General features: G+C 71.0%; 51 protein-coding genes and 1 pseudogene (2 of these 52 only partly in view). 30 read left to right on the top strand and 22 right to left on the bottom strand.

Features of this window, described 5'->3' with window-relative positions; all coding sequences use genetic code 11:
• Positions 1-381, bottom strand: partial view of an isochorismatase family protein gene (locus tag ACZ5DS_RS07465; RefSeq protein ID WP_468234945.1) — the 5' portion only. 204 nt of this gene lie to the left of the window's left edge; only the first 381 of its 585 coding nucleotides appear in the window; it begins with the start codon at positions 379-381; the stop codon falls past the left edge of the window.
• Positions 382-560: 179 nt separating this feature from the next.
• Here ACZ5DS_RS07465 and ACZ5DS_RS07460 point away from each other — a divergent pair, with 179 nt between their 5' ends.
• The 10 genes from ACZ5DS_RS07460 to ACZ5DS_RS07415 all read left to right on the top strand — a co-directional run bounded on the left by ACZ5DS_RS07460 (position 561) and on the right by ACZ5DS_RS07415 (position 11,233).
• Positions 561-1,232, top strand: coding sequence for a TetR/AcrR family transcriptional regulator (locus ACZ5DS_RS07460; RefSeq protein ID WP_468234943.1), 672 nt, complete (start codon positions 561-563; stop codon positions 1,230-1,232).
• 275 nt (positions 1,233-1,507) lie between these two features.
• On the top strand, positions 1,508-3,034 hold the full coding sequence (locus tag ACZ5DS_RS07455; protein ID WP_468234942.1) for a 4-hydroxyphenylacetate 3-hydroxylase family protein: 1,527 nt from the start codon (positions 1,508-1,510) through the stop codon (positions 3,032-3,034).
• An 85-nt stretch (positions 3,035-3,119) separates the two neighbouring features.
• Entirely contained in the window at positions 3,120-3,632 is a 513-nt protein-coding gene (locus ACZ5DS_RS07450) for a flavin reductase family protein (RefSeq protein ID WP_468234941.1), read from the top strand.
• Positions 3,633-3,733: 101 nt separating this feature from the next.
• The gene (locus ACZ5DS_RS07445; protein WP_468234940.1) at positions 3,734-4,639 is read left to right on the top strand and encodes a hypothetical protein; all 906 of its coding nucleotides are present in this window, start codon (positions 3,734-3,736) and stop codon (positions 4,637-4,639) included.
• Between the two features lie 3 nt (positions 4,640-4,642).
• Positions 4,643-6,169 carry an FAD/NAD(P)-binding protein gene (locus tag ACZ5DS_RS07440; RefSeq protein ID WP_468234938.1) on the top strand — a complete coding sequence of 509 codons (1,527 nt, stop codon included), beginning with the start codon at positions 4,643-4,645 and terminating at the stop codon, positions 6,167-6,169.
• Positions 6,170-6,191: 22 nt separating this feature from the next.
• Positions 6,192-6,998 (top strand): class II aldolase/adducin family protein, encoded by an 807-nt coding sequence (locus ACZ5DS_RS07435; protein WP_468234937.1) that lies wholly within the window; start codon positions 6,192-6,194, stop codon positions 6,996-6,998.
• Between the two features lie 45 nt (positions 6,999-7,043).
• On the top strand, positions 7,044-7,685 hold the full coding sequence (locus tag ACZ5DS_RS07430) for an NAD(P)-dependent oxidoreductase (protein ID WP_468234936.1): 642 nt from the start codon (positions 7,044-7,046) through the stop codon (positions 7,683-7,685).
• A 73-nt stretch (positions 7,686-7,758) separates the two neighbouring features.
• Positions 7,759-8,988, top strand: coding sequence for a multidrug effflux MFS transporter (locus tag ACZ5DS_RS07425; RefSeq protein WP_468234935.1), 1,230 nt, complete (start codon positions 7,759-7,761; stop codon positions 8,986-8,988).
• Positions 8,985-10,589 (top strand): AMP-binding protein, encoded by a 1,605-nt coding sequence (locus tag ACZ5DS_RS07420; protein ID WP_468234934.1) that lies wholly within the window; start codon positions 8,985-8,987, stop codon positions 10,587-10,589. Before ACZ5DS_RS07425 ends, ACZ5DS_RS07420 begins: the two co-directional genes overlap by 4 nt.
• 89 nt (positions 10,590-10,678) lie before the next feature.
• Positions 10,679-11,233 carry a CGNR zinc finger domain-containing protein gene (locus ACZ5DS_RS07415; protein ID WP_468234933.1) on the top strand — a complete coding sequence of 185 codons (555 nt, stop codon included), beginning with the start codon at positions 10,679-10,681 and terminating at the stop codon, positions 11,231-11,233.
• 230 nt (positions 11,234-11,463) lie between these two features.
• Here the strand turns inward: ACZ5DS_RS07415 and ACZ5DS_RS07410 are convergent, their stop codons facing one another.
• The 3 genes from ACZ5DS_RS07410 to ACZ5DS_RS07400 all read right to left on the bottom strand — a co-directional run bounded on the left by ACZ5DS_RS07410 (position 11,464) and on the right by ACZ5DS_RS07400 (position 14,641).
• Positions 11,464-12,765, bottom strand: coding sequence for a CynX/NimT family MFS transporter (locus ACZ5DS_RS07410; protein ID WP_468234931.1), 1,302 nt, complete (start codon positions 12,763-12,765; stop codon positions 11,464-11,466).
• 104 nt (positions 12,766-12,869) lie between these two features.
• Positions 12,870-14,021 (bottom strand): hypothetical protein, encoded by a 1,152-nt coding sequence (locus ACZ5DS_RS07405; RefSeq protein ID WP_468234930.1) that lies wholly within the window; start codon positions 14,019-14,021, stop codon positions 12,870-12,872.
• A 155-nt stretch (positions 14,022-14,176) separates the two neighbouring features.
• Entirely contained in the window at positions 14,177-14,641 is a 465-nt protein-coding gene (locus tag ACZ5DS_RS07400; protein ID WP_468234929.1) for a hypothetical protein, read from the bottom strand.
• Positions 14,642-15,311: 670 nt separating this feature from the next.
• Here ACZ5DS_RS07400 and ACZ5DS_RS07395 point away from each other — a divergent pair.
• The 9 genes and pseudogenes from ACZ5DS_RS07395 to ACZ5DS_RS07355 form a co-directional block, all read left to right on the top strand.
• Positions 15,312-15,923: pseudogene (locus tag ACZ5DS_RS07395) on the top strand (SMI1/KNR4 family protein); the annotation flags it as partial.
• A gap of 545 nt (positions 15,924-16,468) precedes the next feature.
• Positions 16,469-17,689: a M6 family metalloprotease domain-containing protein gene (locus tag ACZ5DS_RS07390; protein WP_468234927.1), complete on the top strand. Its 1,221-nt coding sequence runs from the start codon at positions 16,469-16,471 to the stop codon at positions 17,687-17,689.
• A gap of 251 nt (positions 17,690-17,940) precedes the next feature.
• Entirely contained in the window at positions 17,941-19,623 is a 1,683-nt protein-coding gene (locus ACZ5DS_RS07385; protein ID WP_468234926.1) for an ABC transporter substrate-binding protein, read from the top strand.
• Positions 19,620-20,564, top strand: a complete 945-nt coding sequence (locus ACZ5DS_RS07380) for an ABC transporter permease (RefSeq protein ID WP_468234925.1) — start codon at positions 19,620-19,622, stop codon at positions 20,562-20,564. The genes ACZ5DS_RS07385 and ACZ5DS_RS07380 overlap by 4 nt, the downstream gene beginning before the upstream one ends.
• Positions 20,561-21,553, top strand: a complete 993-nt coding sequence (locus ACZ5DS_RS07375; RefSeq protein WP_468234923.1) for an ABC transporter permease — start codon at positions 20,561-20,563, stop codon at positions 21,551-21,553. Before ACZ5DS_RS07380 ends, ACZ5DS_RS07375 begins: the two co-directional genes overlap by 4 nt.
• Positions 21,550-22,371 (top strand): ABC transporter ATP-binding protein, encoded by an 822-nt coding sequence (locus ACZ5DS_RS07370; RefSeq protein WP_468234922.1) that lies wholly within the window; start codon positions 21,550-21,552, stop codon positions 22,369-22,371. The genes ACZ5DS_RS07375 and ACZ5DS_RS07370 overlap by 4 nt, the downstream gene beginning before the upstream one ends.
• Positions 22,368-23,378 (top strand): ABC transporter ATP-binding protein, encoded by a 1,011-nt coding sequence (locus ACZ5DS_RS07365; RefSeq protein ID WP_468234921.1) that lies wholly within the window; start codon positions 22,368-22,370, stop codon positions 23,376-23,378. The genes ACZ5DS_RS07370 and ACZ5DS_RS07365 overlap by 4 nt, the downstream gene beginning before the upstream one ends.
• Positions 23,375-24,655, top strand: a complete 1,281-nt coding sequence (locus tag ACZ5DS_RS07360) for an alpha/beta fold hydrolase (RefSeq protein ID WP_468234920.1) — start codon at positions 23,375-23,377, stop codon at positions 24,653-24,655. Before ACZ5DS_RS07365 ends, ACZ5DS_RS07360 begins: the two co-directional genes overlap by 4 nt.
• 35 nt (positions 24,656-24,690) lie before the next feature.
• Positions 24,691-25,893, top strand: coding sequence for a M6 family metalloprotease domain-containing protein (locus ACZ5DS_RS07355; protein WP_468234919.1), 1,203 nt, complete (start codon positions 24,691-24,693; stop codon positions 25,891-25,893).
• A 22-nt stretch (positions 25,894-25,915) separates the two neighbouring features.
• On the opposite strand, the gene ACZ5DS_RS07350 is transcribed toward ACZ5DS_RS07355, so the two are convergent.
• Positions 25,916-26,881: a LysR family transcriptional regulator gene (locus ACZ5DS_RS07350; protein ID WP_468234918.1), complete on the bottom strand. Its 966-nt coding sequence runs from the start codon at positions 26,879-26,881 to the stop codon at positions 25,916-25,918.
• A gap of 140 nt (positions 26,882-27,021) precedes the next feature.
• Here ACZ5DS_RS07350 and ACZ5DS_RS07345 point away from each other — a divergent pair, with 140 nt between their 5' ends.
• The 7 genes from ACZ5DS_RS07345 to ACZ5DS_RS07315 all read left to right on the top strand — a co-directional run bounded on the left by ACZ5DS_RS07345 (position 27,022) and on the right by ACZ5DS_RS07315 (position 34,197).
• The gene (locus tag ACZ5DS_RS07345) at positions 27,022-28,170 is read left to right on the top strand and encodes an NAD(P)/FAD-dependent oxidoreductase (protein WP_468234916.1); all 1,149 of its coding nucleotides are present in this window, start codon (positions 27,022-27,024) and stop codon (positions 28,168-28,170) included.
• 28 nt (positions 28,171-28,198) lie between these two features.
• Positions 28,199-28,513, top strand: coding sequence for a (2Fe-2S)-binding protein (locus ACZ5DS_RS07340; RefSeq protein ID WP_468234915.1), 315 nt, complete (start codon positions 28,199-28,201; stop codon positions 28,511-28,513).
• Positions 28,494-29,954, top strand: coding sequence for an FAD/NAD(P)-dependent oxidoreductase (locus ACZ5DS_RS07335; protein ID WP_468234914.1), 1,461 nt, complete (start codon positions 28,494-28,496; stop codon positions 29,952-29,954). Before ACZ5DS_RS07340 ends, ACZ5DS_RS07335 begins: the two co-directional genes overlap by 20 nt.
• 73 nt (positions 29,955-30,027) lie before the next feature.
• Positions 30,028-30,936, top strand: a complete 909-nt coding sequence (locus tag ACZ5DS_RS07330) for a dihydrodipicolinate synthase family protein (RefSeq protein WP_468234913.1) — start codon at positions 30,028-30,030, stop codon at positions 30,934-30,936.
• A 49-nt stretch (positions 30,937-30,985) separates the two neighbouring features.
• Positions 30,986-31,990, top strand: a complete 1,005-nt coding sequence (locus ACZ5DS_RS07325; protein ID WP_468234911.1) for a proline racemase family protein — start codon at positions 30,986-30,988, stop codon at positions 31,988-31,990.
• A 5-nt stretch (positions 31,991-31,995) separates the two neighbouring features.
• The gene (locus ACZ5DS_RS07320; RefSeq protein ID WP_468234910.1) at positions 31,996-33,375 is read left to right on the top strand and encodes an aldehyde dehydrogenase family protein; all 1,380 of its coding nucleotides are present in this window, start codon (positions 31,996-31,998) and stop codon (positions 33,373-33,375) included.
• A 48-nt stretch (positions 33,376-33,423) separates the two neighbouring features.
• Entirely contained in the window at positions 33,424-34,197 is a 774-nt protein-coding gene (locus ACZ5DS_RS07315; RefSeq protein WP_468234909.1) for a GntR family transcriptional regulator, read from the top strand.
• Positions 34,198-34,547: 350 nt separating this feature from the next.
• Here ACZ5DS_RS07315 and ACZ5DS_RS07310 read toward each other — a convergent pair whose 3' ends face one another.
• The 8 genes from ACZ5DS_RS07310 to ACZ5DS_RS07275 form a co-directional block, all read right to left on the bottom strand.
• Positions 34,548-36,422 carry an SWIM zinc finger family protein gene (locus tag ACZ5DS_RS07310; RefSeq protein ID WP_468234908.1) on the bottom strand — a complete coding sequence of 625 codons (1,875 nt, stop codon included), beginning with the start codon at positions 36,420-36,422 and terminating at the stop codon, positions 34,548-34,550.
• A 476-nt stretch (positions 36,423-36,898) separates the two neighbouring features.
• A complete protein-coding gene (locus ACZ5DS_RS07305) occupies positions 36,899-39,745 on the bottom strand; it encodes a DEAD/DEAH box helicase (protein WP_468234907.1) in 2,847 nt (948 codons plus the stop codon).
• A 97-nt stretch (positions 39,746-39,842) separates the two neighbouring features.
• The gene (locus ACZ5DS_RS07300) at positions 39,843-40,424 is read right to left on the bottom strand and encodes a sugar kinase (RefSeq protein ID WP_468234906.1); all 582 of its coding nucleotides are present in this window, start codon (positions 40,422-40,424) and stop codon (positions 39,843-39,845) included.
• Positions 40,421-41,566 (bottom strand): ROK family glucokinase, encoded by a 1,146-nt coding sequence (locus ACZ5DS_RS07295; RefSeq protein WP_389170956.1) that lies wholly within the window; start codon positions 41,564-41,566, stop codon positions 40,421-40,423. Before ACZ5DS_RS07295 ends, ACZ5DS_RS07300 begins: the two co-directional genes overlap by 4 nt.
• Positions 41,567-41,708: 142 nt before the next feature.
• The gene (locus tag ACZ5DS_RS07290; RefSeq protein ID WP_468234904.1) at positions 41,709-42,479 is read right to left on the bottom strand and encodes an ATP-binding cassette domain-containing protein; all 771 of its coding nucleotides are present in this window, start codon (positions 42,477-42,479) and stop codon (positions 41,709-41,711) included.
• Positions 42,476-43,543: an ABC transporter permease gene (locus ACZ5DS_RS07285; RefSeq protein ID WP_468234903.1), complete on the bottom strand. Its 1,068-nt coding sequence runs from the start codon at positions 43,541-43,543 to the stop codon at positions 42,476-42,478. Before ACZ5DS_RS07285 ends, ACZ5DS_RS07290 begins: the two co-directional genes overlap by 4 nt.
• Positions 43,540-44,544 (bottom strand): sugar ABC transporter substrate-binding protein, encoded by a 1,005-nt coding sequence (locus ACZ5DS_RS07280; RefSeq protein ID WP_468234902.1) that lies wholly within the window; start codon positions 44,542-44,544, stop codon positions 43,540-43,542. Before ACZ5DS_RS07280 ends, ACZ5DS_RS07285 begins: the two co-directional genes overlap by 4 nt.
• Positions 44,545-44,708: 164 nt before the next feature.
• Positions 44,709-45,446 (bottom strand): GntR family transcriptional regulator, encoded by a 738-nt coding sequence (locus ACZ5DS_RS07275; RefSeq protein WP_468235115.1) that lies wholly within the window; start codon positions 45,444-45,446, stop codon positions 44,709-44,711.
• Positions 45,447-45,584: 138 nt separating this feature from the next.
• On the opposite strand from ACZ5DS_RS07275, the gene ACZ5DS_RS07270 reads away from it, so the two are divergent.
• Entirely contained in the window at positions 45,585-46,607 is a 1,023-nt protein-coding gene (locus ACZ5DS_RS07270) for a Gfo/Idh/MocA family protein (protein WP_468234901.1), read from the top strand.
• Positions 46,608-46,666: 59 nt separating this feature from the next.
• Here ACZ5DS_RS07270 and ACZ5DS_RS07265 read toward each other — a convergent pair whose 3' ends face one another.
• From ACZ5DS_RS07265 to ACZ5DS_RS07255, 3 genes are all read right to left on the bottom strand, one after another.
• Complete coding sequence (locus tag ACZ5DS_RS07265) at positions 46,667-47,857, bottom strand: cytochrome P450 family protein (protein ID WP_468234900.1); 1,191 nt, start codon at positions 47,855-47,857, stop codon at positions 46,667-46,669.
• A 72-nt stretch (positions 47,858-47,929) separates the two neighbouring features.
• Positions 47,930-48,607, bottom strand: a complete 678-nt coding sequence (locus tag ACZ5DS_RS07260; RefSeq protein WP_468234899.1) for a response regulator — start codon at positions 48,605-48,607, stop codon at positions 47,930-47,932.
• Between the two features lie 83 nt (positions 48,608-48,690).
• Positions 48,691-49,971 carry a sensor histidine kinase gene (locus ACZ5DS_RS07255; protein WP_468234898.1) on the bottom strand — a complete coding sequence of 427 codons (1,281 nt, stop codon included), beginning with the start codon at positions 49,969-49,971 and terminating at the stop codon, positions 48,691-48,693.
• Positions 49,972-50,149: 178 nt separating this feature from the next.
• Here ACZ5DS_RS07255 and ACZ5DS_RS07250 point away from each other — a divergent pair, with 178 nt between their 5' ends.
• Entirely contained in the window at positions 50,150-50,350 is a 201-nt protein-coding gene (locus tag ACZ5DS_RS07250) for a hypothetical protein (protein WP_468234897.1), read from the top strand.
• A 221-nt stretch (positions 50,351-50,571) separates the two neighbouring features.
• On the opposite strand, the gene ACZ5DS_RS07245 is transcribed toward ACZ5DS_RS07250, so the two are convergent.
• The 3 genes from ACZ5DS_RS07245 to ACZ5DS_RS07235 form a co-directional block, all read right to left on the bottom strand.
• Positions 50,572-50,967, bottom strand: a complete 396-nt coding sequence (locus ACZ5DS_RS07245; RefSeq protein WP_468234896.1) for a guanyl-specific ribonuclease — start codon at positions 50,965-50,967, stop codon at positions 50,572-50,574.
• Between the two features lie 110 nt (positions 50,968-51,077).
• Positions 51,078-51,704: a dihydrofolate reductase family protein gene (locus tag ACZ5DS_RS07240; protein ID WP_468234894.1), complete on the bottom strand. Its 627-nt coding sequence runs from the start codon at positions 51,702-51,704 to the stop codon at positions 51,078-51,080.
• 74 nt (positions 51,705-51,778) lie between these two features.
• The gene (locus tag ACZ5DS_RS07235; RefSeq protein ID WP_468234893.1) at positions 51,779-52,594 is read right to left on the bottom strand and encodes an AIM24 family protein; all 816 of its coding nucleotides are present in this window, start codon (positions 52,592-52,594) and stop codon (positions 51,779-51,781) included.
• 102 nt (positions 52,595-52,696) lie between these two features.
• Here ACZ5DS_RS07235 and ACZ5DS_RS07230 point away from each other — a divergent pair, with 102 nt between their 5' ends.
• Complete coding sequence (locus tag ACZ5DS_RS07230; RefSeq protein WP_468234892.1) at positions 52,697-53,446, top strand: SDR family oxidoreductase; 750 nt, start codon at positions 52,697-52,699, stop codon at positions 53,444-53,446.
• An 86-nt stretch (positions 53,447-53,532) separates the two neighbouring features.
• Here ACZ5DS_RS07230 and alc read toward each other — a convergent pair whose 3' ends face one another.
• Positions 53,533-54,651 carry an allantoicase gene (alc, locus tag ACZ5DS_RS07225; protein WP_468234890.1) on the bottom strand — a complete coding sequence of 373 codons (1,119 nt, stop codon included), beginning with the start codon at positions 54,649-54,651 and terminating at the stop codon, positions 53,533-53,535.
• A 55-nt stretch (positions 54,652-54,706) separates the two neighbouring features.
• Complete coding sequence (gene allB / locus ACZ5DS_RS07220; protein WP_468234889.1) at positions 54,707-56,044, bottom strand: allantoinase AllB; 1,338 nt, start codon at positions 56,042-56,044, stop codon at positions 54,707-54,709.
• A gap of 271 nt (positions 56,045-56,315) precedes the next feature.
• Between allB and ACZ5DS_RS07215 the strand changes: the two genes are divergently transcribed.
• Positions 56,316-57,110, top strand: a complete 795-nt coding sequence (locus ACZ5DS_RS07215) for an IclR family transcriptional regulator (protein WP_468234887.1) — start codon at positions 56,316-56,318, stop codon at positions 57,108-57,110.
• Positions 57,111-57,229: 119 nt separating this feature from the next.
• On the opposite strand, the gene ACZ5DS_RS07210 is transcribed toward ACZ5DS_RS07215, so the two are convergent.
• Positions 57,230-57,237 carry the 3' portion of a DUF5955 family protein gene (locus ACZ5DS_RS07210; protein WP_468234886.1) on the bottom strand. It continues 307 nt past the right edge of the window, so only the last 8 of its 315 coding nucleotides appear in the window; its start codon lies off the right edge, out of view — the gene reads right to left on this strand; the stop codon is at positions 57,230-57,232.

Below are 57,237 nucleotides of genomic sequence, written 5' to 3'. Positions count from 1 at the left end.
GTTGGTCATGAAGCCGGCGAGGATGACGTCCTTCTTGCCGGCCTTGTCCACCAGTTCGGCCAGGTTGGTGTTGTGGTAGGCGTTGGGGACGGACTTGATGACGGAGTGTTCGCCGTCGATGGGGGCGAGATCGGCGATGATCTTGCCGTCTTCGGAGTCGACGTCGTAACCCTGGTCCTGGACGTGGATGACCGTGGCGCCTGCGGCACGGGCGGCTTCGAGGAGCTTCTTGCCTTCGGCGATGGCGGCGGCATGGCCGTCGAGTTCCATGGTGCCGTGGGTGTAGGTGTTCTGGAAGTCGATGAGGATGACGGTGGCGTCGGCGAGCGAGGCGGGGGTTTCGTCGAAGTTGTTGAGCTGGCGCAGGGTGGTGGTGGTCATGGAGTCCTCTTCGGGATATGTGCGGGTGGGGGCACTGATGGGCGCCCCGTGGTGTTGGCAACGCTAACACAGGGCGTAAGCATTGCTTCACGCGAAGGGGTGTTCCCGGCCAGGGGCGTGGCGCATTTTCCCTGGTCAGGAGCGTTAGCGGTCTGTTCATGGGGTGTTAGCATGGCTTCATGTCGACTGCGAGAGAGCGCATTTTGTCCGCTACGTCCGAGCTTTTGCGGACGCTGAGCGCGGAGGAGATCTCCACGCGGGCGATCTGCGCGAGGGCGAAGGTGGGGGCTCCGGAGATTTCCCGTCAGTTCGGGGGCAAGCAGGGGCTGATGGCCGCGGTGGCGGATCAGGGGTTCGAGGAGTTCCTGGCGAACAAGCGGCGCAATCCGGTGACGGATGATCCGGTGAGGGATCTGCGGGTGGCGTGGAACAGTCACGCGTCGTTCGCGTTGAAGAATCCGCACCTGTACCGGTTGATGTTCACGCCGGTAGGGGAGCCGAAGCCTGTGGCGGTGAAGGAGGCGCAGGCGTTGCTGCTGTCGGCGCTGGCGCGGTGCGAGGCGGCGGGGCGGTTGCGGATGCCGCTGGAGCGTGCGGGGCAGGCGATTTTGGCGGCGAACGTGGGGGTTTGCCTGATGATGCTGACGTTTCCGGAGTTTTTCGGGGGGGCGGAGATGTCGGACGTGGTGCGTGACGCGGTGATCGGGAAGGTGACCGGGGAGATGGAGGGGGAGGGGGAGCAGGTGGTGGTAGCAGCGGTACTGGCACGTGCACTGGTAGGGACGTTGACGGGGACGGTGGTGATGGAGGAGGAGGTGATCGAGGCGGTGGCGCGGTCGCTCGGGGGGTGATTCTTTGTCGGCGCGTGGGGCCCTGTCCGTTCAGGACGGGGCTTTTTTGTTGCCGGGAGGAAGCTCCAGGTGTCCACACCTCTGTTACCGATGCTTACGTCGTGTGTTAGCTTTGAAAACACCCGAGGGGGGGCATCGGCCGCCCTCGGGGTCGACCGCACCTGTGCGGGGGGAAGTGCGTCACGGGGGACGCCGACGGCTTTGTGGTCCCTTCCGGCCTGCCGGAAAACGCTCTTCGCTGCCGCATGCCCGTTTTTTACGGAAGGGACTGATCTGTGAGCACTTCTCCGGCAGCAGGCGAGGCACCCAACGAGCTGATGACGGGCGACTCCTTCCTGGAGAGCCTGCGTGATGGACGCCAGGTGTTCCTGGACGGCGAACTCGTCAAGGACGTCACCGTCCACCCGGCCTTCGCGAACGCGGCGAAGTCCTCGGCGCACCTGTACGACGCGCTGCACGACCCGCAGACGAAGGACCTGATGACGACGGTCGACCGGTACACCGGCCACCGGGTCCACCGGTTCTTCACCCCGGCGCACTCGGCCGAGGAGCTGCTGAAGGCCCGGGATGCGATCGAGCACTGGGCGCGTCTGTCCTACGGGTTCATGAACCGGACGCCGGACTACAAGGCGTCGTTCATGGCCGGTCTGGTCACCAGTGAGGACTTCTACGCGCCCTACGATGCGAACGCGCGTGCCTGGTACGAGAAGTACGTCAAGCAGGGTATGGCGGTCTCGCACGCGATCGTGAATCCGCCGGTGGACCGCAACAAGGCGTCGCACGAGGTCGCGGATGTGTTCATCAAGGTGGTGGAGGAGCGCGACGACGGCATCGTGGTGGAGGGCGCGAAGCTGATGGCGACCGCGTCCGCGCTGACGAACGCGGCGTTCGTCGGGCAGATCCACCTGGCGAACCTGGAAAAGGGCAAGGCCGAGGACATGGCGCTGGCGTTCATCGCGCCGATGAACACGCCGGGCATGAAGGTGATCTGTCGTACCTCGTACGAGAAGAAGGCCGCGTCCGCGTTCGATGCGCCGCTGTCGTCGCGGTTCGACGAGAACGACACGGTGCTGCTGTTCGACCGGGCGTTCATCCCGTGGGAGAACGTGCTGATCTACCGGGACACCGAGAAGATCCACGAGTACTTCCCGCGTTCGGGGCTGCTCAGCCGTGGCTTCTTCCAGGGCGCCATCCGGATGGCGGTGAAGCTGGAGTTCATGGCGGGGATCCTCGACAAGGGGACCCGGATGAACGGCACGCATGTCTTCCGTGGTGTGCAGGCCGGCCTGGGCGAGCTGCTGGCGTGGCGGCATCTGACGTGGGCGATGACCACGGCGATGGCGATGGACCCCGAGCCGGGGCCCGGGGGGACGGTTCTGCCGCGTCTGGAGTACGCGGCCGGCCACCGTGTCCTTGCTCCGCTGTCGTGGGAGCGCACGCACCGCTTCTTCGAGGAGCACCTCGCAGGGTCGCTGCTGATGACCGGTTCGTCTGTCGAGGACTTGCGGAGCGAGGAGCTGCGCCCGCTGCTGGAGCGGTACTACCGGGGCAGTGCGGGCAGTGCCGAGGAGCGGATCAAGCTGTTCAAGCTGGCGTGGGACGCGATCGGTTCGGAGTTCGGTGCCCGCCACGAGCTGTATGAGCTGAACTACGCGGGCGGTCCGGACCAGGTGCGTCTGGACACGGTGACGGGTGCGCGGGCGATGGGTCTGCTCGACGCCTACGGCGCCCAGGTCGACAAGGCGATGGGTGACTACGACCTGGATGGTTTCACCCGCGGCCGCTGGGCTGCCGACGCCTGAGGGGGCGTGCCTCTTTCCTGGACGGCGCCGGGTACCGGTGCGTCCCCCGCCCGGTATCCGGCGCCACCTGACCGGAAGGTCTGCTGTGACCGACGATCTGCGCGCTGTGATGCGGCATTTCGCGACCGGAGTGTGCATTGCCGCGACCTGGCGTGCCACCCGGTCCGGTGCCCGCCGTCACAACGCGATCACTGTCAATTCGCTGACTTCTCTTTCTCTTGCGCCGCCGCTGGTCGCGCTGAGTCTGCGGGAGGACTCCGAGTTCCTCGCGGACATCCTTGCCTCGCAGGTGTTCACCGTCTCCATCCTGGGCGCCGACGCCGAGGAGACTGCCCGTGTCTTCGCCGGGCGTCGTCCCGAACGTGATCAGGAGCTGCGTCGTACGCGGACCCATGTGGGGGTGCGTACTGGGGCGTTGCTGTTCGACGCGGCCGGGTGGCTGGAGTGCCGCTACTACGACCACTACACGGTCGGTGATCACGTCCAGGTCATCGGCGAGGCCGTCGCTCTGGGTACGGCCGATGACCCGACCAGTGTTCCTCTGATTTTCCTCGGCGGTCGTTTTCGCCGCCTCGACACCGAAAGTGCCGCATCGTGAGCCGTCGTCTGTCCCGTACTCTCACCGCTGCTCTCGCTCTGTGTGCGACGGGCGCCCTGACCGTTCCTGCCGCGCATGCCGCAGGTGACCCGGCACCTGTCATGTGCGTCACCGACAGCCTGGACGGCGGGAAGACCGCCGCCGTCTCTCCTCAGGCCGCTGCCCGTCTGGAGGCGCGCACGCGTTCGTACGAGGGTCCTTGTGCGGCGTTCGGGCCCGCGCAGGATCTGGGGAACGGCTCGCTGCGGTCCTACACGCAGACGACCACGGACGGTACGCCGTACGCGGTGGGTGTCACGTTCACCCATGACGCGCTCGAGGGCCTGCCCGACGACATGAACGACCGGCATCACTGCTATGACGTCGACGGGGACGGGACGATCGACCAGAACACCGAGTGCGTGGGCGGCTATGAGCACCCTCTGGCACTGCCGGACACCTCGAACGTCGCGGCGCCAGGTGTGCCGCATCAGTGGGTGCTGGTCAACTACAACCCGCTCGGGCACGGCCTGCCCGGCATCTACGATGTGCCGCACTTCGATTTCCACTTCTACCTCCAGCCCAAGTCGGTGCGTGACGGCATCCGGATGGGGCCGTGCGGGCTCGTCATCAACTGCGACGACTACGCGACCGCGACCAAGCCGCTGGGCGACCAGTACATGCCGGCCGGGTACATGGATCACGGTGAGGCGGTCGAGGGCGCCATGGGCAATCACCTGATGGACACCGCCGACTCCCCCGAGTGGCACGGGCAGCCGTTCACTCACACCTTCATGTACGGGGACTGGGACGGGAAGCTGCTGTTCCAGGAGCCGATGATCACGAAGAAGTGGTTCGAGGGTCTGGCGGCGGGCACCAACGCCAACGGCTGTTACCGCATCAACCAGCCGGCCGCGTGGCAGCAGGCGGGGTTCTACCCGCGCACGTACTGCATCGACTACCGGCCGGGCCGGGACGACTTCACCGTGTCGCTTCAGGATTTCCATCCGGCTCCGGCGGGTGACTAGCCGATGAACGGGGGATTTTCCATCGCCGTGGTCGGCGGTGGCGCTGCTGCGGTGTGCTTTCTGGACGCGCTGGCGCGTACGGATCATGTGGGGGGCACGCTGACCGTGTTCGAGCCGTCCCCTCACCTGTGGCGGGGCAGGCCCTATCAGGTCGACGCCGACACGCTGACGATCAACATGGTCCCTGAGGACATGTCGGTGCGCGGCGGGGATCCGGAGCATTTCGCGTACTGGCTTGCGGGCCGGGACAAGGTGACCGGTACGCCCACGCCGGCCGATCCGTATTCGGGGGCCCGGTTCGCCCCCCGTACGGTGTACGGGGAATATCTGGAGCAGACCGCCTACGCGGCGATGGGAATCCTGCGGCGCAGGGGCTGGCGGGTCGATCTGATCGGGGCGCCGGTGACGTCGGCGTCGCGGTGTGCCGAGCGGGTGATGCTCCAGACGAAGGACGGCCGGGCCCGGGTTTTCGACTATGCGGTCCTCGCGGTGGGGCGCGGTGCGCCGGAGGACGTGTACAGCCTGGACGGTGCGGACGGTTATGTTCCGGATCCGTATCCGGCGGTGGACCGGCTGCACGCGATCGGCATGTACGACCACGTCGCGGTGCTGGGGTCGGGCCTGACGGCGGTGGACACGGTCCGCTATCTGGCGGCGATGGGGCATCAGGGTGTCATCACGCTGGTCTCCCGTCACGGGGTGCTTCCCGGGGTGCGCCAGCGTCCGGCCGAGTTCACGGTGCGCCGTGCGACTCAGTCCTCCATGCGGGCGCTTGCCGCCGGCCGCAGGGAGTTCACCGTCGCCGACCTGGCGGAGATTTTCCGCCGGGAAATCCTCGACCACGGCGGGGACCCGCGTCGGGTGAGCGCCGAGATCGCGGCCGTCTTCACGGAAAAGCCCCTCGACCGGCTGCGCCGTCAGCTCGGCCTGGTCGACTGCCCGGATCTGGGCCTGCGGATCGTGCAGCGTGCTCTTCCCGACACCGGACCGGATCTGTGGCCGCAGCTGTGTGACGGTGACAAGACACAGCTGTTGCGTACCCACACGCGCACCCTGATGAGTCTGTGCTGCCCGATGCCGCCCGCCTCGGCAGCACTGCTCCTGGACCTCGCCGAGCAGGGGCAGCTCCACATCCGGGCCGGGCTGCGCCGCATCGACGCCCAGGGAAAAGACGGTTTCACCCTGGCCACCCGCAACGGTGAGTTCCACGCCGACACCATCGTCAACACGATCAGTCCTTCCAGTCAGCGGATCCCGCACGGTGCGCAGCGCCTGGTCGCCTCCCTGCTGCGTTCGCGTAACGCGGCCGTCAACCCCTACGGGGGGCTCACGATCGAGCGGGCCACCAGCCGTCTGACCGTCGCTTCCCAGCCCGATCCGCGCCTGTATGCGCTGGGAGATCTGGCCGGCGGGGCGCTGCTGTTCACCTGGGGGATTCCCTCGCTGGTGGACCGGGCGAGGGACATCACCGCGGCGATCGGCGCCCATCATGCGGCGCTCCCCGTCTCGCCCGCGCTGCTGAGCGCTTGAAACAGTAGGGAGTACACCCATCGTGACCAGCGAAGATTTTCCTGTGTTTTTGGCGGACACCGCCACGGGGCTGCCGATCCCCGACGACAAGACGTTCGCCACGCCGGCCGAGCACCGCTGCCACGTCAAGCAGCGCCTGGCCGCCGCGCTGCGTCTGTTCGGCCGCGAGGGCTTCGGGGAGGGAATATCGGGCCACATCTCCGTCCGCGACCCCGAACACCACGACCGGTTCTGGGTGAACCCCTTCGGGGTGTCCTTCAACCGGGTCACGGTGAAGGACCTGATCTGTGTGGACACCAGCGGGCAGGTGGTGTGGGGCAACCGCCGGGTGAATCCGTCCGCATTCGTCATCCACGCCGCGATCCACACCCAGCACCCCGACATCCACGCGGCCGCCCACGCCCACACCGTCCACGCCCGCGCCCTGGGGTCCCTGGGCAGGGTACTCACCCCGATCGACCAGGAATCGGCTGCGTTCTACGGGCGTCAGAGCCTCTACAACGACTACGAAGGCCCCTCGGTGACGGTGGAGCAGGGGCGGGACATCGCGACCGCGCTGGGACGGGACCGGGCGATCCTGCTGCGTCACCACGGTCTGATCACCGTCGGCGGTTCGCTGGAAGAGGCTGTCCACTGGTTCTTCACCTACGACTCCTGCGCGAAGGTACAGCTGCTCGCGCAGGCGGCCGGGACTCCGCAGGCGTTCACCCCCGAGCAGGCCGAGGCCGCCGCCGCCGGGTTCGGTGACGCACAGCTGGCCCGGTTCAGTTTCGAGCTGCTCATGGACGAGATCACTCACGAGCAGCCCGATTTCCTCCAGGAAAACTAAGCGACTCCGCTCCCCCCCCATGTCTTCGATACGAAGGAGAAAACCGTGAAGGTCCTTGTGTTCGGTGCTTCCGGTGCGATCGGCTCGACGATCACCCATGAACTGATCACACGCGGGCACACCGTCACCGGTGTCACCCGCGGCGGGAACACCACCACCACCACCACCTACACCGCCAAGGCCGGTGACGTCCGCAACGCCGCGTCCGTCGCCGCGCTCGCCGAGGGCCATGACGTCGTCGTCTCCGCCGTCGGCCCCCGCCACGACGGATCCGACGACGACCGCGACATCATCGTCGGCGCCACGAAGGCCCTGATCACCGGCGTACGCCAGAGCAGTGTCAAGCGGCTCGTCGTCCTCGGCGGCGCCGGCAGCCTGCTGACCGCTCCCGGGGTGAAAGTCATCGACTCCCCACACTTCCCCGCCCTGTGGAAGGCGAACGCGCTCGCCCAGAGCGAGGCGCTGGAGCTGTACCGGCAGGTCTTCGACCTGGACTGGACGTTCGTCTCCCCGCCGAAGCTGATCGAGCCCGGTGAGCGCACCGGCACCTACCGGCGCGGCGGCGACCAGCTGCTGAGCGATGAGAACGGCGAGTCGCGGATCAGCATCCCCGACTTCGCGATCGGTTTCGTGGACGAGATCGAAACGCCTCGCGCTCTGCGTGCCCGGATCTCGCTCGCCTACTGACGGCCCTCCCCCTTCGACTGACGTCCCCGGCTCCGCTCCGTGCGGGCCGGGGGCATTTTCCCGGAGACATACGATGACGACACGCACGGGCGGCACCGCCCGCTTCGCGATCCTGCTGGGCGCGCTGACCGCGCTCGGCCCTCTCGCCAACGACACGTACCTTCCCTCGCTGCCGCAGATCGCCGATGACCTGTCCGCGTCCGCGTCGGCCACCCAGCTCTCGCTGACCGCCTGCCTGATCGGGCTCGGCTCGGGGCAGATGATCGCCGGACCCGTCTCGGACCGTCTGGGACGGCGCGGTCCCCTCATCGTGGGCCTGGCGCTGTTCACCCTCGCCGGGCTGGCTTGCTCCTACGCACCCAATGTGTGGTTTTTGGTGCTGCTGCGCCTGGCACAGGGCATCGGCGGGGCCACCGGTATCGTCATCGCCTCCGCGATCGTCCGTGACCGCCATGAGGGAGCGCAGGCCGCCCGCCTCTTCTCCTTGCTCATGCTCGTCACCGGTCTGGCCCCGATCCTCGCCCCGGTCGCCGGCGGTCAGATCCTGCGCGCCACCGACTGGCGCGGTATCTTCCTCGCCCTCGCGGCGGCCGGAGCCGTGATCTTCTTGGCCTGCACCGTAGGACTGCCCGAGACCCACGCGGCTCCCGCCCGCAAAGCAGCCCGCGACAACGCCGCCCAGGGCGCCTTCCGGACCCTGCTCGCCGACCGCCCGTACGTCGGCTACATGCTGTCCTGCGGTTTCTCCTTCGCCGCGATGTTCGCTTACATAGCCGGCTCCCCGTTCGTCCTGCAAGAGATTCACCGCCTGTCCCCGCAGGCGTTCTCCTACGTCTTCGGCGTCAACGCGCTCGGTCTGGTGATCGCCGCCCAGGTCGGGGGCCGCATCGTGCACAAGACCAGCCCCCGGCGCCTGCTGGGACTCGGGGTCACCGGATCGGCCCTGGGCGGCACCGGCACACTCCTGTGCGCCCTCGCCCACGCCCCTCTCGCCCCGCTGCTGGTCTCCCTGTTCGTGATCGTCGCCTCCGTCGGCCTGGTCCTGCCCAACTCGATGGCTCTGGCGATGAACGACCACGGCGAGATCGCCGGAGCGGCAGCCGCCCTGATCGGGTTCCTCCAGCACATCATCGGCGCCGCCATGGTTCCCCTCGTCGGACTCGCGGGGGAAACCTCCGCGCTGCCCATGGGCATCACCACCTGCGCCCTGGGCGTCGCCGCCGTCTTCTCCTTCGTTGTGATCGCACGCCCCGAACCCACCCCCGCCCAGCTCACCCCCGTGTCCACCGGGGCCGCACGATGAACGGCCGGTCCTTCCTCGACGGCGGCCCGGCCCTCGTCCCCCGTGTCCCCACCCTCGCCGGTGTCCTCCCCTACGCCGCCCAGCGCCACGGGCAGCAGAAGATCGTCCACCTCCACGAGAACGGCACCCACACCGCCCTCACCTACGCCCAGCTCCTGGAGCGCGCCCAGCGTGTCCTCACCGGGTTGCGCCTGACGCTCAACCGGCCCGGCGACATCCTCGTGCTGGACATCCCCGACCCGGCCGAACTGATCTGCGCCTACTGGGCGTGCATCCTGGGCGGTTTCGTCCCCCTGCCCGTCCCCGGCACGGCCGGCCTGCTGGAGCAGGTGTGGGAGCACTACGGACATCCCCGCATCATCACCGGCACCGGCCGCACCATCCCGGCCGGCCTGACCCCCTACAGCACGGGAACCTTCGACTACCTCACCGGCCACACTCCCGACACCGCCCACCACCAGGGCGCTCCCGGGGATCTCGCGCTGCTGCTGCTGACGTCCGGTTCCACCGGTGTGCCCAAGGCGGTCCGGCTCACCCACGCGAACATCCTCGCCCGTACCACCGCGACCGCCCACGTCAACCATCTCGACCACCGCCAGCGCACCTTCAACTGGATGCCGCTGACCCACATCGGCGGCCTGGTCATGTTCCACACCCGTGACGTGTACCTGGGCGCCTACCAGGTCCACGCCCCCCAGCAGTGGATCCTGGACGCCCCAGCGCGCTGGCCGGAGGCGTGCCACACCCACCGCATCACCTGCACGTGGGCCCCCAACTACGCGTTCGCCCTCGTCAACGACGCCGCGCCGCACCTGTCGGGACAGCCGTGGGATCTCTCCCGGCTGACGTACATCATGAACGGCGGGGAACCCCTGCACGCGGAGGTCATCGACCGTTTCATGGCGCTGCTGGCCCCGCACGGGCTGCCCACGGACGCCATGTATCCGGGCTGGGGCATGTCGGAAACCTCTTCGGGGGTCACCGACATGCGCTACCGCCAAAGCACCGCAGCGGGCCGCTACGTGCCGGTGGGGCGCCCGCAGCCCGGCACTCGTGTACGGATCACCGACGACGCCCATGCCGTGCTGCCCGAAGGCGAACTGGGGCTCGTGCAGGTCACGGGCGCCACCATCACGGCCGGCTACCTGAACAATCCCGCCGCGAACGAGGGGTCGTTCACCGAGGACGGCTGGTTCATCACCGGCGACCTCGGCCGTATACGCGGCGGCATCCTGACCGTCACCGGCCGCGCCGACGACCGCGTCACCGTCTCCGGGAGCGTCTACCACGGGCACGAGATCGAGGCCGCTGTGGAAACCCTCGGCTTCATCACCCCCACCTATACGGTCGCCACCGAAGTGAGCACCGCCCAGGGCGATCGGCTTGCCGTGTTCTGCCATCCGCGCAGCGGTGCCCTCACCGACGACGACGTCAGTGCGGTGCGGACGCTGCTGTACGACAGGTTCGGTATCACTGGGGTGCTGGTGCTGGCCGTCGGCAAGCACGACGTCCCCAAGACCGGCATCGGGAAACTGCGCCGTCTTCCGCTGCGGGCACGTTTCGAGGCATCTCCCCAGGTCACCCAGGCTGTGACCGGGTAAAGCCGGGAGGGCTGCGCCTCTCTCCCCGGCCACCGTGCAGCCCTCCCTTCCCGTGCGGACACCCCTTACCCACATCGAAGGACACACCCATGGCGTCGCTCACCGACCCGCGTCCGCTGCCCGGCGAACCCCTTTGCCTGGATCTGGTCAACACCCGCTTCACCGATCCCGCCGGCCACCACGACCTGATCGACACCCGCGCCGCTCTCAACCGCTGGCTGGCCACCTCCCCGCACCTGACGGACTATCCCGACCTGTACCGCCTGGTCGACGGCTACACCTACACCCACGTCCGGCGCGCCCGTGACATCCTCGCCCAGCTTCTCGCGCAGCCCTACGCCCCAAAGGCGCTGGAGCCCTTCAACGCGCTGTTGTCCCACGCCCATCCGCGTCGGGAACTGACGCTCCACGGCATAGAACACCGGCTGGACATAGACGACCCGGCGCACCTCGTCGGCTATCTCGCCGCAGACGACTACCTGACGCTGCTGGCGGAGAACTCCGACCGGATCCGTACCTGTGACAACGGTTGCGGCCTGTACTTCTACAGCCGCAACCCCCGGCGCCGCTGGTGCGCCCACTCCGCCTGCGGCAACCGGGTCCGTGCCTCCCGCCACTACTGGCGCAACAAGGATTCCGCGTGAATTGACGCCTACGGCGAGGAACGCCTCACGCGTCTCGCCGCCTGGGCCGCCATCGAAGCGCAGCGTCAGGCGGCCGTGCAGCCCCGGTCACCGCCTACGGAACCGACCGGGGCCACCGCCGTCTCGCCTGGCGCGCCGAGCGGGCAGGATGCGACGTCACCGCCCTGGACGGCCCCGGCGTGGGTGGACGACACGTTCGTGAAGTACCGTCCGGTCTGTCCGCTCCGTGATCAGTCCACCGTCTGCCGGTGCGGCGTGTCCTGCATGCGGGGCGTGTCGCGCTGGCGGGGCAGCACCGCACGATGCGCGGGAATGTTCTTGCGGTGGCGGCCTGCGCTGCGTGCCCGTACGAGGACGGGTCGTGCGGCGAACATTCCCGCCGCCGCCTCGGGCACGGCGAGGATCATCAGCACCACCAGGGGCAGGTTCCAGCCGTGGGTGAGGGCGTGCAGAGAGCCGATCGCGAACGGGCCGATCCCGGCGAGGAGATAGGCGCCGCCCTGGGCAAGGCTGGAGAGTTTCGCGGCGGTGGCCGCGTCCGGTACGCGCAGGCTCAGGATCGTCATGGCCAGGGGGAAGGACCCCCCGGTGGCGATACCGAGGATCAGTACCCACACCCAGCTCAGGGAGGGCAGGGTGAGGATGCCGGCCAGCCCGGTGATCTTCGCCGCGATCATCACCCCGACGAGGGGGCCTTGATGACGCATCCGGGCAGCGGCCAGCGGCAGGACCAACCCGAGGGGGATACCCAGGGCGAGCATGGCGGAGACCATCACGCCGGCCGTGGCCGCGCTGTAGCCGTGGGAGGCCATGATGGCGGGCAGCCACGCGATCAGGGTGTAGAAGGCGAGGCAGATCAGGCCGAGGAAGACGATCACAGCCCAGGCGATCGTGCAGGCGAGCAGGGAGCCGGATGGCTGTGGACGGGTTTCTCCCGTGACGGCCGCCCTGTCCCGTGGCGCAGGGTTGACCAGGCCCCAGGTCCACACCAGGACGGCGACGAGGGCGGGAAGTCCCCACAGCATCAGGGCGCCCTGCCAGCCGGCGGCGTGGGTGAGGGGAACGGCAGCTGCTGCGGCGATGGCTCCGGAGAGGGCCATCACCATCATCACCAGGCCGTTCATCAGCCCGATCCGGGTGGGGAAGTGACGTTTGACGGCGGCGACGATCAGCACGTTGCCCAGGGCGATCCCGGCCCCGGCGAGCATCGTGCCGGCGTACAGGAACACGGGCGACGCCAGGGCACGCAGGACGCATCCGCTGCCTATGCAGACGAGGGCGGCGATGACGGCGCCGGTCTCTCCCAGCCGCCGGGTCGCGGGGGGAGCGAGGCAGGAGAAGACACCCAGGCACATGACGGGCAGTGTCGTCAGGACGCTGACGCCGGTGGAGCTGAGGTGGAAGACATCGGTCAGGGTGCCCAGGACGGGCGGGACGGCGGTGATCGCCGCGCGTAGATTCACGGCCAGAAGGATCAGGCCGAAGGTGAGCCAGGCCTGCCTCGTGCGAGGCGTGGCCGAGATGGTTTTCACTGTTCCCCCGTGAAAAGGCGGCGGCCCCCCGCCCCATCCGGAGGTGGGATGGTGGAAGGGGAGCCGCCGGGTACTGCGGAGCCGCCTGGTGCGGCAGGGACGGGTCAGACGGCGAGGGCCTGCTTCGCCTTCGTCTTGGTGTGGAACGGGCAGGCGTTGAGGGCTGCTGCGTTCGCCGGCGCGTTCGTGTCGCCGAGCAGGGTGAGGATTTCCTGGCTGAGCAGGTCGGGCTTGCCCTTGAGGGCGTCGGCCAGCTGCTGGTCCCTGGAGAACACCATCTCGGCGGCGATGTTGTCCATCACGATGCGGGCGAGGTTGTCGAGCGCGACGTGGACCGCGTTGGGGACGGAAGGCGTCTCACAGACGAGGTCGATCAGGTGGCTGTCGACCATGTCCTTGTCCATCAGGTGCTTGATGATGATGGAGTTCTGGTTCAGCTCGGACGTCGTCCACATCGACAGGACGACCACGTACAGCTCGTGCCAGGCGTCCGCACCGACCTTGTCCTTCCAGCGGCCGAACAGATCCTTCACGGCCTCGATCTGGACCTTCGCCGCCCAGTACATGTTCGTCTTGATGTCGTCGGCGATCTGCCCGGTGAACTTCTGGAAGCCCGGCATGTCGAAGGTGCGCCGGCGGGTGGCGTCGCTGATGAACGACAGACCGGCGTCGAGGATGTGGGCGCAGGACACCTTCAGGTCGGTGGGAAGGTCGGCGTCCTCCAGCGTGCGCCGTGCGGTGTCCAGGTCGGTGCCGAACGTCTGGAGCGGGGTGATCCAGTCCGTGTTCGAGGGTCCGGCGTAGGCGACCAGTTGCAGATCGCGGGCGTCCATGTTGTCCTGCCCGGCCGGGACGGTGGGGTCCAGGGACGGTGCGATGACGGAGAAGATGCCGAGCGGGACGTGGGCGATGGACTTCGCCAGCTGGAAGATCTGCGAGATCGGCTCTTCGATGAACTGCTGGCCCTGGTGGACGAGCGTGTAGTGGCCGCCCTGCATGCCGTTCTCCACAACGATGACCGGGCCGAGCTGCTGGAGGACGTTGGCCCGCAGCTTGTCGTAGTTGGCGCGCATGTCGGTGTCGACCTGGAGGATGTTGTTCCTCGCGGTCGTCTTGCCGGTGGAGGCGTCGCCGTTCCCGGCAGGAGTGGCCGCATCGGCAGCCGTGGCGTGCGCCGCCTGTGAAGCGGTGCCGGTCAGGAGAGTGGCCGCTGCGGCGGTGCCGGCAGCGCCTATGAAGTTTCTGCGCGTACTCATGTCCCCGTTTCCCCCTTGAGTTACGGAACGTGTGTGGCGGTACTGCCGCCGCTCAACTTCCTTCCGCAATGCGGAAGTTGGCTTCCGTCATGCGGCGGTGAGAAGCACGCTACTGGCTGAGAACACGCACTCGTCGATCGAAAACACCCAGACAATCAGGTATCTACAGAATTGTCCGAATAATCTCTACAAATGGAGCGAACTCTGCCGCCACCTGAATTTAATATTCCGCAGCACGGAAGAAGGCCTGCGATCTTTTGGGACAAAAACAGCCTCCCCACCCGAGACGGGCAGGAAGGGCTTTCGAACACACCGCAACTCGACACACCGCACACGGCCAAGACCGCATCGAGGAAAGGCAGCGTCAGCGGCGGGTTGTCGTGGAAGTCGTCCCAGAACGCATGCCCGAACTTCTCGATCCCGGCCTGCGAGATCCCCAGCGGGATCCACTGGATGTCCCGGAACCCGTACTTGTCCAGGCTCGGCCCGTCGAACCGGTAGTCCGGATTCTGCGCGAAGATCACCAGCGGCGACCCGGCCACCAACGACGCCCGGATCCTGCGGCACATCCGCTCGATCACCGTGATGTCGGCCGCGTAGTTGAACAGCTGCACCGCCATCGCCACATCGAACGGCTCCTCGGGATCCGCCAGATCGGCGACCTTGTCGAAGGCCGGCCGGCGCCCGCGATCCGCGCGGGAAGTCGCTCCACGGCCGCCCGGGATCTGCTGCCAGGTGCCGTCCGTTGACCAGCGGCGTGCCGGGTAGCGCCATGGTCAGCTATCAGGTCAGCGAAGCGATTCGGGCTGCGCGACGAAGCGGGCAAGCGCCTCGGCGGCGCCGCGGGGCAGGCCGGCGACCGTCGCCTCTGGCAATGCCGTGATCACGGCCCGCAGCTGCGCGCCGAGCTCTGGACCACCTGCTGCACCGCCCGCGCAGCCTCCTGCGCATCGACCGGGTCATGCTTCCCGTTCCTGCGGCGAGCCGCACGGTCGGGCCGGTTCACGTCGTTCACCTCGCTGTGTCGGGCCAGTAGCTAGCGGGACAGCCCCGCGCCATAGCTGCCGCACGGCGGCGACATGAACGTCCCGGTGCGTGTCCACCCCGAGGACGACCTCCCCCGCGGTCAACGGCCGCGGGCACGTTGCTGGAGCGGTGAGCAAGCCGGCCATGGGCATTCGCCTCCCGACCGAACGACATCGAGGGCCTGTACCAAGCTGGGCGGGCGGTCGGAACCGTGCTGCTGCAAGCAGCGGAGCGCTGTCAGTGGCAGGTGGCAGCATCGGGCCCATGACGGACACCACGGCATTCGACTGGCGGTCCTTCCTGCTCAAGTGGAGCGGGGAGTGGGCAGATTCCCTGCCGGACGGCGAAACGCGAGGCGAGGACGACGAGACCGCCCGGCAGGCGCGGTGGCTGGGGTTCCCGCCCGCGTCCGAGGAGCGGATAGCAGCCATGGAGGAGCGCCTCGGCCGACGGATGCCCCCGTCGTACCGGGAGTTCCTCAAGGTCAGCGACGGGTGGCGGCACGCGGGCGGGTTCGTGTGGCTGCTGGCGGGGACCGAGGACACGCGCTGGCACAACGACGAGTCGGGACTCGCGGACGTGTTCGAGGAGTTTCTGGACGAGGATGCCGGGCCCGAGGAGCGGCGGGAGGCGGACATCTGGCGGCGTGGGCTGCAGCTCGACGTGGAGTCCGACATCACCCACGTCCTCTTGGATCCCGAGGACGTGGACGGGGACGGTGAGTGGGCCGTCTACACGTGGGCGAGCTGGCGGGCCGCGCCGCCCGAGCGGCACGCGAACTTCCTTGAGTTCATGCGGGAGATGCACCGGGAGTTCCACAGCCTGCGGGCGCACCGGAGCGACGAGGAGTCGGTGTCCGCCAACAATACGACCCGATAGCTGAACGCGTTGGTAGAGGAGGTCCGGCTGGGAGCGGGCCGCCGCGCTGGGTGACCAGCCACACTGACGTTCCATCCGTGGGGCGCCGACGACGACCCGGTGTCACTGGCGTACGCGACGCTGGATCAGGTGAGGAACGGCACGCGCAGAGACCTCGGGCGCCGCCGGAGCCTCGACTCCTTGACCATAACCCTGAGTTATGGATTTCTGACGTCTCCCGGACCGCAAGGAGCCGGCCGAATAATCCTTCGTACGTCAACCACGTTCCGGAAGCGCGCGGCCCAGGCCAGGCAAAACGACCGGCTCCCACGGACGGCCGGACGGGAACCACCGCCGACGAGGCCCGGTCCGCGACAGTTCCGGCCGTGACACGCCCCTGCACCAGGTGGCAACAGCCCCTCCCCCCGATACACAGACCGGTCGCGACGCCCTCATCCATCACCCCACACGGCCGCGAACAGCCACGAGCCTGCCCTCGGTTGTTTCCTCGGCTCGGCGCCGCCCGGTTCCCCACGCTCGAAACACCCAGTCCAGGAGATTCCATGCCCTCCCCAGCCAGGACCAGGCGCCCACCGCGCTCGACACCACTCCTGATCTTCCTGTCCGCCCTGCTCGCGATCGTCATCTCCGCCGCGCACCCCGCCGACGCGTACAACGGGAGCACCTCCGCCTGTGCGCTTCAAGGGACGACCGGATACACCGATGAGGGCCAACAGACCGACTACACACGGTTCCAGAGCCCGGTCGGCACCAAGCACGTGGCGGTGATCTACGTGGACTTCCCCGACGCCGGCGGCACCTCCCTGCCCCTGACGCCGTACTACAACCAGTTGTCGGGAGCCGCCGACTGGATGTGGAACGCCTCCCACGGCAGGACGTGGCTCGACCTCCGGGCCCCGTACGGCAACTGGGTGCACATGCCGAAGAACTCCACCGACTACAACTGGGCGCGCGGTTTCTCCTGGACCACGCACCAGGCGTATGTGAAGGACGCGCTCGGAGCCGCCGCCGACGCCGGCGTCGACCTCTCGCCGTACGACATGTTCTACATCGTGCCCACCAGCACCGCGGCCGCGATCGGGCACACCCCCACCTTCGTCCAGGACCCGGCCCAGCCGACCGAGGTGTGGAACCGGGCGACCGGGAGCTGGGTGGTGGTCCACTGGGCGGTGACGTTCGGTCAGGACATGTGGCACTGGGGCTACAAGGTCGCCGACCACGAGACCGGCCACACCTTCGGCCTGCCCGATCTCTACGCCTTCAGCGGCGATCAGCACCAGTACGTCGGCGGCTGGGACCTCATGGGCCTGGTCTCGGGCCCGGCTCCGCAATACCTCGGCTGGGAGGCGTGGAAGCTCGGCTGGATCAGCGACTCCCAGGTCTCCTGCCTGTCCACGGCGACCACGTATTCCACAACCCTGAACGGGGTGGAATACGGGGGCAGTGGCTACAAACTGGCGGTGATCAAGACCAGCGACACCACCGCCTACGTCGCCGAGTCCCGCAAGGCCGCCGACAACGACTCCGGCGCCTGCGCCACCGGCGTCCTCATCTACAAGGTCGACACCTCGACCGTCACCGGCAGCGGTCCGGTCCGGGTGGTCACCAACCCCGACGCCGCAGCCCCCACCGGGAACTGCACCATGCTGGACATGCAGACCTGGAAGCCCGGCCAGTGGTTCCAGGACAGCACCGCCCGCATCCGGATCTACGTGAACAGCTCCGACGCGTACACCGACACCGTCTGGACCTACAAGTGGTGACCGCATACCGCATAGCGCCATAGCGCCATAGCGCCGGATGCTTCCAGGCAACGGGCGGTGCGGTCCGCGCGCATGTGTCGGCCGCACCGCCCGCGCCTCTCTTCAGCCGGCACCGGCAGGCGGCTTCACGCCGGCGGGACCGGCGTCCATAACCCGATGTTCTGGGAATCCGAGAGCTGGCCGTGAGGGCCGGCCGCCTCCACCCTTGATCCGAGCCGCTGTGAAATGTCACATCGCATAGGGAGTCCATCGTGAGATCACGACGTTCCGGGATGGTCATGGCCGCCGCCCTCGGACTCGTCGCCGTCGCCGGCTGCGGGGGAGCCGACGAGGGCAACGGGCCGGGCGGGCCGGCGAGCAAGGGGGGCACGCTGCACGTGCTCTCCAGCCTCGACCTGGAGCATCTCGACCCGGCCCGCAACTACGTGACCTCCTCCGAAGACGTGGGCCGCCTCATCTACCGGACGCTGACGACCTACGCGACGGCACCGGGGCCGGCCGGCGGGAAGATTGTGCCGGATCTGGCGACGGACACCGGCCGCCCGAGCGACGGGGCCCGGACCTGGACCTTCACGCTCAAGGCGGGGGTGAAGTTCGAGGACGGACGGCCGATCACCAGCCGGGACATCAAGTACGGGGTCGAGCGGTCGTTCGCCGCGGAACTCCCCGAAGGACCGCCGTACGCCCGGATGTGGCTTGCGGGGGGCCGGAGTTACAAGGGACCGTACAAGGACAGGCACGGGCTGGCATCGATCGGGACCCCCGACGACCGGACGATCGTCTTCAAGCTCAACCGCCCGGTGGCCGACTTCGGTTCCGCGGTGTCGCTGCCGGTCTTCGCCCCGGTTCCGCAGGGCAAGGACACCGGCGTCCGGTACGACAGCAGGCCCTTCTCCTCCGGCCCGTACAAGATCGGGACCTTCGAACCCAAGAAGCGGCTCACGCTGGTCCGCAACACCCACTGGAGCCGGGCCACCGACACGGTACGCAAGGGCCTGCCGGACAAGATCGTGATCGATCTCAACCTCGACCCGGCCGTCGTCGACCAGCGGCTCATCGCCGCTCAGGGACAGGACGCGGACGCCGTCTCCTTCGAACCGGTCGGGCCGGCCTCGGTCGGGCCGGTGATGGCCAACCCCGCGGTGCGGAGGCGGCTGGTCACCGGCGAGTCGATCAACACGCGGTATCTGAGCATCAACACCCGGCACAAGCCGCTCGACGACGTCCGGGTGCGGCAGGCGATCGCCTACGCGCTGGACAAGGAGGCCCTGCGCACCGCCCGGGGCGGCCCGATCGCCGGCCAACTGGCCACCACCCTGCTGCCGCCGTCGCTGCCCGGCTCCGTCCCCGACGATCCCTTCCCGAGCCCCGGCGGCAAGGGCGATCCGGCCAAGGCCAAGGCGCTGCTGGCGCAGGCGGGCCACGCCTCGGGCCTGAGCCTCACTCTCGACACCCCGGCCACACCAGGCGGACAGGCGCAGGGCGAGGCCATGCAGGCATCCCTGGCCAAGGCCGGGATCAAGGTGAAGATCAACGCGATCAGTTCGTCGGCGTTCTACAGCACGGTGGGAAACACCTCCCAGGAGCACGACCTGGTGATCGACGGCTGGACACCCGACTGGCCCGGCGCCTCCACCTACCTGCCGCTCGTGTTCGACGGCCGGCTCATCACCCCCGAGGGCAACAACAACCACGCCCAGTACGACTCCGCCAAGGTCAACGCACGCATCGACCAGATCGCCGGGATGAAGGACCAGGCGGCCGCCGCGGCCTCCTACGGCGCACTGGCCCGGCAGATCATGCGGGACGCGCCGGTCGTGCCGTTCCTGTGGGACAAGGCGGCCGTGCTGACCGGACCTCAAGTCACCGGCGCCTACGGGCACACGGCCTACGTCGGGCGACTGGATCTGGTCTCCTTGGGGCTGCGCAAGTGACCGCCACGCTCCCCGCCCCGGTGCCGTTCGACGCACCGCCGCGCGTCGGACCGCAGGAGACGTCTCTGCTGCGCCGGCTGCTGGCCCAGCGCTCCGCAGCTCTCGCGCTGACGGTGGTCGTCCTCCTGGTGCTGATCGCCCTCGCGGCCCCGCTGATCGCCTGGGCCACCGGCACGTCCCCGACCGAGTTCCACTCCGAGGCGGTGGACCCGGCGCTCGGCGGACTGCCTCGCGGCACCGGAGGCGGAATCAGCGCCGCGCACTGGCTGGGCGTCGAGCCGGGCAGCGGCCGGGACATCCTCGCCCGCGTCGTCTACGGGACCCGGGTCTCCCTGCTGATCGCCCTGCTCGCCACCGTCCTGTCGGTGACGCTCGGGACCGCGCTCGGGCTGGCCGCCGGATTCTTCGGCGGCTGGACCGACACGGTCGTCGGCAGGCTGATGGACCTGCTGATGTCCTTCCCCGCCCTGATCTTCATGATCGCGCTGATCTCCGCGGCACCGGGGGTGAACCGGCAGCTGCTGCTGGTCGTCGTGCTCGGCTTCTTCGGCTGGCCGTACGTCGGGCGGATCGTGCGCGGGCAGGCGATGGTGCTGGCCCGCGGCGAGTTCGTCGCCGCGGCCCGGGTGCTGGGCGCCTCCCGGCGCGCCCTGCTGGTGCGGGAGGTGCTGCCCAACCTGAGCGGACCCGTCCTCGTGGTCGCGACCATGTCGATCCCCGGCTACGTCGCCACCGAGGCGGGCCTGTCCTTCCTCGGCATCGGGGTGCGCCCGCCGACCCCCTCATGGGGCCAGATGATCGCCTCCGCGGTGCCGTGGTACGCCGCCGACCCCGTCTACTTCCTCGTCCCCGGCGCCTTCCTGTTCGTCACCGTGCTCGCCTTCAACGTGCTGGGCGACGCGGTACGGGACGCGCTCGACCCCCGGAGCCGACGCCGATGATCCTCTATGCCCTGCGCAGACTGGCCGTGACGGCGGCGATCCTGCTCGTCGTCTGCGCGGCCACCTTCGCGATCTTCTACCTGATGCCCGCCGACCCGGCCCAGGGCGCCTGTGGCAAGGCATGCAGCCCGGAGCGCATCGCGGAGATCCGCACCACGCTCGGCCTGAACCACTCGGTGTTCGTGCAGTTCCGCGACTACCTCGTCGGCATCGTCGCCGGCCGCAGCTACGGCACGGGTGCGCAGGCCGTGCACTGCCCCGCTCCGTGCCTGGGCTTCAGTTTCCAGACCGATCAGCCGGTGTGGCGGATGCTCACGAACCGGCTGCCGGTCAGCATCTCCATCGCCGTGGGCGCGGCGGTGCTGTGGCTGATCGTCGGCGTCACGGCCGGGGTGATCTCCGCCCTGCGCCGCGGCAGCCTGTGGGACCGGGCAGCGATGACGGCCGCGCTCGGCGGCGTCTCGCTGCCGGTGTACTTCACCGCGCTGGTGCTGCAGTACCTGCTCGTCGTCAAGCTCTCGCTGCTGCCCTATCCGCAGGCGATCCCGCTCACCGCGGACCCGGTCGGCTGGGCGGAATCCATGATCATGCCGTGGATCACGCTGGCGATGCTCTACGCCGGGGTCTACGCCCGGATCACCCGCGGCGAGGTGCTCGACAGCCTCGGCCAGAACTACGTGCGCACCGCCCGCGCCAAGGGCCTGCCCGAGCCGACCGTGCTGCGCCGCCATGCGCTGCGGCCTGCGCTGATGCCCATCGTGACGATCTTCGGCATGGACCTCGGCGCGCTGCTCGGCGGCGCCCTCATCACCGAGTCGGTCTTCGGCCTGCCCGGTGTGGGCAAGCTCGCGGCCGACGCGATCAACAGCGCCGACCAGCCCGTGATCCTCGGGGTGACGCTGTTCGCCGCGACCTTCGTCGTGCTCGCCAACGTCGCCGTGGACCTGGTCTACGCGGTCCTGGACCCGAGAGTGAGGGCCGTGGGATGACCCTGCTGACCGTACGCGATCTGACCGTGGACTTCGCGAGCGGCGTCCGCGCCGTCGACGGACTCGATCTGGACCTGGCCGCCGGGGCGGTGCTCGGCGTGGTCGGTGAGTCCGGCAGCGGCAAGTCCGTGACCAGCCTGGCCGTCATGGGCCTGCTGTCCGATGCCCGCGTCACCGGTGAAGTCCGGTTCGACGGACAGCGGTTGACCGGCCTGGACCGGCGGGCGCTGCGCCGGCTGCGCGGAGACCGGATCGCGATGATCTTCCAGGACCCGCTGTCCTGCCTGAACCCCTACTACCCGGTGGGCTTCCAGATCGCCGAGGCCTACCGTGCGCACCGCCGGGCCGGACGCCGCGAGGGGCACCGGGTCGCGGTACGGATGCTGGACCGGGTCGGCATCCCCGAACCCGAGCGGCGCGCCCGCGCCTACCCGCACGAGTTCTCCGGCGGCATGCGCCAGCGCGTGATGATCGCGATGGCTCTGTGTCTGGAGCCCGACCTGCTCATCGCCGACGAACCGACCACCGCCCTCGACGTGACCGTGCAGGCCCAGATCCTGGACCTGCTGCGGGAACTGCGGGAGAGGTCCGGCACCGCCATCATGCTCATCACCCACGACATGGGCGTGGTCGCCGGACTCGCCGACGAGGTGGTGGTCATGTACGGCGGCCGCGCGGTCGAGCGGGGCACGGTCCGCGAGGTGTTCTACCGCCCGCGCGACACCTACACCAAGGGCCTGCTCGCCTGCGTGCCCCGTGTCGACGGGCCGTTGCCCGACCGGCTGCCCACCCTGTCGGCACCGGAGGTGACCGCGTGAACGCACCACTGCTCGAGGCGCGCGACCTGGTCAAGCGGTTCCCCGTACGGCACGGCCTGACCCGGCGGCTGGCCGGACAGGTCAGGGCCGTCGACGGGGTGTCACTGCGGGTGGACGCCGGGGAGACGCTGGGGCTGGTCGGCGAGTCCGGCTGCGGCAAGTCCACGGTCGCCCGGCTGCTGACCCGGCTCATCGAGCCCACCTCGGGCACGATATCCGTGGCCGGACGGGAACTGACCACGCTGGACGAGCAGGTGATGCGCCCCATGCGCCGGGACCTGCAGATGATCTTCCAGGATCCGTTCTCCTCGCTCAACCCCCGCCAGACCGTCCGGCAGATCCTGACGGCCCCGTACCGCTACCAAGGGCTGCCCCCCGGCGAACCGGTGGAACAGCTGCTGGAGCGGGTGGGCCTGCGGGCGGAGCACGCCGCCCGCTACCCCCACGAGTTCTCCGGCGGCCAGGCGCAGCGCATCGGGATCGCCCGGGCGCTGGCGCTGCGGCCGAAGCTGGTGGTGTGCGACGAGCCCGTCTCGGCGCTCGACGTGTCGGTCCAGGCGCAGATCCTCAATCTGCTCAAGGACTTGCAGCAGGAGTACGGACTCGCCTACGTGTTCATCGCGCACGACCTCGGCGCGGTCCGCCAGATCAGCACGCGCGTCGCCGTGATGTACCTGGGCACGGTCGTGGAAACGGCCGACCGGGACACGCTCTACGGCCGGGCCGCGCACCCGTACACCCACGCCCTGCTCTCCGCCGTACCGCTGCCCGACCCGGACGCCGAACGGACGCGCGAGCGGATCGTCCTGCGCGGCGACCTGCCCAGTCCTCTCGATCCGCCCAGCGGCTGCCCGTTCCGCACCCGCTGCCCCAAGGCGGCCGACCCGTGCGCCACCGAGCGGCCGGCGCTGCGCGCGATCGCCTCGGGCCACGAGGTCGCCTGCCACTACCCCGAGCCGCTGACCCGGCCGTCGTCCGTTCCGGCCGCCGAGGAAAGGACCTCATGAGCCGCGCCTACCGCATGCCCGGCCTCGCCGTGACCGACCACGAGTTCACCGTGCCGCTCGACCACGCCGACCCCGCGGGACCCTCCATCGAGGTGTTCGCCCGGGAACTGTCCGACCCGGCGCTCGCCGGCGAGCAACTGCCCTGGCTGCTGTACCTGCAAGGCGGACCCGGAGGCAAGTCGCCCCGGCCGCTGAACGCGACCACCGGGTGGCTCGCCCGTGCCCTCAAGACCCACCGGGTACTGCTGCTGGACCAACGCGGCACCGGCCGCAGCACCCCGGTCACGGCCCAGTCGGCCGGGCGGTTCTCCACTGCTCGGGAACTGGCCGCCCACCTCGCTCTCTTCCGCGCGGACTCGATCGTCGCCGATGCCGAGCTGATCCGGCATCAGCTGTGCGGCGGCGACACGTGGGAGACGCTCGGCCAGAGCTACGGCGGCTTCATCACCCTCACCTACCTCTCCCGGGCCCCCGCGGGACTGCGTGCCTGTTACATCACCGGCGGCCTGCCCGGCCTGGACGCCACCGCCGACGACGTCTACGCGGCCACGTATCCCCGGGTCAGGGACAAGGTGACCGCGTTCTACGCCCGTTACCCCGACGACCGCGAAGTCGTACAGCGAATCGCGGACCTGCTCAACCGTCAGGCGGTGCGGCTTCCCGACGCGGACCGGCTCACCGTCCGGCGGCTGCGCACGCTCGGCCTGATGCTGGGCATGGGAGACGGAGCCGAGCGTCTGCACTGGCTGCTGGACGAAGCCCTCGACGCCGACGGCGACCTCTCGGCGACCTTCCTGCACCAGGTGATGAGCCTGACCGGGTTCGTCGACAACCCGCTCTTCGCCGCACTCCAGGAATCCATCTTCGCGCAAGGAGACAAGCCCACCGACTGGGCCGCCGCGCGCGCTCTCGCCGAGCGGCCGGAGTTCGCCGAGGACGCCGACCCGCTGCTGTTCACCGGCGAGATGTTCTATCCGTGGATGTTCGAGGAGATCGCCGGGCTGCGGCCGTTCCGCGAAGCGGTCCAGCTGCTGGCCGAGCGAACCGACTGGCCCGAGCTGTACTCCCCCGCGCGGCTGGCGGCCAACCAGGTGCCGGTGGCCGCCGCGATCTACCACGACGACATGTACGTCCCCACAGAACTGTCACTCCCGACCGCGCGCTCGGTCGGCGCGCTGCGCGCCTGGGTCACCAACGAGTGGGAGCACGACGGGGTGACCGCGTCCGGCGAAGGCGTGCTGTCCCGCCTGATGGACATGGCCGCCGACCGGGCCTGACATCCCCCCAACCCCGACAAGAGAGACGAGGAGACATGTCCGCATCCCCCCAAAGACTCAGAGCCCTTGCCGCAGGAGCCGCCGCGACGGCGTTCCTTTCCCTCACCGCCGCCGCCCCGGCCGCGAGCGCGGCCCCCGAACCGGCGCACGCCACCGCTCCGGCCACGGACTGCGCCCTTCCCGGCAGGACCGGCTGGACGGACGAGGGCCACACCACCGACTACACCCAGTTCCAGCGGCCCCTCGGCACCAAGCACGTCCTCATGCTGTTCGTCGACTTCCCCGACGCCCAGGCCTCCGGTTCCACGGCCGACTACTACCGGCAACTCGCCCCGGCCGCCGACTGGATGAAGCGCGACTCCTACGGACGCACCGCGCTCGACATCACCCCGCTGGGCCGGTGGATACGGATGCCGCAGGACTCCACCAGCTACGGCTTCCAGCGCGGGATCACCTTCGAGCAGCACGAGGCGTACGTCCGGCAGGCGGTAGCAGCCGCCGACCCGTACGCCGACTTCTCCCGGTACGACATGGTCTACATCGTCCCGGCCAGGTCCGCCTCCGCGATCAGCTTCTCGCCGACGTACCTGTACGACCCCACCACCGCGGGCATCACCGCCGACGGCACACGCGTCAAGTGGGGGGTGACGTTCGGGCAGGACATGTGGCACTGGGGCTTCAAGGTCGCCGACCACGAGACCGGCCACACCTTCGGCCTGCCCGATCTCTACGCCTTCACCGGCACCGACTACCACCGCTTCGTCGGCGGCTGGGACCTCATGGGCGACATCGCCGGCGCAGCCCCGCAGCACCTCGGATGGGAGCGGTGGAAGCTCGGCTGGATCGACGACCGCCAGGTCGCCTGCCTTCCCTCGGCCGGGAGCCACACGGTCCGTCTGAAGGCGGTCGAGAGCCCCGGCGGAACGAAGATCGCGGTGATCCGCACCGGCGAGACCACCGCCTACGTCGCCGAGTCCCGCAGAGCCGTCGGCGCGGACAGCCACGCCTGCTCCACCGGCGTGATCATCTACAAGGTGGACTCCTCCGCCCAGACCGGCTACGGCCCGATCCAGGTCGTGAACGGCAACGCGGACGCCACCCCGCCCTCGGGCTGCCGAGCCCTGGACATGGCCGCTTTCCAGGCCGGTCAGTCCTTCACCGACCCCTCGGCCGGAGTCCGGATCGACGTCGACAGCAGCAGCCCTCTCCATGACAAGATCTCGATCACCAAGAGCTGAGACCGGGTGCGTGCACGGTGGCTCACTCCGTCATCCGCAGCCACTCCGGATGACGCTCGCGCCACCGCGCGTAGGCCGGAGCCGCGGCGCAGGTGTCCAGATACCCCTCGGCGACCCTCCGGACGATCTCGTCGCCGTGCTCGGCCACGGGCCCGTCCCGACGCCAGGCGAGCACATGGCGGTACCGGAGCGGATTGCCCACGAGCGGGCGCACCGCGACGCCGGGCACCTCGATGAAGGTCGCCTGGCAGAGGCTGACGGCCAGCCCCGCCCGGACGACGTCGATCAGCTGTCGGCCTTCCGCCTCGTAGGGGGCGTACGGCTGACGGTCCATCAAGGAGAAGACGGACGCCCAGTACTCGCGCGTACGGTCACTGTCCGGGTGGGGCATGGCCCAGTCCTCCTCGATGAGCTCCGTCAGGCCCACCTCCTCGCGGCCGGCCAGCGGGTGGCCGGCCGGGAGCAGGGTGAAGACGGGCTCGGTGACGACCGGGCGGAGGACGACTCCCTCGCGCGGCGGGAGCTCGTGGCCGGGGTTGTCGCCGAGGACCGCCGCCTCCAGGCGTCCTGCCGCGAGGTCGTCGACCAGGGGCGACGGGGAATACTGGCAACGGGTCGTCACCTCCGACCCGGGGATCAACTCCCGTACCGCCACGATGAGATCGGCCAGCAGCGGCGCGCCCACCGACCCGAGGCGGACGCGCCCGGGAGCCGTCCCGCAGCGGGCGGCGCGGGCGGTGTCGGAGAGCAGGCCGTCGATGCCCGGCAGGATGGCCCGCGCCCGGGGCAGCACCAGCTCACCCAGGGCGGTGGGCACGGCTCCGGCCTGCCCGCGATCGAAGATCGGTCCGCCCAGCATGGCCTCGATGCGCCGCAGTTGGGCACTGAGTCCCGGCTGGGTCATACGCAGCGACGCGGCGGCACGGGTGAGACTTCCGGCCTCCGCGATCGCGCAGATCACTCGCAAATGCCGTACCTCCAGATCCATGGCGCGGATCGTAAAGAGCGACGGCGGCCTTCCGGCAGGGGTCGGGACATCACAGTCCTATATGAAATGTCACACGTGAATCTGGACCACAGTCCCTGAGAAGCTTGGCAGACGCAGTGCAATGTGAAATATTACTCCCCGTGCCCACGAGAAACTCCTCGGACGTCATCGTCGTCGGGGCGGGAATGGTCGGCGCGGCCTGCGCCTACTACGCCACCCGTGCCGGCCTCTCGGTCACCGTGGTCGACCGCGGCGCCGTCGCCGGTGGGACCACCGGCGCCGGGGAGGGAAACCTCCTGGTCTCCGACAAGGAACCCGGCCCCGAGCTCGAACTCGCCCTGCTGTCCGCGCATCTGTGGCGGGAACTGGCGGAATCCCTCCCACCGCAGATCGAGTACGAGGCCAAGGGCGGCCTGGTCGTCGCCTCCGACCCGGCGGGAATGAACGCCCTGCGGGACTTCGCGGCCGGACAGCACAAGGCCGGGGCCGAGACGGAGGAGATCCCTGCCGAGCGGCTCACCGAACTGGAGCCGCACCTCGCTCCCGGGCTGGCGGGCGGATTCCACTACCCCCAGGACGCCCAGGTCCAGCCCGCCCTCGCCGCAGCCCACCTGCTGCACGCCTCACGGGCCCGGGTCCGCTTCGGCGAGGAGGTCACCAGCCTCCTCACCGGACCGGACGGCAAGGTGACAGGTGTGCGTACGGCGGAGGGCGACCTCCACGCCCCGCACGTGGTGAACGCGGCCGGCGTATGGGGTGGCGAACTGGCCCACCGCGCGGGTGGGGACCTGCCCGTCCTGCCCCGCCGCGGCTTCGTCCTGGTCACCGAACCGCTTCCGCGCGTGGTGCGGCACAAGGTGTACGCGGCGGACTACGTCGCCGACGTGGCGAGCGGGTCGGCAGCGCTCCAGACCTCGGCCGTGGTCGAGGGAACCCCGTCGGGCCCGGTGCTGATCGGCGCGAGCCGGGAGCGGGTGGGCTTCGACCGCACGCTGTCCATCGAGGTGCTGCGCCGCCTCGCCGCCCAGGCCACCGCCCTGTTCCCGGTACTGGCCGGGGTCCGGGCGATCCGGACCTACGCGGGATTCCGCCCCTACCTTCCCGACCACCTGCCGGCGATCGGCCCCGATCCCCGCGTGCCGGGACTGCTGCACGCCTGCGGCCACGAAGGCGCGGGGATCGGCCTGGCTCCGGTCACCGGCCTGCTCATCGCCCAGTTCCTGACCGGGCGGCAGCCTCCGGTGGACGTCGGCCCGTTCAGCCCCGGCCGCTTCACGTCCGTCTCCTGATCCGTCCGCTCTTCGAGAGGAGGCCGCAGTGGCCCGTACCCCCGGTGAACTGGTCGGGGCACGTCCCGGTCCGCCGTTCGAGATCACCCTCGACGGCCGTACCGTCGCCGCCCTGCCCGGACAGTCCATCGCCGCCGCTCTGTGGGCAGCCGGCATCCTCGCCTGGCGCACCACACGCACCACCGGCCGCCCACGCGGCGCGTTCTGCGGCATCGGGCAGTGCTACGACTGCCTGGCCACCGTCAACGGCGAACCCAACCGACGGGTCTGCCTGCTTCCCGCGCGTCCGGGCGACGCGATCACCACCCAGGAAGGACACGGCCATGCCGGGCTCACCGTCTGAGCCGTACGACCTCGCGGTGATCGGCGCGGGCAGCGCCGGACTCGCCGGTGCCGTCGCCGCGTCGGAACGGGGCTTGTCCGTCGCCCTGTTGGACGCCTCGGCCCAGATCGGCGGCCAGTTCTACCGGCACCCCGGCCCGGCCCTCGGCGCCGTACGGTCGCAGGCCCTGCACCACGACTGGGCCGCCTTCGACGACTTGCGCCGGCGACTGGAAGCGAGTGACATCGCACCGCTGCTCGGGCACCACGTGTGGAGCGTGGTGCGGGAGAGCGCGGAACTGTGGGCAGTGCACGCCGTCACCGGCGCCGACGGCGAAGCCGAGCGCCCGGTACGGGTGCGGGCCCGCGCACTCCTGCTCGCGACCGGGGCGTACGAACGACACCTGCCCTGTCCCGGCTGGACGGTGCCCGGGGTGGTGGGGGCCGGGGGCGCCCAGGCGATGCTCAAGTCCGGGCTCGTCCTGCCGGGCAAGCGCGTCGTCGTCGCGGGCAGCGGGCCGCTGCTGCTCGCCGTCGCCTCCTCGCTGACCGCGGCCGGGGCACGCGTCCCGGCCGTCGTGGAGGCATCCGGCTATCTCCGGTACGCCCGCCACGCGCGTGCCCTCGCCACCAACCCCGGCAAGCTCGCCGAGGCAGTGATCCACGGCTCGGCCTTGCTGCGTCACCGCGTGCGCCTGCGCACGCGCAGTGCGGTCACCGCGGTGCACGGCACGGACCGGGTGGAGGCCGTGACCGTCTCCCGCCTGGACCCGCGGTGGCGGCCGGTTCCGGGAACGGGCCGGCGCATCGCCTGTGACGCGCTGGCCGTGGGACACGGACTGGTCCCGCAGATCGACCTGGCCACGAGCCTCGGCTGCGCGACCCGGCGCACACCCGACGACACCTCGGCCCTCGTCCTGGACGACCTGCAGGAGACCTCGGTCCCCGGCGTCTGGGCGGCCGGCGAGACCGGCGGCATCGGCGGTGCTCAACTCTCCCGTGCGGAGGGAGAGCTGGCGGGCGTCGCGGTCGCCGCCCGGCTGCACGGCAAGCCCTCCCTCGCCGGAACCCGGCGGGCCCGGGAGCTGCGCCGCCGCCGGGACCGGATGCGTGCCTTCGCCGACGCCATGGCGGTCGCGCACGCCCCCGGCCCCGGCTGGACCGAGTGGCTCACGGACGACACGGACGTGTGCCGCTGCGAGGAGGTGACCGCCGGCCGCATCCGCGAAGCGGTCGCCGACTTCGGCGCCCGCGACGCCCGTGCGGTGAAGCTCCTGACCCGAGCGGGCATGGGCTGGTGCCAGGGCCGCATGTGCGGTGCGGCCGTGGCCTGTCTCGCGGCGAGCGGCGGCGACGGGACAGTGCCGCCGTCCGCCGAGCGACGGCCGCTCGCCGTGCCGGTGCCGCTCGGGGTGCTCGCCTCGCTCGGCGACCCCGACAGCCCCGACAGCCCCGACCACTGACCGCTACGGCATCTCATCAGACGCCACGATGCGATGTAAAATGTCACACATCATAGAAGGGTCCCTACCCGACATGACCACCACTTCCTGGAACCCCGACCGCCCCTGGCGCGGCATCATGGTCGCGACCGCCCTCCCGCTGCGGCAGGACCTCTCCGTCGACTACGACGCCTACGCCGAGCACGTCCGCTGGCTCATCGACAACGGCTGTGACGGCGTCGTCCCCAACGGCTCGCTCGGCGAGTACCAGACGCTCACCGCCGAGGAGCGCGCCCGCGTCGTGCGCACCGCCGTCGAAGCCGCGGGCGACGGCGCCCGGGTGATGCCAGGTGTCGCCGCCTACGGCAGCGGCGAGGCCCGCCGCTGGGCCGAGCAGGCGGCCGAAGCGGGCTGCGGCTCCGTGCTGCTGCTGCCGCCCAACGCCTACCGCGCCGACGAACACGCCGTACGCGCCCACTACGCCCAGGTCGCCGAGGCAGGGGTGCCGGTCGTCGCGTACAACAACCCGATCGACACCAAGGTGGACCTGACCCCGGCGCTGCTCGCCCGGCTCCACGGCGACGGCAGTGTGGTCGCGGTCAAGGAGTTCACCGGCGATGTGCGCAGGGCGTACGAGATCGCCGAACTGGCCCCCGGACTCGATCTGCTGATCGGCGCGGACGATGTCCTGCTGGAGCTCGCGATCGCCGGCGCCGTCGGCTGGATCGCGGGGTACCCGAACGCCTTCCCGGCCACCTGCGCCCAGCTCTACCACACCGCCGTCGCGGGGGACCTGGAGACGGCGCTGCCCCTCTACCGGTCGCTGCACCCGCTGCTGCGCTGGGACTCCAAGACCGAGTTCGTGCAGTCCATCAAGCTCTCCATGGACATCGCCGGCCGGCACGGCGGCCCCACCCGGCCGCCGCGCTCCCCGCTCACCGGCGAGATCGAGGCCGGGGTGCGCGCGGCCACCGAGAAGGCCCTCGCCCAGGGCCACCACTGACCGAGCCGTACCGACTCCGCGCAACCGACCCGCGAAAGGACGGACGTCCGTGCGTACGCGTCACGTCTTCCATGCCGTCGACTCGCACACCGAGGGCATGCCCACACGTGTCATCACCGGTGGTGTCGGGGTGATCCCCGGCGCCACCATGGCCGAGCGCAGGCTCCACTTCATCGAGCACCTGGACCACATCCGCACGCTCCTGATGTACGAGCCGCGCGGCCACGCCGCCATGAGCGGCGCGATCCTGCAACCCCCGACCCGTCCCGACGCCGACTACGGGGTCCTGTACATCGAGGTCTCCGGCCTGCTGCCGATGTGCGGGCACGGCACCATCGGGGTGGCCACCGTCCTGGTCGAGACCGGGATGGTGCCGGTCGCCGAGCCGGTCACCACGGTGCGGCTGGACACCCCGGCCGGGCTGGTCAGCGTCGACGTGCACGTCGAGGACGGCCGGGCGAAGGAGGTCACACTCACCAACGTGCCCGCGTTCTGCGTGGGCCTGGAACGCAAGGCCGAAGTCCCGGGGTACGGCACGGTGACGTACGACCTCGCCTTCGGCGGCAACTTCTACGCCTTCGTCGAACTCGAAGCACTGGGGCTGCCCTTCGACCGGGGCCACAAGGACGACCTCCTCGCCGCCGGTCTCGCCGTCATGGGCGCGATCAACGCCTCACCGGACCGGCCCGTCCACCCCGAACGCCCGGAGATCACCGGCGTCAAACACGTCTACCTCGCCGCGCCGGGCTCCGACGCCCACCGCTCCCGGCACGCCATGGCCATCCACCCTGGCTGGTTCGACCGTTCGCCGTGCGGCACCGGCACCTCCGCCCGCATGGCCCAGCTCCACGCCCGCGGCGAACTCCCGCTCCACCGCGACTTCGTCAACGAGTCCTTCATCGGTACCCGGTTCACCGGCCGCCTGGTCGAGGAGACCCGGGTCGGCGGGGTGCCGGCCGTCGTGCCGACCGTCACCGGTCGCGCGTGGATCACCGGCACCGCCCAGTACTTCCTCGACCCGGACGACCCCTTCCCCGGAGGCTTCCTCCTGTGACCGCCATGGCTGAGTCCCCTTCCGTCATCTCCCGCAATCCGGCCGACCCCTCCGACGTCCTGGTACGGATCCCGGGCCCCGGCGCCACCACCGCGGCCGACGCGGTGGATCGGGCCCGCGCCGCCCAGCCCGACTGGCTCACCGGCGGCGCCGCTGCCCGCTCGGCGGCCCTCACCGCGATCGCCGAGGCCATCGAGGCCGCCGCCGATGAGCTGTCCGCCCTCGCCGTACGAGAGGTGGGCAAGCCGCTCACCGAAGCACGGGCCGAGGTGGCACGCACCGCCGCGATCTGGCGCTACTACGCCCAGGCCCCCTTCGAGCCGACCGGCGCCGTCCACGAGACGGCGGGCGGTCCGGGCCTGTTGCTGACCCGGCGCCGCCCGCACGGCGTCGCGGGGCTGATCACCCCGTGGAACTTCCCCTTCGCCATTCCCAGTTGGAAGGCGGCCCCGGCGCTGGCGGCGGGCAACTCCGTCGTCCTGAAGCCGGCGCCCGAGGCCACCGCGTGCGCCCTGCGGCTCGCCGAGATCCTGGGCGAGACGCTGCCGGCCGGTGTGTTCACCGTGATCCCCGGCGGCGCCACCGAAGGCGAGGCGATCGTCCGTGCCGCCGACGTCATCTCCTTCACGGGCTCCACCGCGGTCGGCAACGCGGTCGTCGGTGCCGCCACCGTCCGGGGTGTCCCGGTCCAGGCCGAGATGGGCGGGCTCAACGCGGCGATCGTCCTCCCCGACGCCGACATCGGCCGGGCCGCCGCCCACATCGCCGCGGCGATCGCCGGCTACGCGGGGCAGAAGTGCACCGCCACCAGGCGCGTGATCGCCGTCGGCACCGCCCTCGACCCGCTGCGCGAGGCCCTCACCGAGGCACTGCGCACGCTCCGGTTGGGCGACCCGGCCGACCCGGCCACGGTGTGCGGCCCGCTCATCAGCGAGCAGGCCCGCGACCAGGTGGAGGGGGCCTCCTACGGCCTGTCCGTGCTCGCCGGCGGCCCCACTGAAGGAGACCACGGCTGGTACACGTCACCCACCCTGGTGGAGAAGGTCCCGCCGGACCACCGGCTGCTGCGGGAGGAGGTCTTCGGTCCCATCGCGGCCCTGCTGCCCGCGAACGACCTGTCCCACGCCGTACGGATCACCAACTCCAGTCCCTACGGCCTGGTCACCTCTGTCCACACGGCCGGCCTCGACGCGGTGCTGGACGGGCTCGACCATCTCGGCACCGGGATGGTCCGCGTCAACGCACCGTCCACCGGCGTCGACTTCCACCTGCCCTTCGGCGGCACCAAGGCATCCAGCCACGGCCCGAGAGAGCAGGGCAGAGCGGCCCTGGACTTCTACACCGCGAGCCGCACCTACACTCTGGCACCCGCGAAAACAACGTGACATTGCACGTGTACGCTGGCGCTCCGGTCAGGGCACGGAGGAAACAGCATGGGGCATCTGAAGACACCCAACCTCATCACCGCCCGGGAACGGCTGCGTGACCAGGTCGCCCATGCGCTCCGCGCCGCCCTCATCTCCGGTGAGCTGCGCCCCGGCGAGGTCTACTCGGCCCCCACGCTCGCCGAGGACTTCGGCATCTCCGCCACCCCTGTCCGCGAGGCGATGCTCGACCTGGCCCGCGAGGGCCTGGTCGAGCCCCTGCGCAACAAAGGCTTCCGCGTCACCGAGGTCAACGAGCGCGACCTCGACCAGTACACCGAGATCCGCACTCTGATCGAGGTCCCCACGGTCGGCCGGATCACGAAGAGCGCGTCGAAGAAGGACCTCGAAGCGCTGCGCCCGGTCGCCGAGGAGATCGTGCGCGCCGCACACGACCACGACCTCATCGGCTACCTGGAGGCCGACCGCCGGTTCCACCTCTCGCTGCTGTCACTCGCCGGCAACGACCGCCTCGTCGAAACCGTCGGCGATCTGCGCAAGCGCTCCCGCCTGTACGGCCTGACCGCCCTGGACCAGCGCGGCGAACTCATCCCCTCGGCCGAGGAACACCTGGAGCTGCTGGAGCTCATGCTCTCCGGCGACGCCGAAGCGGCCGAGCAGTGCATGACCCGGCACCTGGGGCATGTGCGCTCGCTGTGGGCCAAGGGCGAGGCCGACACCGAGCCGGCCGACCGGAATCCCGGGGACGGCGGGTCACCGCTCCGCAGCTTCCACGACACAGCGGGCGCGGAACGCGGCCAGGACACCGCAGCCACGGCATGAGTCGACGGGGTTCGTCGTGAACCTGTGCCAGGTCGTGCCGGTGCTGATGCCGCCGGTGCGCGGGTGGACGGTGAGGACGGTGAGGATGCCGACGCTGGTGAGGATCGACGGGGCCAGGGTGTCGACGGGGCGACGCCCGCGCCGAGCCCCGTTGTCGCCCGCCGTTCCGACCCGCTGCGCCCAGCGGCCCCGCCCTGCCGGAGCATTCCGGCGGGGCTTCGCCGTCTCACGCGCTCTCACACAGGTCTCACGGGCTGTGGGGGGCTTTCCCCGGACCAGGTGGCCCTGACCTGGCATCAAGCACCTGTCCCGGATCGGGCGGTCGTCCTTGGACGGTCAGTGGGCGTTGGTTACCTGTCGTCGGGGGTGCCCAGGCCCGTCAGGGCGCCGACCGGGTCCAGGTCGGGGGTGCCGCGGGGCCACCAGTCGTCGTGGCCGGGCTCCGACTCGTAGGCGTACCACAGGCCGTCGCGGCCCAGGCGGAGCTGGACGTGGCCGCGCGGGTGGGTGAGGCGGTTGCGCCAGGGGCGGAACGCCGGGAGGTCGGCGGCGAGCAGCAGCGGGCGGGCCCGGTCGAAGCGGCCCGCCGGGGGGTCCCACGGCTCCTCCAGGACGGCCAGCCCCGCGAGGCCGCCCTGGCGCCAGGCAGCGACCGCGCGGGCCAGGTCGGCCGGGGAGCGGTCGGTGGCCGTGGCGAGCGTGGCGTACAGGGCGCGGGTGGTGGCGGTCAGGCCGGAGCCGGGGCGGGCGGCGGCCAGGCGTACGGCGTCCTGCCACAGGGTCAGTTCGCCGACCGGGTCGCGGCCGGTGGAGAGCAGGGCGTGCGCGCGAGCGGCGGCGTCGGTCGCCAGCTGGTCCAGGGCGAAGGGGTCCGGTCCGCCGGGCGCCGCCGGGTACACCGGGGGCTGCTCGGGGTGCGGCGGCACCGGCAACGGCATGGGCAGCGGCGGGAGTTGGCGCGGGGCGAGGGCGTCGGCGGCGCGGACGCCGGGCAGGGAGCGCGGTGATCCCTCCTGGGCGGCACGGGCCGCTCGGGCGGCGCTGCGGCGGGAGAGCGCGTCGAGGAGGCCCTTCTCACCGCGGCCGCGCAGCAGGAGCAGCACGAAGGGGTCGGCGTCGAGCAGGCGTGCCGTCTGGTAGCAGAGGGCGGCCGCGTGCTTGCAGGGGTGGCCGGAATCGGGGCAGCTGCAGCGCGGGGCTAGGTCGCCGGGACCGGGCAGCAGGGGCACACCGCAGTCGGCGAGGGACTGGGGCAACTCCTTGTCCAGCAGCGCCGCGATGTGCCCCGGCCGGTCCGCGGCCGCGTCCAGGAAGCGCTCCCAGTCCGCGTCCTCCAGCGTGCACAGCCGCACCTGCACCCGGTACGGGCGCGGGCGGCTCCCCCGCACGTAGGCCAGCACCAGGCCCGGGGTCACGGTGATCGCGTCCACGTGCCCCTGGTCCGCGTAACCCCGGCCGCGGCCCAGCCGCTTGACGTCCAGCGCACCCTGTTCGAGCGCGTCGACCCAGGCGTTTCCCCACCAGGTCTCGGCGAACGCCGTCCCCTCCGGGGAGTCCGCCCGGGGCGGCAACGCCGGGAAGGTGCGGCGCAGTTCGGTGTCGCGGTGGGGGGCGGCCATGGTGGCGGGGATCTGCGGAGGTGCCGCGGCCGGGGGCCGGGGTGCGGTGACGTCGGTCTCGCCGGCCGAGGTGTCCGTGCCGGGGTCGTCCGACTGCTCCGGGGTGTCGGTCCAGGAGGGCATGCGGAAGGCGTTCGTCAGGAACTGCCGCATGTCGTGGGCGGCTTGGACGCGGGCGGTGGTCCGGGGTTCCTCTCCGGGGCGCGCGGAGGTGGGTGAGTGGCCGGTGGGCCGGGCAGGTGTGCGCATCCGTCGTCGGGAGCCCGACTCTTCCGCCTCGGCGCGCAGTGCCTCCCGGCGGGCGGCCCGGAGCGCTTCCCTGGCGGCATCGGCCGGGCGTGCCGCGGGCTGTGTGATGGACCGTGTGGTGGACGGTGGGGTGGACGGTGTGGCGGGGGTGGCCGACGGCACGTCCTGGGCACTCGCGTGACCGGACTGCGCCTCGGCACGGGACTCCGGTGCGGCAAAGGAGTCATTCCGGTCTCCGGACTGCACCGCGGCAACAAACTCATCCCCGACTCCGGACTCCGCCGCGGCGACGCACCCATCCCCCTCTCCGGGCTCCGCCTTGGCAACCAACTCATCCCGATCACCGGACCCCGCCATGGCAACCAACTCATCCCGGCCACCGGACCCCGCCACGGCAACGAACTCATCCCGGCCACCAGACCCCGCCACGGCAACGAACTCATCCCGGCCACCAGACCCCGCCACGGCAACGAACTCATCCCGGCCAGCCGACTCCGCCGCGGCAACAGCCCCATCACGGTCGCACAGTTCCGCCACGGCAAGGGCCCCATCACGGTCACCGAACTCCGCCCCGGCGCCCGTCTCGTCCCTGCCCCCAGAGCCGTCGGAGTCGCCGCTCTCCCCCGTCCTGCCTTCCTCACCCCGCCGGGCAGGCGCAGCCGACCGAAGGGCGGCCCGTGCGGCGTCCGCGGGCCTCGGCCGTGCGGAGTCGGACTGCCCGGGCGCACGCTGGGGCGCCCCCTCCGTGGCCTCCGCCCGCTCGGCCTCCGCCCGCTGCCGTGCCGCCCGCAGGGCCCGTCGGGCGGCGTCGCCGGGGCGCTGGTCGCCGGTCGTCACGAGGTCCTCCGCAGTGAGACCAGGTCGGACAGCTCGCGGTCCGTCAGTTCGGTCAGTGCCGACTCGCCGGAGCCGAGGATGGCGTCGGCCAGGGCGCGCTTGGACTCCAGCATCTCGGCGATGCGGTCCTCGACCGTGCCCTCGGTGACCAGGCGGTGGACCTGGACGGGCTGGGTCTGGCCGATGCGGTAGGCACGGTCGGTGGCCTGCTCCTCGACGGCCGGGTTCCACCAGCGGTCGAAGTGGACGACGTGGCCGGCGCGGGTCAGGTTCAGGCCCGTGCCGGCGGCCTTGAGGGAGAGCACGAGGACCGGGGTCTCGCCGTCCTGGAAACGGTCGACCATGCGCTCGCGCTCGGCCACCGGCGTGCCGCCGTGCAGCAGGTCCACGGGGACCGCACGCGCGGACAGGTGGGCGGTGATGAGGCGGGCCATGCCGACGTACTGCGTGAAGACGAGAGCCGAGCCGTCCTCGGCGAGCACGGTGTCCAACAGCTCGTCCAAGAGGGCGAGTTTGCTGGAGCGAGCCGGCAGGCGCCCGGGGTGCGTGTCCTCCTTCAGGTACAGGGCCGGGTGGTCGCAGATCTGCTTCAGGGCGCCGAGCAGCTTCAGGACCAGGCCCCGGCGGGCGATGCCCTCCGCGGTCTCGATGGCCAGCATCGACTCGCGCACCACCGCCTCGTACAGCGCGGCCTGTTCCCGGGTGAGCGGTACCGGGTGGTCCGTCTCGGTCTTGGGCGGCAGCTCGGGGACGATGCCGGGGTCGGACTTCTTGCGGCGCAGCAGGAACGGGCGTACCAGACGGGCCAGGCGCTCCACCGACTCCTCGTCCTCACCGTTCTCCACCGCGCGCGCGTGCCGGGCGCGGAAGGACTTCAGGGGGCCGAGGAGGCCGGGCGTCGTCCAGTCGAGCAGGGCCCACAGTTCGGAGAGGTTGTTCTCCACCGGGGTGCCGGTGAGGGCCACGCGGGCGGGGGCCGGGACGGTGCGCAGTGCCTTGGCGGTCGCGGAGTACGGGTTCTTCACGTGCTGGGCCTCGTCGGCCACGACCATGCCCCAGGGCTGCTCGGCGAGCTGCGCGGCCGTGGAGCGCATCGTGCCGTACGTGGTGAGGACGAAGCCGCCGGCCAGGCCCTCCAGGGTGCGGTCGGGTCCGTGGAAGCGGCGGACTGGGACGCCGGGCGCGAACCGGGTGATCTCCCGCTGCCAGTTGCCCAGCAGGGACGCGGGACAGACCACGAGGGTCGCCTCGGTGCGGGCCCGCTTCAGGTGCAGGGCGATGAGCGTGATCGTCTTGCCGAGGCCCATGTCGTCGGCGAGGCAGCCGCCGAGGCCGAGGGAGGTCATGAGGTCGAGCCAGGCCAGGCCGCGCAGCTGGTAGTCGCGGAGGGTGGCGGCGAGGCCGGCGGGGGGCTCGGCCGGGCGCAGGCCCGCCGTGAGGCGGTCGCGCAGGGCGGCCAGCGCGCCGACGGGGACGGCCTCGACGGTCTCGCCGTCGACCTCGGCGGTGCCGGTGAGGGCGACGGACAGCGCGTCGACCGGGTCGAGCAGGCCCAGTTCGCGCTTGCGGGCCTTGCGGACCAGCGCCGGGTCGACCAGCACCCAGCGGTCCCGCAGCCGTACCACCGGCCGGTGGGCCTCGGCGAGCGCGTCCATCTCGGCCTCGCTGAGCGGGTCCCCGCCGAGCGCGAGCTGCCAGCGGAACTGGAGCAGGTCCTCGCTCTCGAAGAAGCCGGTGCCGTCGGTGGCCGAGCCGGGCGCGGGCCGGACCACGGCGGTGGCGCTGAGGTCGCGGGCCAGGTCCCGGGGCCAGTGCACGGCCACCCCGGCGGCGGCGAGCCGGGAGGCCGCCACGCCGAGCAGCTCGCCCAGCTCCTCCTCGGAGAGCGCGAGGACGTCGGGGACCTCCTGCTCGGCGAGCCGGTCCAGGGGCGGCCACACGCGGGCCGCGCGCCGGACGGCGAGGGCGGCGTCCACCCGCGCGCGTGGCCCGAGGGCCGCGTCGGCCTCCCCCGCCCACAGGGCCGCCGCGTCGGCCACCAGGGTCGGGTCGGCGAGGCTGTGCACCTGGACGATGGCCGCGCCCGCGGCGCGGGCGCCTTCGACGGCACCGGCGTCGAAGACGTCGTAGGCGGACAGGTCCAGGCGCAGCGAGATCCGTACGCCCGCGTCCATGCCGGCGGCGACCTCCGCCGCCCAGTCGTGGGCGGCGGGCAGCGCCTGGGGTTCGCGGGCGGCGAAGGGGCGGCCGGCGGTGTGGGGGGCGGCCGGGGTGCGGGGCAGGGTGTCGGCGACCGCGTCCAGGAAGGAGCGGATCAGGGCCTCGGGCTCGGGCAGCCGGAGCGGGCCGGGGTCGGGCAGCGGCACCGCGTGGCCCTCCGGCGGCAGGGCCGCGGCCACCGCGCGCAGGTGGGCGATGTCGTCGGGTTCCAGCGGGCCGGCCCGCCAGGCGTCGTGGCCGCTCGGGGTCAGGCCGGGCAGCAGGCGGCCGCGGGCGACCAGCCGCAGCGCGTGCAGGGCGGCGGCGCCCCAGCAGGCCGTGGCCGGGTGGGCGGCCGGGTCGCGGCGGGCCCGGACCAGCAGCGGCAGGGCCTCGGCGAGCGACAGGGTCAGCGCGGGCACCTGCCGGCGGCGCACGCTCGCTCCGTGGTGTCGTACGACGGTCAGCTCGTCGGTGCCGCCGGTGTCGGGCAGCGGGCCGCCCTCGGGGTCCCAGAAGGCGATACGGCCCTCGCGCGGCAGGGGCGCGGGCAGGTACACGGACGCGAGGCGCACCGGAAACGGGTTCCCGGGATCCCGGGAACCTCCCGTGCGCTCTGCCACCGCAGCCGTGCCGCCGCTCATACGTCCTGCCACCTCCCGCCCATGCCTCGGATCAGACGTCTCCGACTCTACGGGCGGGGTCTGACAATCGGCTCCGGCGACCGGCCGGGGCCCCCTCCTACGGGACCGTGCGGGAGACGACGTACACCATCGGATAGTTCGGGTCGGACATGTTCACGACCACGTCCTGGGTGGGCGCCGGGTTCTTCTGCCTGCGGGTCAGACCCGACCAGGGGCCGGGACCGGTGAAGTTCCAGCCGGAGATCTTCTGGTCGCGCGCGCCGATGGTGATGTCGTCCTTCTTCAGCTCGTCCCGGCGTGCGCCCAGGGTCCCCAGGAAGCTGTCCAGGCCTGCGCTGTTGGTGCGGAACTGCACGTACAGGCGGCTGGTCTTCCAGTTGTTGGTCTCGTAGTAGGCGACGTGGTCGGCGGGGTGCGGGACCGCCACCTGGTAGAGGCGGCGCTGCACCTTCGACGGCATGCCTGCGGTGAGGCCGGTGGCCGAGTACTTCGCCTCCTTGTCCTTGCCGCTGTTGCGACTCTGGTTGGCGGAGATCACCAGGTAGCCCGCGGGGACGCCGATGAGCAGCACGATGATCAGCAGGGTCAGCGCCCGTCGCTTGGCCTTGTGTCGCGAGTTCTCGGCCGGTTTGCGCGGTTCGTCCGGGGGCGTGGCCTGATGGGGCAGCGACGCGCTCATGCGGTGTCCCGGTCGCGACGGGCCTGGGCGTACCGCTCGTAGCGCTCGTAGCGCTCCACCCGGCGCCGCTTGGCGCGCCGGAACCGGCGGGCGACCAGCCGGGCCAGGTCGGCGGCGCCCACCATGCCGGCCTCGGGGCCGAGCTGGGCGCGGGTGATGCGGGCCTCGGGGCGGTAGCCGCGGCCGGTGAGGTGGCGCTTGAAGGCGTCCCGGGCCGGGCCGATGAGCAGGTCGTCGGCGGCCGAGACCCCGCCGCCGATGACGAAGCACGAAGGGTCGAGGGCGGCGGCGAGGTTGGCGATGCCGACGCCGAGCCACTGGCCGATGTCCTGGAGCAGCTCCACGCACATGGCGTCGCCCTCGCGGGCCAGCTCGGTGATCATCGGGCCGGTGATGTCGTCGATGTTGCCCTTGACGTGCTCGATGATCCCGTAGGCCACCGGGGAGTCCGCCGCGGCCAGTTCCTTGGCCTCGCGGACGAGCGCGTTGCCGGAGCTGTACTGCTCCCAGCAGCCGCGGTTGCCGCACGGGCAGCGGTGACCGCCGGGAACGACCTGCATATGGCCGAACTCACCCGCGACGCCGTACTTGCCGCGCTTGACCTGGCCGTCCTCCAGGATGGCGCCCCCGATGCCGGTGCCGAGCGTGATCATGACCAGGTGGTCCTCGCCGCGGCCGGCGCCGAAGCGCCACTCCGCCCAGGCGGCGGTGTTGGCGTCGTTGTCCACGAGGACCGGTACGGACAGGCGGCCGGCGAGGCGGTCCCGCAGCGGTTCGTTGCGCCAGGACAGATGGGGCGCGAACAGGACGCGGTTGCGGTCGGCGTCGACCCAGCCGGCGGCGCCGATGCCGACCGCGTGCACGTCGTGGCGGTCGGACAGGTCCAGGACCAGTTCGACGATGGTGTCTTCGACGACCTTGGGGCTCTTGGACTTGTCCGGGGTTTCCGCGCGGAGCTTCTCGAGGATGTTGCCGTCCGCGTCGACCACGCCTGCCATGACCTTGGTGCCGCCGATGTCGATGCCGACGGTGGGCACACGGGGGGCCGTCAGATGTGACCGGCGTTCCCTGGTGCCGACCGTTCGGAGCACGGGGGCTCGGCGGGAGCCGATGGGGGCGGTGAGGTCGCGGTAGGTGCTCATCGTTGGTCGATTCTGCCTCACCGTGGGGGTGGGTGCTGTGCGGGGCGGGGGTGGGGGTGCGCGATCTGTGCCGGGTGCGGCGTGCGTCATGGCTTGTCGCGCCCACGCGGCGGAGCCGCACATCGGCACAGCCCCGCGCCCCTCAACCCCGTTGCAGTTCGTGGCGCAGGGCGTCCAGGTCGGACCCGCCGGCCATCTGCTGGGTCAGCTCGTCCAGCGTTATGTCGCCCCGTGTGTAATTGCCCACCATTGTGCCGCGCCTCAGGAGTACGAAGCGGTCGCCCACCAGGTATGCGTGATGCGGGTTGTGGGTGATCAAGACGACGCCCAGGCCGTTGTCGCGTGCCGCCGCCACATATTTGAGCACCACACCGGATTGCTTCACCCCCAGTGCCGCCGTCGGCTCGTCCAGGACCAGGACCTTGGCGCCGAAGTAGACCGCCCTGGCGATCGCCACGCACTGGCGTTCGCCGCCCGAGAGGGTGCCGATGGGCTGGTCGACGTCGCGGAGGTCGATGCCCATGCGGAGGAGTTCGGCCCGGGTCGTCTCGCGCATGAGGTCGATGTCCAGGCGCCTGAACGGTCCCTTGCCCTTGCGGGGCTCGGAGCCGAGGAAGAAGTTGCGCCACACCGGCATGAGGGGGACCACCGCCAGGTCCTGGTAGACCGTGGCGATACCGCGGTCCAGGGCCTCCCGCGGGGAGGCGAGGGTCGTCTCCTCACCCTCGATGCTCAGGGTGCCGCCGTCGTGCTGGTGCAGGCCCGCGACGATCTTGATCAGGGTGGACTTACCGGCTCCGTTGTCGCCGAGGACGCAGGTGATCTCGCCAGGGTGGACCTCCAGCGAGACACCTTCCAGGGCGCGTACGGTGCCGTAGTGCTTGCTGACGTCGGTCAGCTCGACGAGAGTCACTTGTTGGCCTCCGCGCGCTTGCGGACCCAGAGGTTGAGCAGGGTCGCGAGGAGCAGCATCGCTCCGAGGAAGAACTTGAACCAGTCGGGGTTCCACTCGGCGAAGACGATGCCCTTGCTGGTCATGCCGAACAGGAGCGCGCCGACCGCCGAGCCGATCGCGCTGCCGTAGCCGCCGGTGATCAGGCAGCCGCCGATGACGGCCGCGATGATGTAGATCAGCTCGTTGCCGACGCCTTCGCCGGACTGGACGGCGTCGAAGGAGTAGAGCAGGTGCTGGCCGGAGATCCAGGCGCCGAACGCCACGCCCGTATAGAGGCCGATCTTGGTCTTGGCGACCGGGACGCCGACGGCGCGGGCCGCGTCCTGGTTGCCGCCGACCGCGAAGATCCAGTTGCCGGCGCGGGTGCGCAGCAGGATCCAGGAGGCGAGGACGACGAGGCCGAGCCACCACAGGATGGTGACCTTGAAATCGACGCCGCCGAGGGTGAGGGTCGAGGCGAACACGGCGTGGGCGCTCGGGAAGCCCTCCATGTCGGCGATGGTCTTGGTGGAGACCGTGCCGTCGATCAGCTTGGTGAAGCCGAGGTTCATGCCGGTCAGCATCAGGAAGGTGCCCAGCGTGACGATGAAGCTGGGCAGCCTGGTGCGGGTGAGCACGAAGCCGTTGAAGGCGCCGATCGCGAGGGTGACCAGGAGGGACACTCCTACGCCGACCCAGGTGTTCGCCGTCATCTGGTAGCTGAACATCGAGGAGATCAGCGCGGACGACGTCACCAGGACGCCTGCCGACAGGTCGAACTCGCCGCCGATCATCAGCAGGGCCACGGGTACGGCCATGATGCCGATGGTCGAGGAGGCGTACAGGACCGTGCTGAGGCTGGAAGCCCGCAGGAAGCCGTCGGCCGCACAGGCGAAGACGGCGAAGACGGCGAGTGCGCCGACGACCGAGCCCAGCTCGGGGCGGGAGAGCAGCTTCCGCAGCGGCGAGGTCTGCAGAATCCTTTCGTCAGCCGCCCGTTCCGTCCGTTCGGCCTGTTCCGTCTGTTCCGTGGTGGCGGTCATCGGGTGCCCCGCTCGGTGTATTCCGCCAGCGCGGCCGCCTGGTCCTTGGTGACGATCTGCGGGCCGGTGAGGACCGGCCGGCCGCCGCCGAGGACGTCGCTGTTGTACTTGTACAGCCACAGCAGGTCGACGGCCTGGTAGCCCTGCAGGTACGGCTGCTGGTCCACGGCGAAGCCGAGGGTGCCGTCCTTCAGTCCGGCGGCGACCTTGGCGTTGAGGTCGAAGGTGTCGACCTCGGCCTTGCTGCCCGCGTCGGTCTTCGCCTTCACGGCGGTGTCGGCGTAGGGGGCGCCCAGGGTGACGACGGCGTCGACGGACTTGTCCGCCTGGAGCTTGGCCTCGATCGCGGACTGCACGTCGGGCATGTTGGTGCCGTTGACGTACAACTTCTGCACCGTGCCGCGGAAGGTCTTCCCGACCCCGTCGCAGCGCTGCTCATGGCCGACGTTGCCCTGTTCGTGCAGGATGCACAGGGCCTTCTTCCTGCCGCGCTTGTTCAGCTCCTCGCCCACGGCCTCGCCGGCGACGGTCTCGTCCTGGCCGATGTGGGTGAGGGCGCCGAACGCCTTGGACTCCTCGGAGCCGGAGTTCACCGTGATCACCGGGATGCCGGCCTTCTCGGCGCGGGCCACCGCGGCCTCGAGGGCGTCGGGCTTGGCGAGGGTGACGATGATGCCGTCGACCTTCTTGTCGACCGCCGCGTCCACCAGCTGGGCCTGCTGCTGGGCCTCGTCGTCGTGCGAGTACAGGAAGTTGATGTTGTCCTTGACGGCGGCCTGCTTGGCGCCGCTCTGCACGATGTCCCAGAAGGTGTCGCCGTCCCCGGAGTGGGTGATCATCGCGAAGGTCCAGCGGGGGGTGTTCACCGCCGCCCTGCCCTGGGCTGCGGCGGCCTTGCGGGCGTCCTCGGCCCGTTTGCCGCCGGTGCTGCTGCAGCCCGCGAGGGACACCGAGAGTGCCCCTGCGAGCGCGATGCCTACCCAGGTCCGAAAGCGTGCCACGAGGCCGTGCCCTTCTTGCCGTGTTCGTACGTACGCAAGGGGCCGGTGATCAATCTCAGCGGCCCCAAACGCTCCAGTATCGAACACGGGGAACACCCATGACATGACCGGGGATGGCTCGCCGGTCGCATTGTCCGGACATTGCGACGAAGTCGGGCGGTCGATCAGCTGCGGACGAGCAGCTGGAACTCGAAGGAGTAGCGGGTCGGGCGGTAGGTGTGGTCGCCGAACTCGACCGCGCGCCCGGTGTCGTCGAAGGTGGTGCGCTGCATGGTGAGCAGCGGGGCGCCCTCGGCCTCGGCGAGCCGCTCGGCCTCGGCGGCGGTGGCGGCGCGGGCGCCGATGGACTGGCGGGCGCTGTGCAGGGTGATCCCGGCGGAGCGCATCAGCCGGTACAGGCCGGTGGCCTCCAGCTGGTCGGTGTCCAGGTCGAGCAGGCCGGGCGGCAGGAAGTTGATCAGGTAGGCCATCGGCTCGCCGTGCGCGAGGCGCAGGCGCTCGATGCGGTGGACGTCGCCGCCCTCGGCGACCGCGAGCGCGGCGGCGACCTCGGCGGAGGCCGGGACCACCGTGTTGACCAGGACCTTGGTCGCGGGCCGCTGGCCGGCCGCCTCCAGGTCGTCGTAGAGGCTGCTCAGCTCCAGGGGGCGCTTGACCTGGCTGTGCACGACCTGGGTGCCCACGCCCCGGCGGCGGACCAGCAGGCCCTTGTCGACGAGGGACTGGATGGCCTGGCGGACGGTGGGCCGGGACAGGCCGAGCCGGGCGGCCAGCTCGATCTCGTTGCCCAGCAGGCTGCCGGGGGTGAGGCTGCCGTGTTCGATGGCGGCCTCCAGCTGCTGGGACAGCTGGAAGTACAGCGGCACCGGGGAACTACGGTCCACACGCAGGTCGAGCGACACGGTCGGGTCCACATCTGGTTTGGGCACGGGGCCGAGCGTAGCCGCGTGGTCGGTTGACGGGAAGTTGTGTAGTCAGATTGTCCAGTTGTTCGGACATTGGCATTGACAGCGTGCGGGGTCCGCCCTCACTTTGTTCTCATGCGCATCGGGGTCATCGGTACGGGCCGCATCGGCACCATTCATGCGAACACTCTGAGCCGCCACCGTGACGTCGGATCGCTGATCCTGACGGACGCGGATCCGGAGCGGGCGCAGGAGCTGGCACTCCGGCTGGGCGAGACGGCGGCGCCCGGGGTGGACGAGATCTTCCGGTGGGGCGTGGACGCGGTGGTCATCACCACGGCGACGGCGGCCCACGCCGAACTGATCGGTCGGGCAGCGCGCTCGGGACTGCCGGTCTTCTGCGAGAAGCCGATCGCCCTGGACGTGCCGGGCACGCTGCTGGCGCTCGCCGAGGTGGAGGCGGCCGGCACGGTGCTGCAGATGGGCTTCCAGCGGCGCTTCGACGCGGGCTACGCGGGCGCCCGGGAGGCGGTCCGCTCGGGCCGGCTCGGACGGCTGCACACCGTACGGGCGACCACCTCCGACCAGTCCCCTCCCCCGCCGGAGTGGCTGCCGCTGTCCGGCGGGCTGTTCCGGGACACGCTGATCCACGACTTCGACGTGCTGCGCTGGGTGACGGGCCGTGAGGTGGTCGACGTGTACGCGACCGGCTCGGACGGCGGACCCGCGATGTTCCGCGAGGCCGGTGACGTCGACACCGGTGCGGCCCTGCTCACGCTGGACGACGGCACCCTGGCCACGGCGACGGCGACCCGGCTGAACGGCGCGGGCTACGACGTCCGCATGGAGCTGGCCGGAGAGCTGGACACGGTCGTCGTAGGCCTCGACGACCGCACGCCCGTCGCGTCCACGGAACCGACCGGGCCGCCACCGGCCGACAAGCCGTGGAGCGGCTTCCTGGAGCGGTTCGGACCCGCCTACGAGGCCGAGCTGTGCGCCTTCGTGGAGGTGCTGCTCGGGGAGCGGCCCAACCCGTGCGACGGCGGCGAGGCCCTCCAGGCGCTGCGGATCGCCGAGGCCTGCGAGGTGTCCCGGCGGGAGCGCCGCCCCGTACGGTTGGCGGAGGTCCCGGACCGGGGGCGGCTGTCGCACGAGTAGGGCTTGTCCGGCCGTTCCCGTCGTCCGCCCGGAGGGCGGGCCCCAGCCTCGACGGCTGCTCACCAGCGCACCGGAAGGCTGCGCACCCCTCTCATCAGCAGGCCCGGCAGCCACTCGCCCGGGGAGCCGTCGAGGGCGAGGCCGGGGGCGCGCTCCAGGAGGGTGCCGACGGCGATACGGCCCTCCAGGCGGGCCAGCGGCGCGCCCAGGCAGTAGTGGATGCCGTGGCCGAAGGCGAGGTGGCCGCGGGTGTCGCGGCGGATGTCGAAGCGGTGCGGGTCGGGGTAGCGGTCGCCGTCGCGCGCGGCCGCGGTGAGGCCGACCACCACGTGGTCGCCCTGCTCGATGGGCGTGCCGGCGATCTCCAGAGGCTCCGCGGCGTACCGGAACGTGGCGCTCTCCACCGGGCCCTCGTAGCGCAGCATCTCCTCGACGGCGCCGTCCAGAAGGCTCATGTCGGCGCGCAGGGCGGCGAGTTGGTCGGGGTGGGTGAGGAGGGCGAGAACACCGTTGCCGATGAGGTTGACGGTGGTCTCGTGGCCGGCGATGAGCAGCAGGTAGGCCATGCCGCGCAGTTCCTGCGGGGAGAGCCGGTCGCCGTCGTCGGCGGTGGTGCGGATCAGGTCGCTGAGCAGGTCGTCGGTGGGGCCGGAGCGGCGCTTGTCCTCGATCAGCCCGGTGAGGTACTCGGCGAGGCGGACGACCGCGTCGTACTCCGTCTGCGAACTGGTCGGTGCGACCACCTCGGTGGACAGCTTCCGGAACTCCGCGCGGTCCATGTCCGGGACTCCGAGGAGTTCGCAGATGACGGTGATGGGCAGCGGGAAGGCGAGCGACTCGATGAGGTCCGCGCGGCCGCGCTGCAGCATCTCGTCGAGCAGGTCGTCGGTGATCTGCTGGATCCGCGGGCGCAGCTGCTCCACCCGGCGCATCGTGAACGCGCGGGTGACGAGGCCGCGCAGGCGGGTGTGCTGGGGCGGGTCGGTGGCCAGGAGGTGCTTGCCGATCAGCTCCTCGTCCAGGAAGGTCGCGCCGATCTTGGAGCCGTCCTTGGCGAGCCGGGGGTCGGCGAGGGCCGCGCGCGCCTCTTCGTACCCCACGATCAGCCAGGTCTCGTCGTTCTCGTCCGATCCCGGCAGCCGCACACGGTGCACGGGGCCCTGGTCGCGCAGGCAGGCGTACACCGGATGGGGATCCAGACGCAGCGCGTCCCCGAACTCCCCCAGATCGACCACCTGTTGCCTGTCCATCGCTCCCCTTCCGGACTCCCCCGAGGCTCGCCGGGCACCTCCCGGTGCTGGGACAACGCGCGGGGTGCCCGCTTAGTGCCCGTCCTCGTCGAGGAGCCCCGCGTCATACGCCAGCAGGGCGATCTGGACCCGGTTGTTGAGATCGAGCTTGGCGAGGATGCGGGAGACATGGGTCTTGACGGTGGCCACGCTCATGAAGAGTTCGGCGGCGATCCGGGCGTTGGCCAGGCCCCGGCCGACGGCCACGGCGACCTCCCGCTCGCGGTCGTTGAGCGCGGCGAGCCGCTCACGCGCGCGTGCCTGCCGGGAGTCGGCGGCGGTGCCGGCCGCGTGCCGCATCAGCTGGCGGGTGACGGCGGGCGACAGCACCGGCTCCCCGGCCGCGACCCGGCGCACCGCGTCGACGATCTCTGCGGGCGCGGTGTCCTTGAGCACGAAGCCGGCGGCACCCGCGCGCAGGGCGTGCAGCACCTGCTCGTCGGCGTGGAAGGTGGTGAGCACCACGACCTCCGGCGCGTCCGCCCGCGCCCGCAGCCGCTCGGTGGCCGTGAGCCCGTCCACCGACGGCATCCGGATGTCCATGAGCACCACGTCCGGCCGGGTCCGCTCCACCGCGTCCTCGGCCTCGGCCCCGTCGGCGGCCTCCCCGACGATCTCGATGTCCCCGGCCCCGCCCATCATCAGCGCGAGTCCGGCGCGCACCAGGGGGTCGTCGTCGACGAGGAGGAGTCTGATCGGAGTCGCAGTCATGGGGCTTACGTAATCATGTGCGGGCCGGTCGGCGGGCGGCCGTCGGCCACGGGAGGGGTCGCCCGCGCTTCCGGCGTGATCGCTCAGCTCCCGCCCCACGGCAGCCACCCCCGCACCTCGAACCCGCCGTCCGCCGTGGCCCCGTGCTCCAGGCGGCCGCCGGCCAGGGTGGCGCGTTCGGTCAGGCCGATCAGGCCCTGCCCGGAGCCGGGGACGGGCGGGACGTCGGATGCGGGGGCGGGGTTGCGGACCGTGATCGTCAGGCCGGCCCCGGGGCCGCCCTCGACCCGGACGGTGACCTCGGTGCCGGGGGCGTGTTTGCGGGCGTTGGTCAGCGCCTCCTGGGCGATGCGGTACGCGGTGCGGCCGACCGAGGCGGGAACGGCGGCCGGGTCGGCGACACGGTGGTCGAGGGTGACCTTCATGCCCGCTTCGCGGCTCTCGGTGACCAGGGCGTCCAGCGCGGCCAGCGTCGGCTGCGGGCGGCCCCCGGCCCCGCCGTCGCCGTCGGCCGTGCCGTCGGGGTCCCCCGCCCGCAGCACGCCGATGATCTCCCGCAGGTCCTGCAGCGCCTCGTGGGCGCTCTCCCGGATGACCCCCGCAGCCCGCGCGACCTCCTCCCGGGGCGCGTCCGGCCGGAACTCCAGGGCACCGGCGTGCACGCTGAGCAGGGTGAGCCGGTGCGCGAGCACGTCGTGCATCTCGCGGGCGATCGCCTCACGGGCGAGCCGCTGCGCCTGCTCGGCGCGCAGCCGCGCCTCGGTCTCCGCGCGCCGGGCCCGGTCGCGCAGGCTCAGCATGAGCTGCCGCTTGGAGCGGACGAACATGCCCCAGCCGATGACGGAAACGGTGAGCAGCACGGTGAAGGCGACGATCCCGGCGTAGGGCAGCTCGGGGTCGGGCCGCAGCCAGTAGAACAGCGGGACCAGCACGAGGTCGATGCCGCCGATCCAGGCCACGTACCGGAAGGGCCGGTGCACGGCGAGGGTGAACAGGGCGACCATGGCCGCGCCGCCCGCGGTGTTGGACAGGAATCCGACCGGGACCATCGCGACGGCCAGTCCGACCGGCCACCGGCGCCGCAGCCAGACCGCCGCGCAGGCCAGGGCGCCCAGCGCCTGGTCGAGGACGGCAACGGAGGGCTGGAGGCCGTGTTCCTTGGGGAGCGCGGCGGCGGCCGCCAGGCCGAGGAGGACGGCCAGCAGGAAGCAGGAGAAGTCGACGACCCAGTCGCGCGCGGTGCGTCGCGGCCGCGCGCCGGATGTCTCGGCGTCCGGGTCCAGCCCATGGATCACGGCGGACGGGAACAGCCATCGGCGGCCCGCGAACTCGTGCGGCGCTCGCGCCGGCTGCTCACCACTCACAGTCGACAAATCTACGCAGCCTCGGCCGCCGCGACAGCCCCGTACGCGGGAACGTCGACCAAAGTCGCACCGCGGTGGACTTTCGGCGCTCGGGCCGGGCGGAGGCGCAGCCTTTCGGCGGACGGTACTCGCCCTGCGGCCGATGCGCCGGGAGAAGACGCAGGGCGAGGGTCGTAGCGTGAAAAAGCTGCTGGAAGTTCTCGGATTCATCGCCCTGGTGCAGGGTGTGCTGGGCCTGGTGCACGAGTTCACCCACTGGCATGTGGGGCTCGTCCAACGGCTCGGCTTCCTCCACGGCCACGAGGTCTACGCGAGCGTGGCGCTCGTGGTCCTCGCCGTCGCGCTGTTCGCGGCCGCGGAGAGCCGGAAGTCCGGCTAGGACCTGTTGCGAGGGGCCCGCCTGCCCGGCGCCGCGGTGGACCCGACGGCGGGATGCCCCGGGTTCCGCTGAACCCGGGGCATCCGTGGTGGAACGGCCGTGTCGGCCTGCTGTGGTTCCGTGCTGCTGCCCCGCCCGCGGCCCCTGGTGGGGGGACGGCCGCGGGGCGAGGCCTGTGTGTCACATCGGTCGCGCTGTTCCCTCAGGACCTGCCGACCGGCTCAGCAGCCGAAGTCGATCAGGTCGAACGTGGCGTAGTGGTCCGCGGTGTAGTAGTCCTCCTGGTACTCCTCACCGGTCACGATGCGCCGGGCACCGCGCGTGGAGGAGCCGGGGGTCTTCACCGTGTACTCGTGGTAGTAGCCGGACGAGTGCTTGGGCAGGACGCCTTCACGGTTCGAGAAGACGGTGCCGTCCTGCGAGTACGGGAAGGGACCGCCCTGGTCGATCAGCTTCAGGGTGTCGTACGCCTGCGACGGCAGGTCGCCGTAGCAGATGCTGCCGACGGAGGCGGCAGCGGCGTCCGCCGTGGTGGCGGAGACGGTGCCGCCGACGAGAAGCGCGGACAGAAGGGCGGCTGCAGCGCCGGTACGAGTTGCGCGTGGGGGGAATCTCATGGGCCCCATGATGACGCGCGTAGACGTTGGCATGTCAACGTCAAAGTTGAAGATTTTCCCTTCAAGTCCGATGAGTTTTCGGGAAGTTAACCTGCCGCCCTGCACCCCCTCTAGGCGTTCTCGGGAAGTTCGTAGGACCCGTACTCCGGGGCGCCCAGCAGGTCGTACGACTGGATGGAGACGCCCGAGCCGGTGACGCGCCCGCCGGTGTGCCGGAAGCGGGTGGGGACCGCGCCCTCCACGAACAGGCGGCGGCCGGCGCCGAGGACGACCGGGAAGGTCAGCACATGGAGGGTGTCGATCAGCTGCAGGTCCAGCAGGGAGCGGACCAGGGCGCCGCTGCCGTGGATCTGGAGTTCGCCGTCCGTGCGCTCCTTGAGGGCCGCGACCTCCTTGGCGAGGTCACCGCTCACCACGGTGGTGCCGGACCACTCCGGGGCCGTCAGCGTGGACGAGACGACGTACTTCGGGAGGGCGTTCAGCTTGGACGCGATCGGGTCGGCCGGGTCGGTCATCTTCGGCCAGTAGGAGGCGAAGATGTCGTACGTCCGGCGGCCGAGCAGGAAGGCGCCCACGCGGTCGAAGACCTCGGTGACGAACCGGCCGAAGTCGTCGTCGCCGTACGGAAAACTCCAGCCGCCCTGGTCGAAGCCGCCGCTGGTGTCCTCCTGAGGGCCGCCGGGCGCCTGGTAGACGCCGTCGAGGGTGACGAAGATGGTGGAGACGAGCTTGCCCATGGCGGGTGCCTTCTTCCGGGTGCGGGGTCCGTTGTCATCAGCTCAGACCCCGCCCGCCCCTGCAACTCATCGGTTCAGCCCGCGTGCGTCGAGAACAGTCCGCCGGTCGGGCCCTGCTTGTCGCCGCCCTGGGCCTTCTTCAGGGCGCCAGCGAGGCTCTCGATGGTGAGGGACTGCAGGATCACCCGGCCGTTGCCCTCCAGGGTGGCCAGGGACAGGCCCTCACCGCCGAAGACCGCGTTCATGATGCCCTGCCGGTTGAGGCCGCCGACGCGCTGGACGCCGTACTGGATGCCCTCCTCGAAGGCGACGACGCAGCCCGTGTCCACCTCGATGCGGCCGCCGAAGTCCGCCGGGTTGAGGTCGATGAAGTTGCCCGCGCCCGCGATGATCACCGTGCCGTACCCGGTGAACTTCTCCAGGATGAAGCCCTCGCCGCCGCTCATGCCCGTACGACCGCCCTGGAAGGCGATGCCGAACTCGACGCTGGACTCGGCGGCCACGAAGGCGTCCTTCTCGGCGAACCACGCGCGCGTGCCGTCCAGTTCCAGGGCGCGCATCTCGCCGGGCAGCACGCCCGCGAAGCCGACCGTGCCCTCGCCGCCCTGGGCGGTGAAGTACTGGAACGCCAGCGACTCGCCGGCCAGCATGCGCTGGCCGACCTGCATGGCGGTGCCCATGGCCTGGCGCAGCATGCCGCCCATGCCGCCGCCCGAGCCGCTCTGCTGCCGGTCCCCGGCACCCGACGGGCCGGACAGCCGTGTCTCCATGGTCACGTTCGTCGTCTTGAACAGGAACTTCCCCGCCTCGCAGTACACGGTCTGGCCGGGGTGCAGGTTGACGACCGCCATCTGCATGGCGTTGCCGACGATCTCTTGCTGAAGGGTCACGCGGGGAGAACGCCGGAGGTGGAGCGAAGAGTTCCGGGGGCGACCGGATTCGGTGTCCGTTCGCCGCCAGCGGACGGCCCCGGTGGCCGCTGGGATGGAGGCATGACAGCTCATGGAACTCTGAACGGCAAGGTGGCCCTGGTGACCGGCGGCAGCCGGGGCATCGGCGCGGCGGTCGCGGTGCGGCTCGCGCGCGCGGGTGCGGACGTCGCGGTGACCTACGTGCACGGCAAGGAAGCGGCCGCGGAGGTCGTACGGGCCGTGGAGGCGCTCGGGCGTCGGGCGGTGGCCCTGCGCGCCGACTCGGCGGACGCCGGGGAGGCGGCGGGCGCGGTGGAGCGTACGGCGGCGGTGTACGGCGGGCTCGACGTGCTGGTGAACAACGTGGGCGTGGGTGTGCTGGGCCCGCTGCACACGCTCACGCTGGAGGACGTCGACCGGGTCCTCGCGGTGAACGTGCGCGGGGTGTTCCTGGCCTCCCGGGCGGCGGCCGCGCGGATGCCGGCCGGCGGGCGGATCGTCACGATCGGCACGTGCATGACGCAGCGGGTGCCGGGGCCGGGCGGGACGCTGTACGCGACGAGCAAGGCGGCGCTGGTGGGGCTGACGAAGGCGCTCGCGCGGGAGCTGGGGGAGCGTGGGATCACCGCGAACATCGTCCATCCGGGGCCGACGGACACGGACATGAACCCGGCGGACGGGCCGTATGCGGCCGCCCAGGCGGGGATGACGGCGCTGGGGCGGTTCGGGACGGCCGATGAGGTGGCGTCCATGGTGGCGTACCTGGCGGGGCCGGAGGCCGCGTATGTCACGGGCGCCGAGTTCGCCGTGGACGGCGGGCACGCGGCCTGAGCCCCCAGGGCCATGCCCGCTGCAAAGGGACACGTGGGGCGCACCAGTGCTGTCCAGGCCGGTGCGCCCCACGCGCGCGTGGGGGTTTACTGGCCGCCCAGCTCCTGGTGGCGGGCGGAGAGGGCGGTCGCGCCCTGGTCGGTCAGGGAGCCGTACAGGCGGAGGCGGGAGATGCCGCCGTCCGGGAAGATGTCCACGCGCGCGTGCGTGCCGACGGCCGGGGCCGGGAGGACGAAGCGGTGGTTGGTGTCGGGCTGCAGGCGGGTGCGCGGGAGGATCTCGACCCAGTCGCCGGACTCGCCGTCCTTGACCGAGACGGACGCCCACCCCGCGCTGTTGCCCTTCAGGTAGGCCGTGTCGATCTCGATCGCGCGGATCTGGGACTGGGCGGCCAGCCGGTAGCTGATCCAGTCGTTGCCCTGGTCGCGGCGGCGACGGGTCTCCCAGCCGTCGTCCATCTTGCGGGAGCGGCCGGGCTGGATGGTGTTGGTGGCCGGGGAGTAGAAGAGGTTGGAGGCGTCCTCGACCTGCCCGCCGTGCTCCAGCGCGACCACGTCGAAGGTGCCGAGGACCGACAGCCACTCGGGGTCGGGTACGACCTCGCCGTACACGCGCAGGCGCGCGATGCCGCCGTCGGGGTGCTGGTTGACCCGCAGGTGCGTGAAGCGCTGCTCGACGGAGACCTCGAAGCCGTTGGCCGCGTGGCCGCCGACCGGCGTGCGCGGGACCAGCGTCGTCCACTTCACGTCGTCGCCCAGCAGCTCCTCGGGGGACGGGGAGCCCGGCACCGACGTGCCCTCGACCGACACCGCCTGCGGGTAGTTGCCGCGGAAGTGGGCGGTGTCGACCACGATCCCGCGGATCACGCCGGGCGCGCCGAGGCGGACCAGCGCCCAGTCGTGGTCCTCGGCCGTCGGCCAGGGGTGCTCGGCGGAGGCGCCGCGCCGGCGGCGGGTCTCCCAGCCGTCCATGATCTTGCCCTTGTGGCCGAAGTGCTCGGGGTCGAACTCGGCCGGCTCGGGCACCAGCAGGTTCTCGCGCTGGGCGAAGAACTCGTCGTTGGCGGCGATGACCCCGGCACCGAGCTGACGGTCGGCGAGGTTGGCGTACTGGGTGAAGAGGAAGTCGGCGGTGCGGTAGTCCGCGTACGGGTCGCCTCCTCCGTAGGGGTTCGCGTCGCCGGTGAAGCTGGGTATCGCCGTCACGGTGATCAGGGGTTCCTTTCGGGAGTCGGCGGGTGCGGGTGCGGGGGGCGTGGGGTCACTGGGGGCGGCTGAGCAGGGTGCCCTTCGGGTCGGTGAACTCGCCGTCCGCGACGATGCGCTCGCCGCGCAGCCAGGTGGACTTCACGACGCCGTACAGGGTCCTGCCGGCGTACGCGGTGACCCGGTTGCGGTGCTGGAGGCCGGCCGGGTCGACGGTGAAGGTCTCGTCGGGGGCCAGGACGGCGAAGTCGGCGTCGCGGCCGGCCTCGATGGCCCCCTTGTCGCGCAGTCCGACCAGGGCGGCCGTCCGCGTGGACATCCAGCGGACGACGTCCTCCAGGCCATGGCCGCGCTTGCGCGCCTCGGTCCACACGGCCGACAGGCTGAGCTGGAGTCCGGAGATGCCGCCCCAGGCGGTGGCGAAGTCGTCGGTCTTCAGGTCGGCCGTGGAGGGCGAGTGGTCGGTGACGACACAGTCGATGGTGCCGTCGGCCAGCGCCTGCCACAGCAGGTCCTGGTTGGCCGCCTCGCGGATGGGCGGGCAGCACTTGAACTCGCTGGCGCCGTCGGGGACTTCCTCGGCGGTCAGGGTGAGGTAGTGCGGGCAGGTCTCGACGGTGATGCGGACGCCCTCGGCCTTGGCGGCGGCGATCAGCGGCAGCGCGTCGCTCGACGACAGGTGCAGGACGTGCACGCGCGCGTGGAGCCGCTTCGCCTGCGCGACGAGGTTCGCGATGGCCGTGTCCTCGGCGTCACGCGGGCGCGAGGCGAGGAAGTCGGCGTACCTGGGGCCGCCGTGCTGCGGGGCGGCGGCCAGGTGGTGCGGGTCCTCGGCGTGCACGATCAGCAGGCCGTCGAAGCCGGCGATCTCCGCCAGGGACCGGGCGAGCTGCTCCTGGTCGAGGTGCGGGAACTCGTCCACGCCCGACGGCGACAGGAACGCCTTGAAGCCGAAGACCCCGGCGTCGTGCAGCGGGCGCAGGTCCTTGGTGTTGTCGGGCAGGGCGCCGCCCCAGAAGCCGACGTCGATGTGCGCCTTGTCGGCGGCCACCTTCTGCTTCACCCGCAGGTTCTCGACCGTGGTGGTCGGCGGGAGGGAGTTGAGGGGCATGTCGACGAGCGTGGTGATGCCGCCGGCCGCCGCCGCGCGCGTGGCGGTCCAGAAGCCCTCCCACTCGGTGCGGCCCGGGTCGTTGACGTGCACGTGGGTGTCGACGAGGCCGGGCAGCAGGACGTGGTCGCCGAAGTCCTCCAGGCGTGCGGAGGCCGGGACCTCGGCGTCGTACGGCAGGACGGCCGTGATCTTGCCGGCGGACACGGTGACCGTGGCGGCCCGCGTCCCTTCCGGAGTGATGACGCGCGTCGAGCGCAGCACCAGTTCAGCGTCGGACACCCGAACCCCTCTCTCTGGCCGTTCGCTTCCAGGAAACGGGATTTACACCCACGTAACGGAATTCAACGTTCTGTTGAAGGAGTCTTCACTCCCGCCACCCCGCCGTCAAGGGGCACACTTCCGGACAGCACTCCTCGGGCGTCTACTCTGGACGTTTCCACAAGGCGGAATTAGAATTCCAGCAGGCAGAACGTAGCTACGCACAAGCAGGGAGTCAACCGACTGCCGGGTAGGCTTCTGCCCTTCTTGCCAGCCCCGAAAGGAACGCGCCGTGCCGACGTCCAGCGCCAGCACCACCGACTCCGCGAAGTCCTCCGCCAGCGGCGGGGTCCAGTCCCTGGAGCGTGCCTTCGATCTGCTCGAGCGGATGGCGGACGCGGGCGGCGAGGTCGGCCTGAGCGAGCTGTCCGCGAGCAGCGGGCTGCCGCTGCCCACCATCCACCGGCTGATGCGCACCCTCGTGGCCTGCGGCTACGTACGCCAGCAGCCGAACCGCCGGTACGCGCTCGGCCCGCGGCTGATCCGCCTCGGCGAGTCCGCCTCCCGGCTGCTCGGCACCTGGGCACGCCCCTATCTCGCGCGGCTGGTCGAGGAGACCGGTGAGACGGCGAACATGGCGCTGCTGGACGGCGACGAGATCGTGTACGTGGCGCAGGTGCCGTCCAAGCACTCGATGCGGATGTTCACCGAGGTGGGCCGACGGGTGCTGCCGCACTCGACCGGGGTGGGCAAGGCGCTGCTGGCGAGCGTGCCGGACGAGGAGGTGCGGGCGCTGCTGTCCCGTACGGGGATGCCGGCCGCGACGGAGAAGACCATCACGACGCCGGAGGGGTTCCTGGCGGCGCTGGAGGATGTGCGGCGGTCGGGGTATGCCGTGGACGACAACGAGCAGGAGATCGGCGTTCGCTGTCTCGCGGTGTCCGTACCCGACTCCCCCACGGCGGCTGCGATCTCTATTTCCGGGCCTGCGGGGCGGGTGACCGAGGCGGCGACGGAGAAGATCGTGCCGGTGTTGCAGGGGATCGCCGCTGAGCTTTCCGAGGCGCTGGCGAGTTCGGGCGCCTGAGAGAGAGGCTGCGGGCCGTCTGCGGCTGCGGGTGCGTTGCGGCCTGTCGCGCCCGCGCGGCGGAGCCGCACACCGACACAGCCCCGCGCCCCTTGGGTTGCACCACGTGCCCGGCGCTTCTAACGCC

The sequence above is a fragment of the Streptomyces sp. NPDC031100 genome (assembly GCF_055570785.1).
The sequence above is the reverse complement of the archived record's forward strand: the minus strand, read 5'-3'. Positions and strand labels throughout refer to the sequence as shown.

Bases quoted from the DNA above. Each gene is read 5' to 3' on its own strand.
- ACZ5DS_RS07295 (WP_389170956.1), bottom strand. From the start codon at position 41,566: ATGAGCACCTACCGCGACCTCACCGCCCCCATCGGCTCCCGCCGAGCC.
- ACZ5DS_RS07420 (WP_468234934.1), top strand. From the start codon at position 8,985: ATGAACGGCCGGTCCTTCCTCGACGGCGGCCCGGCCCTCGTCCCCCGT.
- ACZ5DS_RS07310 (WP_468234908.1), bottom strand. From the start codon at position 36,422: ATGGCGGGGTCCGGTGATCGGGATGAGTTGGTTGCCAAGGCGGAGCCC.
- ACZ5DS_RS07335 (WP_468234914.1), top strand. From the start codon at position 28,494: ATGCCGGGCTCACCGTCTGAGCCGTACGACCTCGCGGTGATCGGCGCG.
- ACZ5DS_RS07370 (WP_468234922.1), top strand. From the start codon at position 21,550: ATGACCCTGCTGACCGTACGCGATCTGACCGTGGACTTCGCGAGCGGC.
- ACZ5DS_RS07315 (WP_468234909.1), top strand. From the start codon at position 33,424: ATGGGGCATCTGAAGACACCCAACCTCATCACCGCCCGGGAACGGCTG.
- ACZ5DS_RS07240 (WP_468234894.1), bottom strand. From the start codon at position 51,704: ATGGGCAAGCTCGTCTCCACCATCTTCGTCACCCTCGACGGCGTCTAC.
- ACZ5DS_RS07305 (WP_468234907.1), bottom strand. From the start codon at position 39,745: ATGAGCGGCGGCACGGCTGCGGTGGCAGAGCGCACGGGAGGTTCCCGG.
- ACZ5DS_RS07400 (WP_468234929.1), bottom strand. From the start codon at position 14,641: ATGGCGGTGCAGCTGTTCAACTACGCGGCCGACATCACGGTGATCGAG.
- ACZ5DS_RS07265 (WP_468234900.1), bottom strand. From the start codon at position 47,857: ATGGACAGGCAACAGGTGGTCGATCTGGGGGAGTTCGGGGACGCGCTG.
- ACZ5DS_RS07425 (WP_468234935.1), top strand. From the start codon at position 7,759: ATGACGACACGCACGGGCGGCACCGCCCGCTTCGCGATCCTGCTGGGC.
- ACZ5DS_RS07355 (WP_468234919.1), top strand. From the start codon at position 24,691: ATGTCCGCATCCCCCCAAAGACTCAGAGCCCTTGCCGCAGGAGCCGCC.
- ACZ5DS_RS07300 (WP_468234906.1), bottom strand. From the start codon at position 40,424: ATGAGCGCGTCGCTGCCCCATCAGGCCACGCCCCCGGACGAACCGCGC.
- ACZ5DS_RS07260 (WP_468234899.1), bottom strand. From the start codon at position 48,607: ATGACTGCGACTCCGATCAGACTCCTCCTCGTCGACGACGACCCCCTG.
- ACZ5DS_RS07460 (WP_468234943.1), top strand. From the start codon at position 561: ATGTCGACTGCGAGAGAGCGCATTTTGTCCGCTACGTCCGAGCTTTTG.
- ACZ5DS_RS07415 (WP_468234933.1), top strand. From the start codon at position 10,679: ATGGCGTCGCTCACCGACCCGCGTCCGCTGCCCGGCGAACCCCTTTGC.
- ACZ5DS_RS07390 (WP_468234927.1), top strand. From the start codon at position 16,469: ATGCCCTCCCCAGCCAGGACCAGGCGCCCACCGCGCTCGACACCACTC.
- ACZ5DS_RS07440 (WP_468234938.1), top strand. From the start codon at position 4,643: ATGAACGGGGGATTTTCCATCGCCGTGGTCGGCGGTGGCGCTGCTGCG.
- ACZ5DS_RS07375 (WP_468234923.1), top strand. From the start codon at position 20,561: ATGATCCTCTATGCCCTGCGCAGACTGGCCGTGACGGCGGCGATCCTG.
- ACZ5DS_RS07245 (WP_468234896.1), bottom strand. From the start codon at position 50,967: ATGAGATTCCCCCCACGCGCAACTCGTACCGGCGCTGCAGCCGCCCTT.
- ACZ5DS_RS07330 (WP_468234913.1), top strand. From the start codon at position 30,028: ATGACCACCACTTCCTGGAACCCCGACCGCCCCTGGCGCGGCATCATG.
- ACZ5DS_RS07230 (WP_468234892.1), top strand. From the start codon at position 52,697: ATGACAGCTCATGGAACTCTGAACGGCAAGGTGGCCCTGGTGACCGGC.
- ACZ5DS_RS07285 (WP_468234903.1), bottom strand. From the start codon at position 43,543: ATGACCGCCACCACGGAACAGACGGAACAGGCCGAACGGACGGAACGG.
- ACZ5DS_RS07270 (WP_468234901.1), top strand. From the start codon at position 45,585: ATGCGCATCGGGGTCATCGGTACGGGCCGCATCGGCACCATTCATGCG.
- ACZ5DS_RS07320 (WP_468234910.1), top strand. From the start codon at position 31,996: ATGGCTGAGTCCCCTTCCGTCATCTCCCGCAATCCGGCCGACCCCTCC.
- ACZ5DS_RS07360 (WP_468234920.1), top strand. From the start codon at position 23,375: ATGAGCCGCGCCTACCGCATGCCCGGCCTCGCCGTGACCGACCACGAG.
- ACZ5DS_RS07350 (WP_468234918.1), bottom strand. From the start codon at position 26,881: ATGGATCTGGAGGTACGGCATTTGCGAGTGATCTGCGCGATCGCGGAG.
- ACZ5DS_RS07445 (WP_468234940.1), top strand. From the start codon at position 3,734: ATGTGCGTCACCGACAGCCTGGACGGCGGGAAGACCGCCGCCGTCTCT.
- ACZ5DS_RS07405 (WP_468234930.1), bottom strand. From the start codon at position 14,021: ATGAGTACGCGCAGAAACTTCATAGGCGCTGCCGGCACCGCCGCAGCG.